We start from the raw sequence: 57,671 nt of genomic DNA, 5'->3' as shown, positions 1-57,671 counted from the left end.
TTCGAAGACGCTCGAAGACGGCCAGGTTATTGCAGGAGCGAACGTGGTTCCATCAGAGCGGGGGAGTATAAAGCTTTTCAACCATGAATTTCCGGTCGCGGCTCACCTAGCACCCACTGGCACCAGCTTCGACAATTCGGTGTTTGTGAATAAAGCCACTACCGCTATGGTGGTGTCCTACTCGGCGTTGGTGGGCCATCCGGCAGTGCAAAATGTCGACCATGCCGTATCTAATGTGCTGGTTGAGGTCGAAAAAGGCTACCAGGCCGAGGACGTTGCGGCTTACATCAACGCTATGGGAGACATGCGCGAGGTAGGGGCTGTAACTCCGGCGGGAATGACTTCGAAGATGAAGGCTTCACTGGCCAGCACCACCAACTACCTATTTGCTTTTCTTGGCCTGTTTTGGCTCACCGGAACGATCGTGCTCGTTGCCGTGTTTTCGGCGATGACCAACGAGCGTGCGAAAGAACTCGCCACCCTTCGCATTCTGGGAGCCCGGCGCCTAGAATTGGTGAAGCTGCTCATGAGTGAATCGGCAATACTCGGTTTGGCAGGAGGGCTAATCGGAGTCTTCTTGGGAGCCCTCCTGATGTATCCGTTTGCCACCCTCATACAGGCAAATATGCAGCTGCCCTATTTGCCCACAGGCTGGGCAGAAGGCATTGGTTTAGGTGCCGCCTGCCTACTGTTTGCAATGTTGACATCCGTGATTGCGGCAGCGCTTGCCGGCGCGAAGATGCTTTCTAAAGAAACGTATCTGACTTTGAGGGCAGGAGACTAGGATGATTTTACAGGCGCGTGGGCTCAGCCGTGAGTTCGAAAGGCGCGGGAAGACTTTCGCGGCGGTAGATTCTGTAGATTTGCAAATAGACGAGGGCGATTTTGTAGCTGTCGTGGGCAGGTCCGGCAATGGGAAAACCACCTTACTCAACCTGCTGACTGGAATATTGGAACCGACTGCAGGCACCGTACGTATTTGCGGCCAAGAGCTATCCGGCCTAACCGATCGGGAGATATCGCATTTGCGCAACTGCGCAGTCGGATATGTAACTCAGCAGTCTAGTCTGTTGGGATCGCTCACCATACTGCAAAATGTGCTCTTGCCGGCTGCTATTGCCGGCCGAAGTGAGGGGGAAGTGCTAGATCACGCCCTCGAACTGTTAAAAGCCTTGAAAGTGGAAGAGCTTACACTCGCTAGGCCCAACGAGCTGTCGGGCGGGGAACTTCGGCGCGTGTCTATTGCTAGAGCGCTTGTGAATGAGCCGAAGCTGATCATTGCCGATGAGCCGACCGGCGACCTGGATGCAGAATCTACTGGGCTGGTGATGGACCTGCTTGCTAAGCAAGCCAAGAGAGCCAGCGCGGTTTTGATGGTCACCCACGACTTGGAGGCATTGCAGTGGGCCCGTTCGATATACAAGATTGATAGAGGTAGACTGTCAAAAACTGACCCCTGTGAATAGAGGCTTCTTGCTAAACCGTCTCGAGAAAGCAAATACCGTTGCCGAGTTGGCGAAGAATCTGGAACTTTCCGGCCTGAGTGTTGAGGAATTGGCAGCCCGGGCGGGGCTAGATCTGCGCACTACCCGGGATACTCTCAGGCTCGAACCGGGGTGTAATCCGGCTTATGTGTGGCTTTTGCGAGACAAGCTAGAAACAGCTGTTAAAGAGGGCGGCGGCGAACCTTACCCATTTTCAAAACTAACTGAGGAGGCTCGCCGCGCCGCGCGGGGCTGGTTTGGGGTTCGGGACGAACACTAAGTATCGAATCTATATGTCGAATACTGACAGAAATTGCACGATGCGTTCGTCGGTTGAGGTAAAGAACTGATCAGCTGTGCCTGAAAAATATAGCGATCCGTCGATCAGAAACAGGATGTGGTCGCTGACTCGACGAGCGAATGACATGTCGTGAGTCACTACCACTAGCCCCTGCCCGCGGCCGGATAGCTTGGTGAGTACCTTGGAGACTTCGGCGGCCAATTCTGGATCTAGCGCCGAGGTGGGCTCGTCGCAAAATAAATATTTCGGCTCTAAAGCCATGGCTCGAGCAATAGCGGCGCGCTGGGCCTGCCCTCCCGAAAGCGAGGCCGGGTAGGCGTCTGCTTTCCCTGCCATGCCCACGTCCTCCAGTAAGGACAGGGTTTGAGTGGTCAGCTCAGTGCCGTGCAGGCGGGGAGCGAGTTCCACGTTTTGCCGCACAGTGAGGTGGGGGAAGAGGTGAAAACCCTGGAAAACGGTTGCAGAATGCTTGCGAATTTCGGCTTTTTCTGCCCGCGTTACTTTGTGGGGAAAACGTAGCGTAGTGCCTTCGACAGTTAGCTCGCCCTCGTCGGGTGTCTCGAGTAGATTTAGCGTTCTAAGAAGGGTAGATTTGCCTGAACCTGAAGGACCCACTATGACCGTAGTTTTCCCGGGCTCAAAGTTAGCCGAGACTTTGTCGAGGGCACGTATTTTTCCGCCAAAAGTTTTTGACAAGTTTTCCAGTTTAATCATTGGTTATCACATACCTCGAGGTTCTCTTTTCTAAATATGCCTGTCCCCAGCTAAGAGCCGTACAAATGAGCAGGTAGATAAGTGCCACTTCGGTGTAAAGGATTAGTGGCTCGTAGGTGCGGGCCGTTATCTGCTGGCCGATTTGGAGCACGTCTGACAGAGTAATTACAGATGCTAGGGAAGTGGATTTGACTAAATTCACGAACTCGTTGCCCAGAGGCGGCAGCGCAATGCGCCAAATTTGGGGTCCAATAACGTAGCGCAGCGTTTGCCAGTGGCTCAGCCGCAGCGTAGAAGCAGCCTCCCACTGGCCTTTGGGAAGAGAAAGTTGGGCCCCGCGCACGCCCTCGGCAATATAGGCGCCAGAATTCAACGAAAAAGTTATTATTGCCGCCGCCCATGCAGTAAGAGAAATTCCTATCTTGGGGAGGCCGAAAAATGCGATGAATAACTGGACGAGCACGGGGGTGCCCCTGAAAATCCATACATAAAATCGCGCTATGGTTCGCCCCACCGCAAACCTTGACAGTCGTAGCTGAGCGGTAGCTATCCCCAGCACTAAGGCAATCGCGAAACAAATAAGTGAAAGAGGAATAGTCACTTTTACAGTTGCTGCCAGCAGCTGAGGGAATGACTCAATCCAAAGCGAGATTGTATGCATGGTGAACCTTACTTGGGCGAAATATCTTCGCCGATGTATTTGTCGAATATCTTGGCGTAGGAGCCGTTTTGCAGGCCCTTGGTGATGGACTCGTTAAGCTTCTTCTTTAGCGAGTCCTGCTTCTTAGCGAGCATGATCGAGATTTTTACCGGTTCGGCCTCGGGGACGGATACAGCCTCTAGGGGCTTGTCTTTGTTCTTCTTCAGATAGTCGGCAATGGTCACCACGTCGTTTACTGTGCAGTCAGCCTGGCCATTTACAAGTAACTGCGTGGATTCGGAAAAGCCCTGCGAAGGAACAATTTCAGCGCCTGCCTTTTTAGCGGTCTGGCCGTAGTCGGAGGACGGAGTCTGTGCGCACTTCTTCGATTTCAGATCGGCGAGCTTTGTGATTCCAGAGCCCTTCTTCACCAGGATCTGTGGGCGCGAAATGGCGTACGGAGTGGTGAAATCGTACTTTTGCTTGCGCTCTTCAGTAGGGTTGATGTTGTTGATAACAATGTCGTACTTGTTGGTGTCTAAGCCGGCGATCAGGGAATCCCATTTTGTTTCTACAAAATCGGGCTTTACCTTTAGATCTTTGGCTATGAGCTCGGCGATTTCAACCTCGAAGCCAACTAGTTTGCCGGAATTATCGTGGTAGCCATATGGCACGAAAGTACCTTCGATGCCCACCCTTATTTTTCCTTCTGATTCAATCTTTTTGACTGGATCCGAGGCGTTGGAAGAGCACCCGCTCAGCGCTATGGCAGCTACTGCTCCAGCGGCAAAAAATCGTAGTATTTTTTTCATTTTTCCTCATTTATTTTTCTGGGGTTACAAAAGACAGCGCTCCGGCTAAATCGGCGCGCAAATCTGCTACGTCCTCGATTCCTACGGCGAGTCGCAACAGCTGATCCGAGATCCCTGCCTTGGCCCGTTCGGCGGGAGTCAGGTTTTCATGGATCATAGTGGCGGGATGGCAGATAAGGGTTTCTACCGATCCCAATGAAACGGCAAAACGAATAAGTTTCAGGTGAGCAGCGAAGTCGAAAAAGTTGATCCCCTTTTTGAGCTCGAACGAAAAGAGGGCACCGTCGCCGCGGGATTGCCGCCGGTGAATTTCCTTTTCTTGTTCCGAGAACCATCCGGGTGCTAAGACCCGTTCTACCGCGGGGTGGTTTGCTAAAAATTTGCGCAGTTCGAGAGCGTTTTGCTGGGCTCTATCGAGGCGTATTGCCAGTGTTTTTAATCCTCGAATTACTGAATATGAATCGAACGGTGAGAGGGGATTTCCCAGGGCTTTTGAAGCTATTTTGAGGGATTCGTACCAAGTGTGGTCGTTGGTCAAAATGAATCCGGCGAGCGCATCTGAATGCCCTGCCAGATACTTAGTTCCCGAGTAGACGACCGCGTCAACGCCCTCTTTTAGGGGGTCTTGAATGTAGGAAGTGGAAAACGTATTGTCGACAACCACTTTGGCGCCCGCTTGTTTGGCCAGCTGGACAACGTGAGCGATGTCGGTGACACGCAACGTGGGGTTTGTTGGCGTCTCTAGGAAGATCAGGCCAGTGTCTTCCGGAATCGTTTGCAGAGAGTTGAAGTCTTCCACAAAATCAGCGCTAATCCCGCGGGCTGCGAAAAATTGTTGGGCAAATAGGAAGGTGCCGCCGTAGACGGAAGAGGTTAGCAGCACTCGCTGATTGGTGTGTAACGAAGAGAAAATAGTTGCGCTCGCAGCCATTCCAGTGGCAAAAGCTAGGCAGTGCCGGGCGCCTTCTACGTAGGCGAGGGCGGATTCTACTGCTCCGCGGGTAGGGTTTCCGCTGCGCTGGTAACCGTAGACGGGGCTGGTGCCGTCGGTAGGCTGAGCAAAGGTAGAGGCCAGGTAAATCGGGGGAATGACTGCCCCGTATTCTTCGGAGGGGCGGCTTGCGGAGTAGTCGTTGACGACGCGGGTAGCGAAGGACAGGGGAGTATCGGGTATAGGCATGGTTGTAGTCCAGTCTTGGTAGGGGGAAGCGCGCGGATACACTAGTCCGGCGGCTGGGGGAGAAAAGTTAGGCTTATCGCCTGTAAGAGCTAGGAAAAATCAACTAGCGGCACATTCGGCACTGACACATACACATGCACATGCAGGAGTTCATAGCCGAGCCGGCAAACTGCTGTGCGAAGGTGTTCTTAGCCATGCGGACAATGTTAGCGACGCAAAATTGCTCGTGCAACCGTCTGTCTCGATAAAAGGACGCGGACCAGGCCGGCATACTGCTATTAATTAAGGGGCTAGAAAAAGGCGTAACAGATCACACTGCTAGTTCTCGTTTTCGCATAGGGGTGGTTTTGCTTTAGTATCAGAGGGATTGGCAGTTTAGCCGGAATAACGTAAACACATTTGGAGTTCGAAACTGTGAAGACCACTGTTGAAAACCTTGCGAAGACCAAGGTCAAGCTGACCGTCGAGGTTCCAGCTGAAGAGCTAAAGCCCGCAATGGATAAGGCATATAAGGAGATTGGCCAGCAGGTCAATGTTCCTGGCTTCCGCAAGGGGCATGTGCCTCCACAGATCATCGACCGGCGCATTGGTCGCGCCTACGTGGTGGAGCAGGCTATCAACTCGAAGTTGTCGGATTTCTACGGCCAGGCTCTTTCCGAGGCTGAAGTGCAGCCGCTGGCACAACCAGCCATCGAGGTAACCGACATTCCTACTGGCGAGGGTGAAGACCAACAGCTGGTATTTACCGCTGAAGTCGAGATCATGCCCGAGTTTGAGATTGCTTCGACTAAAGATCTTTCGATCAAGGTTGACTCGATCTCGGTTAGCGACGACGATGTCGAGGAAGAGCTCGATCGCCTACGCGCCCGCTTCGGTACGCTGAAGGGTGTTGACCGGCCGGCGCAGAAGGGCGACTTTGTTTCTATCGATATGAACGCTTCTGTCGACGGTGAGGAAATCGATTCGGTTTCTGGCGTCTCGTACGAGGTTGGCTCTGGCTCCATGATGGAGGGTATGGACGATGCCCTAGAGGGCATGTCTGCCGACGAGGAAACCGATTTCGACACCACCATGCGTGGTGGCGAGCACGAGGGCGAGGCTGGCAAGGTTCACCTGAAGCTGCGTTCTGTCAAGGTGCGCGAGCTGCCCGAGGCGGACGACGATTTTGCCCAGCTGGCTTCCGAGTTTGACACCATCGGCGAGCTGCGTGCGGATTTGCGCAAGAACGTCGAGAAGGGCAAGGCTGGCGAGCAGGCCGTGCAGGCCCGCGACAAGGTTCTGGAGCACCTGCGCGACAATACTGAGGTGCCGCTGCCCGAGGATATTTTGAAGGCTGAGCTCGAGGCTCGTGTGAAGGATTCTTCCACTGACGAGGAAAAGGAAGAGGCCAAGAAGGCTATTGAGGCTTCTTTGAAGGATCAGCTGCTACTCGACAAGTTGGTTGCTCAGAAGAACGTTCAGGTTTCCCAGCAGGAGCTGCTTCAATTCGTTTTCCAGACTGCGCAGGCTTACGGGGTGGATCCCTCCCAGCTGCTGTCCGGCGACAACGCTCAGCAGCAGATGTCTGCGATGGCAGGCGACATGGCTCGCAACAAGGCACTGGTTGCGGTGCTGCGCGAAGTAAAGGTCGAGGACGAGGACGGCAACGAGGTGGACCTGTCTGAGTTCACTAAGGACCCGGCCGAGGAAGAGGCCAAGGCGACTGCTGAGGCAGCTGCCGCCGCAGCTGCCGAAGAGGCTGCGGAAGACGAAGAGACCGAAGAGGAAAAGTAGGCTTTCGATAGAAGGTGGGGGTTTAACCCCCACCTTCTTTGTGCCTGAACCCTGGCCTGTGCCAATAGCGAAAAGCGGGGCTCTGGTTCATGAAAAGGGCTCTGATGTAGGTACCGTATTACCTAGCGATGAAATAGACCTATGGAGGATGCACGTGAGTAATCCAGTAGCTGCCGATCAACCGGCTCCGGGGGCGCCTGGGAGCGCTGTTTTTGAGCGTTTACTAAAAGAACGCATTATCTGGCTCGGTTCTGCTGTCGAAGACGAGAATGCAAACGAGATTTGTGCCAAGATGTTGCTTCTAGCTGCCGAGGATCCCGAGGCGGATATTTTCTTGTACATCAACAGTCCGGGTGGTTCTGTTACAGGTGGTATGGCTATTTACGACACCATGCAGTTGGTGCAGCCCGATGTGGCTACTGTGGCAGTGGGGCTGGCGGCCTCCATGGGGCAGTTGCTGCTAACTGCGGGAGCGCCCGGAAAGCGTTACATTACTCCTCACGCTAGAGTTATGATGCACCAGCCTTCGGGCGGAATCGGCGGTACAGCAGCGGACATCCGCATCAACGCCGATCTGATCTTGCAGATGAAGCGCACTCTGGCTCAAATTACCGCTGACCGCACTGGCAAGTCGCTCGAGCAGATTGAGCTCGATTCTGATCGTGACAAGTGGTTTACTGCCCAAGAGGCACTTGAGTATGGGTTCGTAGATCACGTGGTGGAGCACGCCTCTGCCATCAACGCTGGTACTACCAAGTAGGGGGCAAAAATGAACAATATGGAATTTGCAGCTTCGTTGCCGCAGGCCCGCTATGTGATGCCGCAGTTTGAGGAGCGCACAGCCTACGGTTTTAAGCGCTCGGATCCTTACACGAAGCTGTTTGAAGATCGCATCATTTTCCTTGGAGTGCAGGTCGACGATGCCTCTGCCGACGATGTGATGGCACAGTTGCTCGTACTCGAATCGCAAGATCCCGATTCGATGATCACTATGTACATCAACAGCCCCGGCGGATCTTTTACTGCTATGACGGCTATCTACGACACGATGCAGTACATCAAACCCGAGATTCAGACTGTGTGCCTCGGTCAGGCTGCCTCGGCGGCTTCGGTACTGCTGGCTGCTGGCAGCCCTGGACGTCGTCTGGCGCTGCCTAATGCTCGAGTTTTGATCCACCAACCGGCTCTTGCCGGCCAGGGAGGGTATGCACAAGCTTCCGATATCGAGGTGCAGGCTAACGAGATAGATCGTATGCGCGAATGGATGGATCAAACTTTGGCGCGGCACTCGAATCGCACCGCCGAACAGATTCATGCTGATACTCAACGCGACAAGATTCTCACCGCCGAGCAGGCTAAGGATTATGGTTTGATCGACCAGGTTTTGGCCTCGCGCAAAGTGAAGCGCCTGCAGGATTAAAACATTGCGCTGATTGGCGGGTGAAGTGCGTGGCATCTCGCACTTCACCCGCTTTCTGCGTAGTGTAGATCTTGACGATAGGGAGGGGAAAAGGTGGCCACGTCCGCTGAAAGCGTTGATCTTCTGAAATGCTCGTTTTGCGGCAAATCTCAGAAGCAGGTTCGCAAGCTCATTGCGGGGCCGGGGGTCTATATTTGCAACGAGTGTATTCAGCTGTGTGTCGAAATTATCGAGGAAGAGCTTAGCCACAGCGAACCACAGGATTTAAACCGCATCCCTAAACCGCGCGAAATCTACGATTTTTTGAACCAGTACGTTATTGGCCAAGACAGTGCCAAGCGTTCTCTTGCAGTTGCCGTATACAACCACTACAAGCGGGTGCGTGCACGCGACGGCGGAAAAGACATCGATCTGGATATGACCAAGTCGAACATTTTGATGCTCGGACCAACTGGAACAGGGAAAACCCACCTAGCTAGATCGCTGGCCCGCATGATGCGGGTACCTTTCGTTATTGTTGACGCTACGGCTTTGACCGAGGCGGGCTACGTTGGCGAAGACGTCGAAAATATTTTGTTGAAACTGATTCAAGCCGCAGATGGCGATATCAAGCGTGCCGAGCGCGGCATAATCTACATAGACGAAATCGACAAGATCGGCCGCAAGGGTGAAAATGCTTCCATTACTCGCGATGTCTCGGGTGAGGGCGTGCAGCAGGCACTGCTGAAGATTATAGAGGGCACAGTGGCTTCTGTGCCTCCGCAGGGCGGACGCAAACACCCGCACCAGGAATTCTTGGAAATCGACACGTCGGGAATCTTGTTTATTGCTGCGGGAGCATTCGCGGGCATTGAGGATATAGTGCAGGAGCGTCTAGGTAAACGCCGGACCGGATTTGGTTCGGATCTAAAGTCCAAGGCTGAACACGGGGATCTGTACGCGCAAGTGACCACCGAAGATTTGCACAAGTTCGGTATGATTCCCGAGTTTGTGGGGCGCCTGCCCGTGCTCACAACCGTGAGCGCGCTCGACGAGGCAGCCCTTATGCGGGTACTCACGGAGCCAAAAAATGCGCTGGTTAAACAGTACGTGTCGCTGTTTGCGCTAGATGACGTAAAACTTACGTTCACTACCGAGGCACTCAGGGAGATAGCTAAGTTGGCGTCGGCGCAGGGCACTGGTGCGCGCGGTCTTTCTTCGATTATGGAATCAGTTTTGAAAACTACCATGTTTGAAGTACCGTCAGATCCCACAGTAACTGAAGTGGTTATTACCCCCGAGGTAATCACCAACGGAGAAACCGCAAGACTTGTGAGGGAGGATCCTTCGGTCAGGCGGGAAGAACGGAGCGCGTAGTGAGTGCCGATAGGACTCTGAAAGAGCCTGAGGATATTCCCCCAGAGCTGGTGCAATTGAGAGCCACAATCGACAATATTGATGCTGCCCTGGTGCACATATTGGCAGAGCGTTTCCGGTGCACCGAAAAAGTGGGAGTTTTAAAGGCTAGGCTAGATCTGCCCCCGGCTGACCCGGACCGCGAACAACGGCAGGTGGCTCGGTTGCAGGAGTTAGCTGCTGAGTCCGGCTTAGATCCCGAGTTTGAGAAGAAATTTTTGCGTTTCATAGTGGACGAGGTCATCCACCACCACGTGCGTATTCGCGACGAGGTAGCTAAGAAATAGTTTTTTTGGGGGGAGCCAGTGCTGGCTCCCCCCAAGAACTCTGTTTATTTCTTCGAGGCGTAGATTTCGGCGACCTCGTCTGCGTAGCGTTTCAGGACCTCGTTTCGCTTTACCTTCAAGGACGGGGTTAGCAGCCCGTTTTCCACAGTAAAGTCGGTTAACAGTACCTTTATTTTCCGAATCGACTCTGCCCGCGAAACCTGTTTGTTTGCTCGGGCAATGGCCCGGTCGAGCGCGGCGAGCACTTCGGGGTGGCGGGCCGCGTCGGTAACGTCCATAGGCGGCAGTGACCTGTTTTTGAGCCACTTGGGCAGCATCTCGGTATCTAAGGTAACCAGTGCCGAGATAAACGGCTTTTGGTCGCCTACCACCATGATTTGGCTAATTAGCGGGTGCCCGCGCAGCGAATCCTCCAACGTGGAAGGAACCACATTCTTGCCACCGGCAGTAACAATAATTTCCTTGGCGCGGCCGGTAATCGATAGGTAACCGTCCATGTCCAAAGAACCAATGTCACCGCTGCGGAAATACCCGTCCTCGGTGAAAGACTGGCGCGTCAGCTCAGGAGCGTTGTGGTAGCCCCTAAAGACAGACGGGCCCTTAACAAGCACTTCGCCATCGTCTGCGATACGGACCTTGACGGTGGCAATAGGCGGGCCGACAGTGCCGATCTTAGTTAGCCGGGGAGTATTTACCGCAAGAGGAGCGTTAGTCTCGGTGAGGCCGTAGCCTTCCAAGATGGTTACCCCAATGCCGCGGAAGAAATGGCCGAGGCGGCGGCCCAAGGGAGCTCCACCCGAAATCACGTATTTGGCGTTGGGCCCCAATAGTTTAGTGATCTTGTGGAAGACCAACTTATCGTAGAATTCCCGTCGCGCCTTAAGGCCGCGGGAAGGGCCCTCTTCGGTATCTAAAGCCTCCGAATATTCAATAGCGGTCTTGACCGCCCCGGCAAACATGCGCCTAGTAATTGTATGTGCATCAGCTTTGGCCTCCGCAGCATTGTAAATCTTCTCGAGAACTCGGGGAACCGCCAGAATGTAGCTAGGGCGGAACGATGCCAAATCCCCAAGCAAGTTAGCTGTGTTGGGAGTGTGCCCGAGCACCCCATTGCCGGCAACCTGGAACATCTGCAGAAAACGTGCGTAAACGTGTGCCAAGGGCAAGAAGAGCAACAGCCTGGAGGATTTGGGAGCCGCGATCTCGGACATCCACTTCATGCCGTTTAAGGCCAAGTACGAAAAATTGCCGTGGGTCAGCTCGACGCCTTTGGGACGCCCCGAAGTACCAGAAGTATAGACAATAGATGAAAGATCGTCGCAAGTGAGCTCGGCAACCCGCTGGTCGACCTCTTCAGGAAGCACCTTGCGTCCCACTTCCAGAATCTGGATGATCGCCGAATCGTCAAAAGAAAGTATCTTCTTCAGAGACTTTCCCTTGTCTTTCACGGATAAAACCAGTCGCTTGAGCACGGTAGTTTCGGTAACTACCAAAGCGGGATCTGCGTCCTCTAAAATCCAGGCAATTTGCTCGGCCGAATCGGTCTCGTAAATCGGCACCAACACGAGCCCGGCGCTCTGGGAAGCAAAATCCAGCAGAGTCCACTCATAACTGGTATGCGCCATAATAGCCATGCGGTCGCCGGGCTGGAGCCCCATCCCAATCAGACCCGCAGCCACCGAGTTGACCTCGGCAAGGAATTCCGCTGCTGACAAGTGGATCCAAGAGCCGCCAAGTTGCGATTTGCGGTCGATTAGCACCTGGTGAGGAGCTCTCTCAGCACGGTCTCGCAGCAGCCAGGGTACGGTCTGATCCGGTTCTACTTTTACTAAAGTGGGTCCGGTCCACTCGACCACTTCGGTAAGTGGTTTAGTGCCGGGTGCCTCTTCGTCGGACTGGAACTGACTCATGCAGTTACTTCCTGTTCCGCTTGGCAGGAGGTTCGCCAAGCTCAAAGTCGCCTGTAGTTACGGACTCGTTCTGCGAGGGCGCAAGCTTTAGTTCGCCCTCAATCTTAGCGGAGGCCACGATATCTGTGCGTACTTCTTCGAGTGCGGACATCATATCTGCAGGTACTTCCAGGCTTACCCGCAGGTACGGGGTGCGCTGAGAGACCTTCGATTCAGATTTGACCTTGCGCAGGGCGGCCATAGCCTGGCCGGCAGCCTCAAGCAAGGTCACGTCACCGCCGATTCCCTCTAGCGCAGAAGTTACGGGCCACGGAGAATTGTGCACTGAACCTTCGCGGTACCACGACCACACCTCTTCGGCGGCAAAAGGAATGAAGGGCGCAAGCAGGCGGCACACGTTGTCCACCACTATGGCGAGGGCGCACCGGGCAGAAGCAACGTCGGCCTCGGAGTAGTTGCCCTCGAAATTGTTCGCCCTATCCTTCACAAGTTCCAGGTAGTTGTCGCAGAAAGACCAGAAGAAGGTCTCCGCCTGTTCCAAGGCTCGCGTGTGGTCGTAGGCCTCGAAAGCCTCGGTTGCCTTGTCGATAACCTGAACTAGCCTTGCCAAGATTGCCCGATCGGCGGGCAGGGTGACTTTGGCCGGATCTAAATCGATGTGGTCGCCAGCCATAGACAGGGCAAACTTTGAAGCATTGAGCAGCTTCATGGCCAAACGCCGCCCAACCTTCATTTCGGCCTCTTCAAAAGCCGCATCGGTACCAAGACGCGCCGAAGAAGCCCAGTAGCGGACCGCGTCGGAACCATGCTTGTCTAGCAGACCAGCAGGAGTTACAACGTTTCCCTTAGACTTGGACATCTTCTTGTGGTCAGGGTCCAAAATCCAGCCGGAAATCGCGGCATGCCTAAACGGCAGAGCATCAAATTCCAGGTGCGCGCGGGCAACCGTAGAGAACAGCCAGGTACGAATAATGTCCTGCCCCTGAGGGCGCAGATCCATGGGATAGACACTTGCAAACAATTTGGGATCCGACAGCCAACCGGCAGAAATTTGTGGGGACAAGGAGGAAGTTGCCCACGTGTCCAAAATGTCTACCTCACCGACAAATCCTCCGGCTTGCCCGCGCTGGTCGGCACTGTAGCCTTCGGGAACATCTGTAGAAGGATCTATAGGGAGGTTTTCTTCCGACGGGGTGATCACCGCGTCGTAGTCTACATCGCCGTTTTCCTTGACCTTGTACCAAAGGGGAATGGGTACTCCGAAGAAACGCTGCCGAGAAACAAGCCAGTCGGTGTTTAGCCCACGCACCCAGTTGTCGTAGCGCACATGCATAAACTCCGGATGAAAATCCAGTTCGTTGCCACGGCCGATGAGTTCTTCGTTTAGAGTCTGCTTCTTCCCCTCACGAGTGTAGTCGCGTCCGCCGTTGCGGATGTACCACTGCCGGCTCATCACAATTTCTAGGGGCTTGTCGCCCTTTTCGAAAAAGTTAGTCATGCGCTGGGTGGGTTTAGGATCGCCAATCATCTCGCCGGAAGCTGCCAGCGCCTCAACCACTGCCTTGCGAGCACTGAAGGTAGTCTTGCCCGCCATTTCCTTGTACAGTTCGCGCCCAGAAGCGGTAGTGATCCATTCGGGAACTTCGGCTATGATGCGCCCGTCCTTGCGCAAAATATTGCGCGTGGGCAAGTCTAGTTCGCGCCACCACTGCACGTCGGTCAGATCGCCGAAGGTGCAGCACATGGCAATGCCCGCACCCTTGTCGATCTCAGCGGCCGGGTGCGCTAGCACCGGAACCTCGACCCCAAAACCGGGAGAAGTTACGGTCTTGCCGAACAGGTGCTGGTAGCGTTCGTCGTTGGGATGGGCAATCAACGCGCAGCAGGCGGCTAGAAGTTCTGGCCGGGTAGTTTCGATAACTACGTCCTCGTCCGCATCTGTGCGGTGGAAGGCCAGCGCGTGGTAGTTGCCAGGGTAGTCGCGGGCCTCGAGTTCGGCCTGGGCAACTGCGGTCTGGAAGGTAACGTCCCAAAGCCCGGGCGCTTCAGACTGGTAGGCCTCCCCGCGTTTGAGGTTGCGAAGGAACGCTGCCTGAGCAACTTTCTGTGCCTTCTTGCCTATAGTCTGATAAGTGTGCGACCAGTCGACGGAAAGGCCTAGCTGCCTCCAGAGAGCTTCGAACTGTTTTTCGTCCTCTTGAGTTAGCTTCCAGCACAGCTCGATGAAATTGCGCCTGGAGATTGGCACCTGGTCGCGCATTTTGATGGATTTCCCGGTACCGTTGTGCGGCGGCACGAAGTTGGGGTCGTAAGGCAACGACGGGTCACAGCGCACCCCAAAGTAGTTTTGTACGCGCCGCTCTGTAGGTAGGCCGTTGTCGTCCCAGCCCATCGGGTAAAACACGGAGTATCCGCGCATGCGCTTGTAGCGAGCGATCAAGTCAGTGTGGGTGTAGCTGAAGACGTGCCCCACGTGAAGTGAGCCCGATACCGTGGGTGGGGGAGTATCGATCGAATACACCTTGGTGCGGTCGGCGTTGTTGTCAAAAGCATAGGTGCCGTTTTCGTCCCAAACTTTTGCCCATTTTTCTTCGAGCCCATCGGGGCTCACTTTGCCGGGTACCGCAGGATTTGCCAGCATCTTCAGTTCAGTTGTCAAAATACACTCCGTGAATAGGGCGCGGGGGTGTTCCGCGCTTCGGCGTTTTCCGGTCTAGTGTATCGCGGGGGTAGAAAAATTCAGCTAAATCCTCACGGTGGTGACTGTGGGATTAATCGTTCATAGTTCATCCACAGGGCCGACCAAGTAAGACCTAAGTGAGTCCAGATAGAGTTAGGGGGAAAGGGAGGAAGGCATGTCACATTTACCTCTTCACGAGGACGGGAGCTCCCCACTGGTGCTGATTGCTGACGACGAGCCTATGCTGGCTGATCTTTTGTCGCAGGCGCTGCAATCGCGGGGGTGGCGTACCCACGCTGTTACGGATGGTTTCGCGGCGGTGCAGGCGGCACGCAAAATAGGCCCGGATGCGGCGGTGCTGGACATCATGATGCCCGGAATGGATGGGCTCGAAGCTATGGAGCGTATCCGGCGCGAAGATCCTCACTTGCCTATCTTGCTGTTGACCGCCCTCGATGCGGTCGAGGATCGAGTTGCGGGACTTCGCTCGGGGGCCGACGACTACGTGGTGAAGCCTTTCAACCTTGACGAGGTGGAAGCTCGCCTCGAGGCTTTGGTGCGCCGTTCCGGGGGGTTGGCCACCCAGGAGGCAGAGACTATTTTAGAAGTTGGCGACTTGGTCATGAATGTTGACCGACATGAATTGCGCCGGGCCGGAGAGGGAATAGAACTCACTAAGACAGAGTTCGACCTGTGCGAGTATCTGATGCAAAATGCCTCGAAAGTCCTTTCAAAAGCCCAAATCTTAGATGCCGTGTGGCATTTTGACTTCGGCGGAAAAGCTAATGTGGTGGAGCTTTACATTTCCTATCTGCGCAAGAAAATTGATGCCGGCAGGGAGCCTATGATTCACACTGTGCGCGGAGTGGGCTACGTAATGAAACCGGCGGGCGGCGATGGCAGGGCGTAACTACCAGTCACTGGGAGTACGTCTTCCCGCCCTCGTATTGGTAGTGGGAATTTGCCTGCTGCTATTTGTTGGAGGATTAGCCGGGTTGACACTTCGGCAGGTGCTCTACGGCCAGGTAGACGACACTTTGCGCTCCTCGTTGGGGCAGGCCGAGACTAAGGCCGACCCCACCGGTTCGGAGGGTTCCCTGTCTCACTCTCTGCTAAATCCCGGTATGTCCCGAGGGTCGGTGCACATCATCCGCAAAGGGGAGTTAGTTCTAGCTGGGAAAGTGAACGCGGATCTGACAATAGTCGAGATCTCGAAAAGTCAGGCGGACGAATTTACTAGTGCCGCCCGCCCCGGGCCCACTTCTACTTGGATTAGCGGAATGGGACACTACCGCGTGCTGAAGGCAAAAATGATTGCTCCGGACGGGAGCGCCGTTGCGGTGGTAGCCGGAGAACCTTTAGAGAAGGCTGACAACGTACTGGTGTTTTTCGGGGGTCTTTCCGCCCTGTACGGCATCGGGGGGCTAGTGTTGGCATGGTTGCTGGCACGAGTGCTCGTGCGCCGTGAGCTGGCGGGCATCCGCACGGTGACAAAAGTTGCCAGGCAAGTCACCACTCAGGATCTGTCCGGGGCCGTACTCTCGACGCGAGCCCCAACGGAGCTTGCATCCTCCCAAACTGAAGCCGGTGAAATGGCCAAAGCCTTGAACGTCGCCCTCGAACATGTCGAGAAGTCTCTGGCTGCGCGTGCAAAAAGCGAGGACAAGTTGCGTCAATTCGTAGCAGACGCCTCCCATGAGCTGCGCACTCCGCTGGCGACAGTGGGGGGATATGCCCAGCTTTTGTCCGCTCAAGGGTTAGAAGGGCAAACGGGACAGGCGGTCTCTAGGATTGCTTCCGAGGCAGAACGCATGCGAGCCCTTGTAGAGGACCTGCTGTTGCTTGCCCGCATAGATTCGGGGCGGAAGGTAGAAGTGAAAAATATTCCTCTGGCCGGGCTCGCCGTAGACGCGGTAGCTGACGCCGCCGTCGCCGCTCCAGATCATGAGTGGGATTTGAATCTTGCCGAGGGCGCCGAAGATATCGAAATCAAAGGCCACGAGGCGGGACTACGCCAGGTTTTTGCCAACCTGACTGCAAATGCTTACCAGCACACCCCGCCTGGCACTCATGTGCGCGTCAGCCTGCGCGGGGATGGGCACAGGGCGATATTGACTGTTAGTGATGACGGGCCAGGAGTGCCCCCGAGTGAGCGCCAAAAAATATTCGACCGTTTCGCCCGCGCCGATTCAGCGCGCCGCCCGGGCGAATCAACGGGACTCGGCCTATCTATAGCCCACGCCATAGTCGAAGCTCACGGCGGCAGCCTCACTCTTGCAGATGAAGCAGAACTGGGAGGGGCTACCTTCGTGGCCAGCTTCAAACTTCTTTCCCAGGGGCCAAGGTAAACTGGATCCGTGCGTTACGTATCTACCCGCGGCGGCGGCAAACCCCGCTCTTTTACCGATATTTTGCTTGAGGGGCTCGCCCCCGACGGAGGCCTTTACCTACCCGAAGAATACCCCCAACTGGATAAACGCACGCTTAGCGATTTTTCGAAACTACTCTCCCAGGAAGGCTACGCTGCCCTGGCAGCCAAAGTACTCGCCCTCTACATCGACGACATGGACGAGCTCACTCTAGCTAGACTCTGCGAGGGCGCCTACGGGGGCGGAAAATTTTCTGCCGCCGACATTGTTCCGGCCACCCAAATAGGGCAGCAGATGTGGTTGGGGCACCTCTCCTACGGGCCCACAGCCGCATTCAAAGATATGGCAATGCAGCTGCTAGGCGAGCTCTTCGAAGAGGTACTGTCCCAGCGCGGGCAGGTACTCAACATATTGGGTGCTACCTCCGGAGACACTGGCTCTTCTGCGGAATACGCAATGGCTAATCGTCGGGGAATAAAGGTATTCATGCTCACCCCCAGAGGGCGCATGAGCCCATTTCAACAAGCCCAGATGTTCTCGCTCACCGATCCGAATATTTTTAATATTGCAATTGCCGGAGTCTTCGACGACTGCCAGGACATAGTCAAGGCAATCTCGGCAGATCTAGAATTCAAGCGAGCCCACCATATAGGGGCGGTAAATTCAATCAACTGGGCCCGTCTGCTTGCCCAGGTGGTGTACTACATTGGGCTCTATCTACAAGTGAGCGAAAAAACCGGGGCAGAAAAGGTCTCCTTCTGCGTGCCCACTGGCAACTTTGGCAACGTGTGCGCGGGTCACATTGCCCGGCAGATGGGATTGCCTATCGACCGGCTTATAGTTGCCACAAACGAAAATAACGTCCTCGAAGAATTCTTTACTACTGGCCGCTATCGAGTGCGCTCTGCCCAGCAAACCCTGGCCACTTCATCCCCGTCGATGGACATTTCCAAAGCCTCAAACTTTGAACGCTTCATCTTCGATCTGCTGGGACGCGACGGGGCCCGTTGCCGGGAACTGTTTGCAAACCAGCTTCGAAACTCCGGCTACTTTGAGCTGCCAGAGGCAGTCTTTGCAAAAATTTCCGACTTCGGGTTCCAAAGCGGATCCTCGACCCACGCCAACCGCCTAGAACAGATTCGCCTGCTAGATCGTGAAGGGATCGAAATAGACCCCCACACCGCCGACGGAGTACAGGTAGCAAAGACCCAAGGAGCAGACTTGACCTCGCCCATAGTGGTATTGGAGACCGCTCTGCCCGTGAAATTCTCGCAGACCATCCGGGAGGCAACAGGACACGGGCCAAAGGTACCCGGCCGGTTTGCCGATATAGAAAAAGGACCCCGCCGGGTTGTAGACCTGGAAAATGATCCCGAAGTGGTAAAAGACTACCTTCGCGAATTCGGTTTATAGCGGACCGCCGGCAGTATTTAGGTCTAGGCGGCGATACGCCCTCGGGAATAGGCAAGCGGCCCAAAGAGCAGCCACGGCCGCTACTGCGACGGTGGCCCACATAGCCCCAGCTAACCCCACAGTGGCCGTCAGGCCCGCGACAAAAAGCGGGCCGGCTGCTGAGCCCGCCTGCGTGATCGCCGTCCACCACCCTAAAAAGCGCTCGCGGTAGATATCTGGAGACATGTCGACGCCCATGGTCATTACTATGCCTGAGCCGAAACCGTTGCCGAATCCCACCAGGGAGGCAAACAATACAAAGGCCACCTTTCCTGGAAAGAGCACTAGTCCCAAAAATCCGGTGCCCATAATCAGATAGGCCGGCAAAACCGCAACTAGGCGCCCATAGCGGTCCTGCAGGCGGCCGGCCGGGTAGAACATGGCAACGTCTAAGGCTGCAGAGATTGCGAAGGTAGCCGAAATTAGAGTGGGTGAAAGGCCCAGATGGGTGCCCCACAGTGGGATTAGCACGTTCCTGTTCGCCCTCACTATTTGCATAGACATTCCGGCGTAGGCCGTAATCGCAGTGGAAATGCGGTCGGGCTTGCGTCGTAGAGGGCGGCTGAGCCTATTAGCTTTTTTAGCTGACTTGGTACCCGCGGAGGCGGGTACCAAAAATACTGCGACCATACCCCCGGCTAGCAAAGCCGTGAGCAGGTGTAGCCAGAAAACTGCAGGAATACCTCCAAATGCCACTATTGCGGTACCCAGGGCGGGGCCGGCCATAACCCCTAACCGCATCATCCCTCCGAGCATAGAGAGGGCGGTCGCGCGGTATTCGCCCGAAATATTGTCGGCCAAGTAGGACTGCCTGGCTATTGCCCACACTGATGCCGCTATGGCTATTCCGGTAAGGCCCGCCACGTAGCCCACCTTCGCCAGCATGCCAGGACTGTAGAGGGCAGCCAGCGAGATTCCCAGCGAAAGTGCAGCAATTGCGGTGGCTCCCTCGAGGCCCCTTTTGTCTGTGGTGCGCAGCAGGACGTGGCCTACTAGCGGGGCGGCAACGACTCCTACCACGCCGTAATAGGCCATGACGGTGGAGGCATGAGAGGAGCTAAAGCCAATTCGCAAGGCAGCCAGCACAATCATCGGCGCTACCGCACCCGAGCCCACCGCGAAAATTATAGTGGGGGCATATATCGGCCAGATTAGTTTCCGGAGCGGACTCACTTGGCTTTAGCCAGTTCGTTGTCCCTATCTACAGCCGCTTGCACGGCAGCGGTAGCGCTGCGGGAAAGACCCGCTTCTTCGGCCGCCAGTAGCCCTGCTACCGTAGTACCAGCGGGCGAGAGCACCGTATCCACTAAGGCTGCTGGGGAAAGGCCGGAGGCCGCGGCATTCTTTTCTACGTTCTCGGCGCTGCCCGCCATGGCAGTGGCAACTATCCGTACCGCCTGGGCTTTGGGAATGCCCTGAGCTAGTCCCGCACGTGCGAACGAATCGATGAGTTGAAAAATCCATCCGGGCAAGCAACCGGCTAGTGCCGCGAAGGCGGGAAAGAGCGATTCGTCGATTACTTCGCAACTGCCGCAGCAGTTGAAAATCGAGATAACCTTTTCCAGATCGGCTTTGGCAGTGTTAGCGCTGGCAGCAAGGCCCGACATGGACCTGCCTATAGAAGCGTTGACATTTGGCATCACGCGGACTAGCCCTGCCGGGCAGGCAGGCAGATCTTCGCTAAGAGTTTGCAGGCTCCGGCCGGCGGCCACTGAGACAATAACGGTTTGCGAGGGATCGGTAAGATTCGAGAGCACGCCGTTCATCTGGTGGGGCTTTACGGCTACTACGGTCACGTCGCAGCTAGCTACTAGTTCGTCAGCGCTTTTCGCCACTTTGGCGCCCAGCTCCTGGGCAAGCGGCTCAGATGAGGCGGTGCGGCGCGCGTACAGGTGGAGCTCGAACTTGTCGGCCCCGTTTGCTGCGATTCCCCTGGCAATGGCGCTCCCCATCGAACCGGTTCCTAAAATGCCAACTTTTAACATGATTCCTCCTTAGAGCGGCGCTTCCAATCTACCAAGGTTGCTACTGCGCTCTAAGCGGCGGGAGGCGGCACGCCTGCTTTATGATCCAATAAGCAGAGGCGTGCTCATGCCGAACTGAGAATTGCCGGCGTCCTCACTAAGGCGGCCAAAGGCTTGCTCGGCAACCGAGGTAGTTCCAGGTTGGCGCACGTGCTGTAGCCTCGGTAGTACTAGGGACTGCCTCAGCTCGAGACTCGCGTGTGGCTTGCAAAAACTTGGTGTTGAAAAACACAATCCCAATGGGCGAATTTGGTTTCTTAGCCAGTAGAGCCCTGGCTAGACTGTAGGGGCGTGGATCCGGCAATCACCGGGGAGCACCGGGAAGAACGGGAAACCTAGTAGAACCCGGCGGGTAAGCCCGACACAGCTACAATGAGCGGCTGCCTTGGCGCAGGGTTAAGGTGGCAAGCGAGGTGGTACCGCGGCTCTAGTCGTCCTCGAAGCAGAGGACAAGGAGACCATGAGCAAGGATCCGCAAAAGGCAAAGCGGGGGACCTACCCACGCCACCGTGATAGCGCAGTCGAGTCATCTCCGAACTTTCCCAAAATGGAAGAGGACACCCTAGCCTACTGGAAAGAGGATGACACCTTCCGCAAATCCGTTCGCAACCGCGATTCGGGTGAGGGCGGCTCGAACGAATTCGTGTTCTACGACGGGCCGCCGTTTGCGAACGGGCTACCGCATTACGGCCATCTTCTGACTGGGTATGTAAAAGATTCGGTAGCCAGGTACCAGACCCAAAAGGGCAAGCACGTAGAACGTCGCTTCGGTTGGGACACCCACGGGCTGCCGGCAGAGCTGGAAGCTGAACGCATACTGGGCATTGAAGACAAGTCTGAAATCGAAGGGCCGGGCGGAATCGGGATCCAAAAGTTCAACGACACCTGCCGCTCCTCAGTGCTGCGCTACACCGACGAATGGCAGGATTATGTCAACCGGCAGGCACGCTGGGTAGACTTCGACAACGACTACAAAACTCTAGACGTCACCTACATGGAATCGGTCATCTGGGCTTTCAAACAGCTCTACGACAAGGGCTTGGCCTACGAAGGGTACAGGGTATTGCCATATTGTTGGCACGATCAGACCCCGCTATCCAACCACGAACTAAAGATGGACGACGACGTATATCAAACCCGGCAAGACAACACGGTAACCGTGGGGTTGCGCCTGGAAACGGGGGAACTCGCCCTCATCTGGACGACCACGCCGTGGACGCTGCCGTCCAACCTGGCTATAACGGTTGGTGCAGACATCGACTACGTGACTATCCAGGTCGATCCAGAACTCGACTCCCCGGTAGCCGGCGAGAAAGTGATCATCGCCAAGGCGCTGGCAGGTAACTATGCCAAAGAATTGGGCGAAGACCCACAGATCGTTGCCACCTACAAGGGCAAGGAGCTGTTGGGACGCCGCTACAGCCCGATCTTCGATTACTTTGCCGACGGCGCCAAAGAGGGCCAGACTCCAGGGCCCAACGCCTTCACCGTCGTAAGTGCAGACTACGTTTCCACTGAGGATGGCACCGGCCTGGTGCACACTGCTCCCGCTTTCGGTGAAGACGATATGTTTACGTGCATGGCTGCTGGTATCAAAGCGGTTGTGCCGGTGGACGAGGCCGGCAAGTTCACCTCCCAAGTGCCCGAATACGAGGGAGTGCAAGTATTTGATGCGAATAAGCTAGTTATTCGCGACCTGCGCCGTGGCCACGAAGATAACGAGGGCCCGCTGGCGCGCATTCCTGCCGAAAAACGGGCGGTGCTGGTACGCCAACAGTCTTACGCCCACTCTTACCCGCACTGCTGGCGCTGCCGCAAACCGCTTATTTACAAGGCGGTATCTTCGTGGTTCGTGAAGGTCTCTGCTTTCCGCGACCGCATGGTAGAGCTGAATCAGCAGATCACCTGGGTGCCCGACCACATCAAGGAAGGCCAGTTCGGCAAGTGGCTAGCCGGGGCGCGCGACTGGTCTATCTCGCGCAACCGCTTTTGGGGAAGTCCGATCCCTGTGTGGAAGTCTGACAATCCCGAATACCCACGCGTAGATGTGTATGGTTCGCTAGCTGAGCTCGAACGCGATTTCGGAGTGGAAGTAAAGGATCTGCACCGCCCCTTTATCGATACTTTAGTGCGCCCGAACCCCGACGATCCCACGGGTAAGTCTATGATGCGCCGCATTCCCGACGTGCTTGACTGCTGGTTTGACTCAGGGTCTATGCCCTATGCGCAAGTGCACTACCCGTTCGAGAATCAAGAGTGGTTCGAAAATCACTACCCGGGCGATTTCATAGTCGAATACATCGGGCAGACCCGCGGCTGGTTCTACACCCTACACGTGCTTGCCACCGCGCTATTCGATAGGCCTGCCTTTACCTCTTGTGTGTCGCATGGCATCGTGTTGGGCGACGACGGGCGCAAGATGAGCAAGTCGTTGCGTAACTACCCGGACGTTAGGAAGGTATTTGACTCCTACGGTTCCGATGCCATGCGTTGGTTCTTGCTTTCGTCCCCGGTAGTGCGCGGAGGCAACCTCATTGTTACCGAGAAGGCGATTCGCGACACTGTCCGCCAGGTAATGCTGCCACTTTGGAATTGCTACTACTTCTTCGCCCTCTACGCGGGTACCTGCAATGGCGGAGACGGCTACACCGCCAAGCTGCTTGACTTTGCCGACGCGCAGAAGATCGCTTCGCTGCCGGTAATGGATCGGTATCTGCTCGCTTCTGTGAAGAATCTGTTGGAGCGGGTGGCCGCCTTACAGGATGGCTACGACGTTGCCGGGGCGGCTCATGAGGTCGAGCGTTTTACCGACGTGTTGACTAACTGGTACGTGCGCACTTCTCGCCAGCGTTTCTGGGACGAGGACGAGCGTGCTTTCGACACGTTGTACTCGGTGCTCGTGTTGTTGATGCGGGCAATTGCTCCGTTGGCGCCCCTATTGGCTGAGGAGATTTACCGCGGTCTTACGGGCGAAGAATCCGTGCATCTAACTGATTACCCGAGCCTGCCCGATACCTGCGCAGATGCCGAGCTCGTAGCTACGATGGACGAGATTCGCGATATTGTGTCTGCCGCACACGGGCTGCGCAAGGCGAATAAGCTGCGCGTGCGTCAGCCGCTGCAGACGCTAACTGTGGTTTCCGAAAACTCGGCGGGCCTTGCAGATTTCACGGCCCTGGTGCAAAGCGAAGTCAACGTGAAGCACGTTTCGCTAGTTCCTGCTGCGGAATCTGGCCTCGAGGTGTCAAAGGAACTATCTTTGAACCCGCGTGAGTTCCCTCCGCAGGTGCGCAAGCACACCTCGGACTTGTTCAAGGCCCAAAAATCGGGGCAGTGGAGTGAGCTCGAGGGCGGCAAGATCCGCTTTGACGGAGTTGAAGTAGATGGCGAACCAGTGGTTTTAGGTCCGGGACAGGTTTCTACGTCAATTAAGGTAACTGCCGAAGAGGGGCAGGCAGCAACAGTGTTGGCAAACGGCACCTTCGTAGTGCTAGATACCACCGTAGACGCCGCCCTGGAAGCGGAGGGCTACGCTCGCGACGTTATCCGCGTGGTGCAGGATCAGCGAAAGGCTGACGGATTGCACGTAGCCGACCGCATCAATTTGGTGTTGTCAGTTCCCGAAGAACGCATCCCAGACGTGCGCATGCACCAGCAGATGATTGCCGCGGAAACGTTAGCAAAGGCCATTTCGTTTGACGCAAATGATTCCTCCGACAGCGAGGTGCACGCCTCGGTGACGAAGATCGAGAAGTAGATAAATGTTGGGCCCGGCTCCTGCCGGGCCCAACATTTATCTAGCCGCCTCTAAATCTTTTCTGGCTCTATCTTCCATACCTCGCGAGCGTAGTCGCCGATGGTACGGTCGGAGCTAAAACGGCCCGAGTTAGTGATGTTCTTCCAACACTTGGCCGCCCACTGCCTAGAGTCGGCGTAGTCGGATACAAGTTGGTCGCGAACCTTACGGTAGTCTGCGAAATCCCCCAGCACGTAGTACATGTCGGCCGGTTCGTATCCGGGCGATTCCAGAAGGGATCTGCGCAGGTCGTAAAACATTCCGGTGCCACCGTCGTCTAGAGTGCCATCGACCATGGCGTTTACCACCCGCTCCAAGCCTTCGGTTTCGTGCATAGTGCGCACCGGATCGTAATTTTCGCGCAGCTGGTTCAGCTCTTCGACGCGAGCCCCAAAAATGTAGGCGTTTTCAGTTCCCACCGCTTCCACGATCTCGACGTTAGCCCCGTCCATAGTTCCCAAAGTGAGCGCGCCATTCATCATGAACTTCATGTTTGACGTGCCCGAGGCCTCTTTTCCGGCCACAGAAATTTGTTCCGACACATCTGCAGCAGGGATTATGTTCTCGGCGGGGGAGACGTTGTAATTCGGCACAAACACAACTTGCAAGATCTTTGAAACCTCTGGGTCAGAGGCGATCAATTCAGAAACTGCGTTGATGAACTTGATGATGGCCTTTGCCCTCACATATCCGGGCGCAGCTTTCGCCCCAAAAATGAACACGCGAGGGGTATATTCGCCCTCTGGATGGTCTTTGATGCGGAAGTACAGATCCAATATGTAGAGGGCGTTTAGCAGCTGGCGCTTATATTCATGCAGGCGCTTGATCTGTACGTCGAAGATCGCCTCGGGATTTACTTCGATGCCGTCGCGGCGCTTTATCCAGTCGGCAAAATCCCTCTTGTTAGCAGCTTTGATTTGCATCAGTTCGTCCAGTACCTGCGGATCAGAGGAGAAATGCTCCAGCTCTTTCAGCCTGTCTAGATCTCGTACCCATTCGTCGGAACCAAGTAGACGCGTGAGCAATTTTGACAACCGCCTATTGCACTGGCGCAACCATCTGCGCGGAGTAACCCCGTTGGTTTTGTTGTTGAATTTTTCCGGCCAAATGTCGTGCCAGTCGTGGAGCGTGTCCTCTTTTATGATCTGCGTGTGCAAGGCGGCTACACCGTTTATCGAGAAGGAGGCATAGCAGGCAATCCAGGCCATGTGTATTGCCCCATTTTGTATCGGGGCCATGTAGTCGATCTTGCCCTGGTCGCAGCCCCTCTGCGCGAGTTCTTCGCGGAAGCGTCGATCAATTTCGGCCACGATCTCGAGTACGCGTGGAAATAGCCGTTGGAAGATTGAATATTCCCAGGTCTCGAGTGCCTCTGCCAGCACGGTGTGGTTGGTATAGGCGAACGTTTCGGTGACGATCTTCCAAGCTTCGTCCCAGCCTAGGTGGTGCTGGTCCATCAGCAGACGCATGAGCTCGGGAATAGCGAGGACAGGGTGGGTGTCGTTCAGCTGGATGCAGTTGTATTTAGCGAAGTCGCGCAGGTCCTGCCCATGCTGGTGCACGTAGTTGTCGATCATCGTCTGCAAAGAGGCCGAGACAAAGAAATACTGTTGGCGCACGCGCAGAACTTTGCCTTCGTAAGTGGTGTCGTTTGGGTAGAGCACACGGCACAGGTCGGCTACGCGTTCGCGCTCTATGATCGCGTCGGTGAAGCGTTGCGAGTTGAACGCGTCGTAGTCGAATTCTTCCATGGGCTCGGACTTCCACAGGCGCAGTGTGCCCACGTTCTTAGTACCGTAGCCGGTTATTGGCATGTCGTAGGGAATGGCCCGCACGGTCATGTCGGCGAAGTTGACTATGCGATATTCTTCTTCGCGGCGGATTACGAAGGGGTAGCCCTCTTCCATCCAAGGATCCGGGTGTTCGCGCTGGTAGCCGTTTTCGAAAGACTGTTTGAAAAGACCGTAGCGGTACAAGATGCCGTAGCCAGTGACAGGTAGATTCATAGTGGCGCAAGAATCTAAGAAACACGCCGCTAGTCGGCCTAGCCCGCCATTGCCTAAAGATGCGTCGGGCTCCGATTCGAGCACGTCTACTAGGTTTATGCCGAAAGCATTGGTGGCTTCGCGGGCAAGGTCCACCAGCCCCAGGTTGGTCAGATTGTTCAGCATTGCCCGGCCCATCAAAAATTCTGCCGAGAAGTAGTGCTCACACCTGCCTGAGGCAAATTTAGAGGCGGTCTTTTCCCAATTGTCTGCAATTCTGGACACCACCGCCTCGGCAAGTCCCGTCCACATTTCTATGGGGGTGGATGCTTGCGGCCTGCGCCCAGAGACTGAACGCGTGAAGGATCCCAGTTCTTCCGTTAGGTCTGTTGTCATTACTTGTCTCCAGCTTCTGTGGCCGAGCCACTGCTTGGGGCGGAAACCGCCGGTACACGTTTAAAGGATATGGTCCGTGCGAATAAAGCTCTATCGGAGACCGGATTTGGATACACCATTTTGTGCTCAGTCTTTGCCGCCCCCAGGGAATTGAGGTGAATAAGAAGGTGCCAGTTTAGCTGGGTTAGCTGGCACCTTCTTGGTTATTTGGCGTTGTCGGGTATTTCACCTCGTACCATCGAGGGCGCAGAGGTGGAAATTCGCCCTTGGAAGTAATCAATTGTGAAGCCGACCAAGGCCAACACCAGGGCGGGTACAATCCAGCCCAGGCCTGCCTTGCCCAGGGGCAGCAAATTCCAGATGGAATCGGCAAAATTTTCGTACCCTGCCACGGAGCGCACCGAGTCGACGATTGCGAAGGCGGCTGCAGTCCAAGCCCCCGCTCTATAAGTCCACTTCATGTGCCCGGGAACAACGATGTCTAGCAAACAGACGAGGGTAAAAATGATCGTAATGGGGTAGACGAAGACGTTGATAGGGGCCACTACCTGCAAAATTAGCTCCAAGCCCAGGTTCGAGAGCGCTGCCGCTATGAACACGTGAATCATAACCATTGTGGGCATTGCTACCGACGGGAACAGCCTGCAAAAGTACTGTGAAGAAGCACTCACTAGGCCGGCTGCCGTAGTTAGGCAGGCCAGAAATACTATGCCTCCGAAGATCGCCATGCCGGCTCGCCCGAAAAGCACGTGAGACATCGTCGAAAGGGCTGCGGCTCCGTTAGAGATATTTGTGTCTGTAACGCGAGCACCGAGTGCGGCCAGCCCTAGGTAAACGACTGCCAGGATTAGTGCTGCAAAAATTCCGGTCAGCACCGTCGCCCCAAACAGACGTCTGCCTTGGCCGAAACCAGAATTTTGTAGAGACGAGATAATTACGCCACCAAAGACGAAAGCTGCGATCGCGTCCATTGTGAAATAGCCCTGCAAAATGCCACTAGCTAGAGCGTTGGAAGCGAATTCTTCTGCGGGGGCATGCGAAACGGGAGAGAGAGTGAAAATGCCTACAACTACTACGACCGTGATCAAAATTAGCAAGGCGGGAGTCAAAATCGCCCCGATACGATCGGTGAGCTTTTGGGCATTAATACAAACTAGGGCCACTAGTGCGAAGAAAACTACTGTGTACACAGCTAGGGAGATGCGGTCAAAACGGTGCGGGAAGAACTGTTTCACCGACATTTCGTAGCTTACTGTTGCTACGCGGGGGATTGCATATAGAACGCCGGTGGAAAGGAAGACGATGAGGGTATAGAGGAAACCAAAACGGGTTCCCATTCGCCTGGAGGAACTAGTGATTCCCTCGCGAGAGGTGGCGGAGGCTACAATAGCCATGGCAGGCAGGGCGACGCCAGTACATAGAAATCCGAAAATCGCTGAATAAAATGCACTTCCGGAATTAACCCCAATCATGGTTGGGAAAATTAAGTTGCCCGCGCCAAAAAACATGGCAAATAACGCCAACGACGTAACTAATATGCTCTTGAAATCGCGCCTCGAACGCAATATCGACTCCGTTTTAGCTTTCATACAGGGATTATGGCAAAATTTGATCTCCTTCGAGCCTCGTATTCACTTTGTGATATAGGTGTGCGCAGTATCTGGCAGGTGGGCTTAGAAACTGGGGGCGAATCGCACTAGCATTGAGGCGATGAACAAAGAACACAATGCGGACCACTCGAGCGCGGCTGACGCCTTTCTAGCAGCAGTAGATGCGGCGGGACACTCAGGGATTGACCCCGAACTCTTGCCCTACCTGGAAGAGGCCGACGATGCGTCCGAAAATAAACAATTACCTCTAACCGACGTGAGCGGTGAGCGTGAACAGCGAAAAGCTCTAGAGAATCTGGTCGAAGCTTCCCTGCTTGCGGGGCCCCTTCCCGAGATCGTGCAGGAAGTGCGTGCCGAGGACGAAGAGGAAACTCACCGCCGCCTGCTTGAAGATGCTGCTCAGGAAGCCGCCCTCGACAAAGAAATAAGCCAAATTTACGCCTCCATTATTGCGCGCGCTCCGGAACACAAAGTCCAGCCTTCCCTAGACCGAGTGCGAATGGCAATGAACTATTTGGCGGATCCGCAAAATGCCTTCCCCGCAGTTCACATAACGGGGACCAACGGGAAGACCTCCACCGCCCGCATGATCGATTCACTAGCTCAAGCTACCGGGTTGCGAACCGGGCGTTTTACAAGCCCCCACCTACACACGGTGCGCGAGCGCATAAGCTTGGACGGGCAGCCCATTTCAAAGCAGAGCTTTATCTCCGCATACCAGGACGTAGCCCAAATAATTGAGCTAGTAGATCAGAAGAACCGGGAAACCGGTGGGCCCCGCATGTCCTTTTTTGAAGTATTCACAGTGATGGCCTATGCGGCTTTTGCCGACTACCCGATTGATCTGGGCGTAATCGAAGTTGGCATGGGCGGACGCTGGGATGCCACGAACGTGATCGACGCAAAGGTGGGGGTAATTACTCCAATTAGTAAAGATCACGAGAAATGGCTCGGCTCAACCGTGGGCCAAATTGCTTCCGAAAAAGCCGGGATTATCAAGGATTCCATGGTACTGATTTTGGCGAAACAGCCCGAAGAAGCACGCAAAATTATTTTGGAAGAAGCTGCCCACAAAGGAGCCACAGTGCGCGAGTACGGAACTGATATTGAGGTACTTTCGCGCCAACAGGCCGTGGGAGGCCAGCTCATAACTGTGCGCACCCCCGCGGCAGTCTACGAGGACGTGTACGTGCCCCTGTTTGGCGCCCACCAAAGCGAAAACGCCGCCCTCGCCATAGCAGCGTTCGAGGCTCTTTCGGGTGGGACGGCCCTAGAACCGCGCCTGCTAGAAAATGGGATGGCCAACGCCACCTCGCCCGGGCGGGCCGAGATTTTGCGTTCGTCGCCAACCATCATGGTAGATGCTGCACACAACCCCGGAGGGGCCGCGGTATTGCGTACCACCTTGGAGGACGATTTCCCGTTCACGGACATAGTGGGTGTCTACTCGGCTATGGCAGACAAAGATGTCGAGGGCGTACTCTCGGAAATGGAACCGCTGCTTGCTTCTCTGGTACTCACCCAGATGCCCGGGGAGCGGGCCATGGAGCTAGAAGAACTGGTGCGCATTAGCACCGAGGTCTTTGGCCCCGACCGCGTCTTTACTGCCGAGGATACGGCGTCGGCTATCGACAAAGCCGTAACAGCTGCGGAAGAAGGCGGCGCTCCGGCTCCTAATACGGCTGTCGTAGCTTTCGGTTCGGTAGTCTTTGCTGCACATGTTCGAGAAGTGCTCGGAGCAGGTAGGCCTCCCGCCGAGAACATGCCAAGTAAGATGTAGACATCGAGTTGAAAGGATAAGTCGTGTCCCAAACTGAACGCACCTTGGTGTTGGTAAAACCCGAGGCTTTTCGGCGCGGCCTAACTGGCGAAGTTATTAGACGTATTGAAGCTAAAGGTTATGTTCTGGAGGCCCTTGCCGTCGTCCAGGCTAACGAGGCGAAGCTGCGCGAACACTACGTAGAACACGTCAAAAAACACTTCTTCGCAGACCTGGTCGAATACATGTCCTCGGGCCCTATGACCGCAATTGTTGTACGTGGGGAAAGGTGCATCGAGGGAATGCGTATGCTTGCCGGAGCCACGGACCCCACCACTGCTGCTGCAGGCACGTTGCGCGGGGATTTCGGGCGCGACTGGGGATCGAACAATATCGAGAACGTGGTGCACTGCTCGGATTCTCCTGCCAGTGCCGAACGCGAAATTAAGATCTGGTTCTAACTAGAGCGTGTATCTAAAAAATCTCACTCTGCGCGGGTTCAAATCCTTTGCTGGTGCTACCACCATGCGCTTGGAACCGGGAATAACCTGCGTGGTTGGCCCAAATGGCTCAGGCAAGTCGAACGTCGTGGATGCCCTTGCCTGGGTCATGGGGGAGCAGGGGGCGAGGGCGTTGCGAGGCAGCGCCATGTCAGACGTGATTTTTGCGGGCACCTCGGGCAAACAGGCTCTAGGCAGGGCTCAAGTTACGCTAACAATAGATAATTCCGACGGCGCTTTGCCGATCGACTACGCAGAGGTCACGATCTCCCGAACCCTCTTTCGTGGTGGCGGCAGTGAATACCACATAAATGGTACCCAGTGCCGGCTTCTAGACGTCCAGGAGCTGCTATCCGACACCGGCATGGGAAGGCAGATGCACGTCATAGTCGGGCAGGGGCAACTGGACGCAATCTTGTCTTCCACCCCCGAGGAACGGCGAGGCTTCATAGAAGAAGCCGCCGGAGTACTAAAGCATCGGCGGCGCAAAGAACGAGCACTATCCAAGCTCAACCAAATGGCAGGCAACCTTGCCCGCCTCGAGGACCTAACCGACGAGATACGCAAACAACTCGGCCCCCTAGCCAGACAGGCTGAAACCGCACGCAGAGCCGACATAATCAGTGCGAACGTGCGCGACGCAAAAGCTCGTCTATTAGCAGACGATGCAGCCTCCATCACAGAGCGACTTACGTCCCTGTCCGAATCAGCCACCGAGGTAGAGCAAAGGAAGAAAAAAGCCACCGACAAGGCAGAGGCAATAGCCGAACAGCTTGCCCAGGCAGAACGCGAAGAGGCCGAAGGCTCGCCGGAATTGGAGTCCCTCACCACCGGCTGGCAGCGCCTGACCGCAGTGGCTGAACGCTTGCGCTCCACCCAAATCCTGGCATCCGAGCGCGTCAAATCTCTTTCCGTGCCCCTTACCTACCACGGCGAAGATCCCGCCCAGCTGCAAAGACGAGCAGACGCCGCCACCGAGGACGACCGGCGGCAAATGGAACAAATCCAGGCCGCCCTGGGTTACCTGCAGGAAATATCTGCTTCGAAAGCAGATGCGGAAGCCGAACGGCTGCGCCTAGAACGCGAACTCGCCCTCGCCAAGGCAGTGGCGGGCAAACGCAACAAAGTGCGCGAACGCCTAGAACGCGAACTGTCCTCTGCGAATTCACGGCTCGAAGCGGCCACTGCGCACCGGCAGGGGGCGCTGGAAGAACTCGCCTTGGCTAACTCGCGTCTGGAGGCGGCCAAAGAAGGCAGTGCCGAGGTGTCCTTGCCCAAGAAAGACGTACTCGCAGCTAAAGCACACGAGGACGCCTCCGCGAAAGTACGCCAGGCGAAAATAGAGTTAGACGAGGCGCGCGCCCGCCACCAAGAAGCTTTAGAGGAAGAACTGCGCTGGACTTCCCGGCAGGAGGCGCTAGCTTCCACGGTGGCCCCAGCCGACGCAAGCGCCACCTTGCTCGACAAAAATCTGGAGACAATCTTAGGTTCCCTGCCGCCACTACTATCCGTAGAACCCGGATACGAGGACCAGGTAGCCCTCGCACTCGGAGAACTTGCAGGAACCGTAGTTGCCGACTCCCTCGAAGGAGCCTTGCAGGCAGCCGACGTGGCTGGCGGTCCCGTAAAGATCGCCGTTGCTGGGCCCGTAGAGGGAAAACCTGCCCTGGGAAAACTCTCCGAGGCGGTGTGGGCTCGCCAGGTAGTACAGGCTAGAGAAGGCACTATGGAGGGCTTTCTAGACCGAGCGCTCGCGGGGGTGGCGTTGTGCGAAAACCGCGCTCAGGGGCGTCTGGCATTGCAGAACCCACAGGTCAGGATCGTAATTACGGCCGAGGGTGAGGTGCTGGCGGCGCACAAGGTGGAAACCGGCGGGGTGGGTACCGATTCAGTACTGAGCTTGCAGGCCCGCCTCGACGAAGCGGCACAAAAGGCGTTAGCGGCGTCGCGGGAAAGTGTCGCTGCTAAAACTAGGCTAGATACGAAAAGCAAGGCTTTAGAGAAGGCGGAGGCGGCCGAAGCACAAGCCTTGACCAGGCTTCGCGAAGCCGATTCGGCCTATGCTAAGGCGGCTCAGGAGGCAGGGGCGCTCAAGGCGGCCCTTTCTGCCGCGCAGGCTGAACGGGATCGTGCAGCCGCCCAGTGCGAGCGCGCCAAAACCGAAGAAGACGCATTTAAAACCCGCCAAGTCGAGGCTAACAGGGCGCTAGAGGAATTCTTACAGGCTCCCGCCGAGGGAGTAGGGGTAGAAGAAACAGAGCAGGCGCTAGCCGAGGCGCGCGCGCAAGAGTCCGCTTTGATAAAAAGTGAAACTGAGGCCCGCCTTTCCCACCGCAGCGAAGAAGAAAAGGGCCGCCACCTGCGCGAGCGTGCTAGTGCGCTGCGAAAAAATGCGGCGAGACAAAAAGAAGAGCGTTCCCGCACGGCCATAGCGGAAAAGAATCGGAAAAAGAAGCTTGCGGCGGCGCTCAGAGTATCTGAGGTATGCGAAGAAGCCGTTCAGGCGGCGGAAGCTGCGTTAGAACGGGCGCGGCTGGCCCGGGCAGAGGCTGACGAAGCAGCAAAGGCTCGTTCTGGCCACATAAAACAGATTCGTACCCGGCTCGAGGAAGCCCGCCAGCTGCTTGCCGCCCTAACCGACAGCGCCTACAGGTCGGATGTGGCAAAGGCGGAACTGGTAGCCAGACGCGACCAATTGGCAGCCAGTGCTCACGACGAACTTTCGTTGACGCTCAAAGAGCTGCTTGAGCACTACGGGCCCCACCTGTTAATCCCAAATCTGGAAGATCCGGAGGGAGAGGGCTACCCCTACGTTCGCACCGAGCAGGAAAAACGTCTCCGAAAGGCAAATCGGGAGCTGCGCGCCCTCGGCAAAGTAAATCCGCTCGCCCTCGAACAACACCAGGCCTTGTCGGAGCGGTACAAATTCCTCGCAGACCAGTTGGCAGATTTGCGCTCGTCGCGCGACGATTTGCTGCAGATCGTAGCCGACGTCGACGCGCAGGTGCGCAGGGCATTCGAAGAGGCTTTCGCTGACACTCGCGACGCCTTCCATCACGTGTTCGAGATGCTCTTCCCGGGCGGTCAAGGAGATCTGGTACTGACCGACCCGGATAACCTTCTCACCTCTGGGATCGAGATTGAGGCGAGGCCGGCTGGCAAAAAGGTCAAGCGGCTGTCTTTGCTTTCCGGTGGGGAGCGTTCGCTGGCAGCGCTAGCGATGTTGGTGGCAATTTTCAAGGCGCGGCCTTCGCCCTTCTACGTTATGGACGAGGTCGAAGCGGCATTAGACGACGCCAACTTGGCTCGCCTTTTAACAGTGTTTGAGGAATTGCGCCAAACTTCCCAACTCATCGTTATCACGCACCAGAAGCGGACCATGGAGAAGGCAGACGCCCTCTACGGAGTCACAATGCAAAATGGGGTAACGAGCGTTGTTTCACAGAAACTGTCCAAGGAATGAGTCGCTAGCTGCCGTGAATGTTATGTTTTGGTCACGTTTTTCCAAAAGAGACCTTTCCGGCGCAAGCGGCCAAAATTTCATGGCAAAATCATAGACATGGACGCGTCCTTGTTGCTTGTGTTTGCGGTGTTGATCATCACCGTTGCGGTGGCGTGCGTGGTTATGGCTGTGGTCATCCGAATGCGCCGTCCCGATGGCGGACTCACTAAGTGGGTGCGCGAAGCTACCGCGGCTTGGCAAAAACGCGAGCTGACACATATAGGGACCCAGCACCCTACAGATTCCAAGCTCGTCTCTATTTTGTCTGCCTCGATGCCGGCTCCCGCTACTCCGCAGGTGCTAAACGACACCGAGGATTTTGCTACTGCTGCGAACGAAGTAAAAGAGATTACCCTTTCTGAAGCTCGCGAAATTTCCAATTCGCGTTTGGTGCGGCGATTTACTCGGACGGCTGGGGAAAAGGCATTGGCCGACATCAAATCTGATGCGCTGCTCATCGACAACGGCAAAGATTCCTTGGGGAACGTACTGCCGCCCTCGTTTGCCCCCAAGATTTCCAAGTCGGCCCATGCTAAGGAAGCTCCCGCCAAGTAGAGGTTTCGCATCTGGGCCTAAAATAGGCGATGATTAGGGCATGGAACAGATTCTGCAGGTAATCTCTAGGCCCGAAGTTTGGATCCCCGTCCTTGTTGTTTTGGTTGTGTTAATTGGGGGCGGAGGCATCTATGCCCATAGGCGCAACCAGATCACTCCGCCTGTTTCCAAACCGCAACTGCCACCAGAGCGAGCTGAATCTACTCCTACTGCGGAAGGCGACACAAGCCCTGCCTCCGGGGGCGGAGAAGAAAAATCTGTAGAGGTCGAGCCCAGCCCCAAAGAGGAAGCGATTGTTAGGCCCGAGGGGCGCATGGCGAAGCTCCGTTCCCGGTTGGCTAATTCGGGAAAACTAGGTTCGGCGCTTCTGTCTGTTCTGGGCAAGGGCGACTTATCGGCCGCAGATTGGGAACAAATCGAAGATACCCTGTTGATGGCGGATTTGGGACTCGACGCTACGGAAGAGGTAGTTCGAAAGCTGCGGCGCGAGGTGGCAGCGGACGGCACACACGATCCTAAGCGCGTCCGTCAGATTTTGCGGGCGGCCCTGCTGGAACAGGTAGATCCTACTCTGGAGCGTTCTTTGAATTTAGAGGGCGAGGGCGCACCTGCCGTCATGCTGGTAGTAGGGGTCAACGGTACGGGTAAAACCACGACAATCGGCAAGATTGCTCGCATAGTCAAGGCCAGTGGCAAGTCGGTGCTACTTGGGGCGGCGGATACTTTCCGTGCGGCAGCTGCCGAGCAGTTGCAGACCTGGGCCGAGAGGGCAAACGTAGATCTGGTTCGTTCTGAAAAAGAGGGCGCCGATCCTGCTTCGGTTGCTTTCGATGCGGTTAAGACAGGTAAAGATAAGAACACTGACGTGGTAATTGTCGATACTGCAGGGCGCCTGCAGAACAAGGCAGGGCTGATGGATGAGCTAGGCAAGGTTGCGCGTGTAGTTCAAAAGCAGGCTCCGCTAAGTGAAGTGCTTCTTGTACTTGATGCCACGACCGGGCAAAACGGGATGCAGCAGGCACGAATTTTCAACGAGGTGGTGGGCCTAACCGGCATTGTGCTCACTAAACTTGACGGTTCCGCAAAGGGCGGCATCGTGGTTTCTGTGCAGCGCGAGTTGTCTGTTCCAGTAAAGCTCGTGGGCCTCGGGGAGGGGCTGGACGATTTAGCCCCGTTTGATCCTGAAACGTTTGTAGATGCAATTCTCGGTGACTAATGGATTTACTTGTGCCCCCGCGTGGGTTGCTGGCTGATGCGTATTCACCCAGCTTTGGGATTACCTACAGGGGTGAGCTCGTAGCACAGCGACAGAAACAGATAGCTAGCCTGGTAGGTCCTCAGGCTACATTTGCTGTTGGCTTTTTAGGAGATCTAGGGCGCGCTAACGCTGGCCCTGCTGCCCCTTTGGAGCTTGCAGTAGCCGGCGAGGGCAGCCAGGCCGGCGCTGAGCTTTTGCGGGCCAAGTTGGGGGCGAAGGTAAGCGTACTTACGAAGCAGACGCTTGCAGGCGAGGACCTATTGCATTCCCTGGCGTTGTTGGACTTGCGCTACGCAGGGGGAAAAGTTGGTCTGATCGAGGCAATAAAGAAGGAATACCTAAATATTTGGCGCCTAAAGGCCAACGCTTTCATACCAAGACTTGCCGAGGAGGCAATAGCCAGGTGGGCTAAAGAGGGCGAATTGGCCCACCTTAGTGAGCCAGATTTGGAACGTCCCCGAGGCGGTATCGCCGATTTGAGATTACTGGGTTTTATCGAGTCTTCTTGGACGGCTGCAGCTAACCGCTCCGGTTTAGACCGGGCGGGCAATTTGCTATTGGACGTGCGTGACGCCGTCGAGTACGTAAGTGGCGACCATATTTTGCGAATCGACATTGAAGATGCTGTTTCTAAGCACCTTGGAACTACCCCCTACCAGTTGCGCCATGCCCTCGCCGCGAGCGCTTTAGCTATCGAAAATGCGACCTCGCGAACACTGGAACGGGCCGAGGACGTAGCCAAAGGCCCGCGGAAGGTTATTCCCAGGGTGGTGCGTGGGATCCGAAAAGCTCCCTCGTTGCAGATAGTAGATAAGTCTGTGGCCATTCATTCCGGCCAGATCGTGGCCTCCTCTAAAAGGGCGCTGAATGATCCGCATGCGATTTTGCGACTGGCACGTGCAGGCGGCCAAAAACAAATGTTTTTAGGAGCCTGGACTGTGACCGCCATGCAAAATGCGCAGCTGCCGACTTCTTGGGATGAGACAGGGCTGCAATTACTGCTGGACTTTTTGACCTCGCCGGGATTCCGGCAGATTTTCGGTCAGCTGGACAGGGTGTCAATTCCGTCGAAGGTTTTCCCCCTGTGGGAGAAACTACGTTTTCGCCCTCGAAAGGGGCAACGTTTAACGGACGACTATTTCCAGATTGAACTCACCTATTTTGCCTGCGGGCTGGCTGAGCGCCGAATTAAATCGGTCATGCCGGCGCGCCCTCTGGCCCCCCATCCCGCGGGCGGGGTTGTGGCACTTAGTGCACTGCTGAGCGGATTTTCGGCAGCTGATATCGACCATATTTGTGCCAGCTTGAATATTGACGCAGACTGGGAAGATGACATTTTGGAGGCAGCCGAAAAGAAATCGCTGTTGCTAGATGCTAGTTCGGGTTCTGAAATAAGTGCTGAGGTAATAAGCCAGACGAACTCTAAGATCGGTGGTTCTAAGCACATGCTGTCGCTACTGGCGTTGCTTTCTGAAGCGAATTTGCTAGCTACCGGGGCAAAACCGGATCGTTTTAGTGCTCTCGCCGACCTGGTCTACATGGTGGACGAAGCGCAAGTCTTGTCGGGCCAGGATCCCACTAGCCGATAAGGTGAAACAATGAATTTGCTGATTGACATTTCCTTTGGCGAAGATCTGGTGCTTTGGCCTAGAAAGGTGCGGTTGGCTGCCGGAGTAGAGCGTTTAGGGGACCTGCGCGATCGGCATGTGCGCGAGTTTTCCCACGCCCCGGATCCGCGTGAGCTTGTTGACCGCGAGCTGATCATGGAAACGTTGCGCGATTCTGTGCGCAAGAGGGAACGGTTGTGGCTGCTCACTATGACCGACGAGCAGATGGAAGCTTGGAAGGAGTGGGTCAGTAGCGACCAACTCCATGAACTCGGGCCTGTGCAGGCCTACGATGGCCAGCAGATCACGCCCGTTGGAATTGCCCCTCGGCTTTTGATCGATTTTTTGCTGGAACGGAAAAGTCCCGAGGACATAAAGTTCCTTTCCGGAACGCTTCACGGCCTTGATGCGTTGCTGGTGTCTGCTCGGGCTGCGAAACAGGCTGAGCAGGTGGGGATTGCTATGTCCCCTCGCTCTTTTTTAACCAGGCTGTTCACAAATCCCAAATTCTTGGCTTACGCAGTGGTGTTGGCGTATTCCGCGCTTCGAGTCCTGCCGGTCATGTTCGTGCGGGAATTCGAAGGCTCGCTGGTTACCCTCTGGGCGATCGACCTGGGTACTGCTATTCCGTATACCTGGGGTTTGCTCACAATGGTTACGGCGCCGCGTTTTGCAAAGCGAATGGTGGGGATGGTGGTAACGGTTGCCACGTTTATGGCCCCGTACGTGTACTTTGGCATGCACGGGAAGGGGTATCCGCCCCATGTGATTGGCATTATAGCCATGCTGATTATGGGGACTTTCCTGTTAGAGGGCGCTAAGGCGTGGTTGGATAGGAAAGTTTACAAGTCGCTGGCAAAAGTCGCCCCTCCTCGCCGGAAGAAGTCGCGCTGGAAGCGCCCGAAGGGCAGGCGCAAGCACTTGCTGCGCTAGCGTGTAGAGGGGCCAAAGATAGTTCTAGCCGCCGAGATGGCAAGGATCCACAAACCGGAAACTAGCCACGCAGCTGCCACCCAGAGCGGGCGGGTGGGAGCAATTATAGTCAGCCAGGCGGTAGAGGCCACCCACACCACAGCGGCAGTGGCGTTTATAGCCCGTAGCTTTTTCACCCTGAAGGGGTGCACCCATTTCCAGGGCACCACGGCAAGTACGGTGAACACGACGATGACAAGCCAGTTAAAGAGGGCGGGAGTGGCAAACAGCCATAAAATTATTGCCACGATGTTCCAGGCTGCAGGGAAACCTACGAAGTACCAATCGGCAGACTTCATCTTGGTGTTGCAATAGCAGAACATTGACGAACCGAGGGCGAGGGCAGCAGCAACGATGGGCAGAGGTTGTGGGCCCAGCGGCAGATGCAGAGTCATGAAGATGGCCGGTACGAAAGTCCAGGTGAGGTAGTCGACCACATTGTCCATCATCACTCCCGAGAACCAGGGGACGACTTTAGTGACTTCTGCCTTGCGGGACATAGGCCCGTCGGCGGCGTCGACTACTAGTGAGATGCCGAGCCAGAGCCACATAGTTTTTACGTGCCCGTGGTAGAGAGCTGTGATAGCTAGGAGCGCCCAGAGTAGGCCAGTCATAGTGAAAAAATGGATGCCCCACACGCATACGTAGCGTTTTAGCGACCATTTCTTAGAGTCAGTACATGCAGTCAAGGTCGTGAGCTTTCTCGATCGATTCAGATGGCACAAGCATAAAACCAAAAGTGAGTGACCAATGACAACCCGGGCCCAGCTGTGAGCAATTTGGATGAAAAGGTAGGGTATAGAGCAGATCGATCGCACTGGAGGAGTACGTGTTCAATTCGCTTTCTGACAGACTGACCAATGCCTTTCAGTCCCTGCGGGGCAAGGGAGTGCTTTTAGAGGCAGACGTAGATAAGACTACGTCCGAGATCAGGCGTGCTTTGCTCGAGGCTGACGTGGCCCTTCCGGTGGTGCGGGAGTTTATCGCCAATGTGCGCGAGAAGGCCTACGGGGTGGCCAAGTCGCGGTCGCTGAATCCCGGTCAACAGGTAATCAAGATTGTAAACGAGGAACTCATCCAGATTCTGGGTGGGAAGGCGCGCGAACTTCACGAGGCGGATCGCGGTCCTACTATCTACATGCTTGCGGGCCTTCAGGGCGCAGGTAAGACCACCCTAGCGGGCAAGCTGGGCAAGTGGCTTACGGAACAGGGCAAACGCGTTCTGCTCGTAGCCTGTGACTTGCAGCGTCCCAACGCCGTAAATCAGTTGCAGGTGGTAGGCGAGCGTGCGGGAGTGGAAGTGTGGGCACCCAACCCGGGCAACGGAGTGGGGGACCCAGTCGAGACCGCGCGATCGGGCGTGAACCACGCCATTTTGAACGGTTTCGACACGGTAATTGTCGATACGGCTGGTCGCCTCGGCGTAGATGACGAGATGATGAGCCAGGCGAGGGCCATCAAATTCGCGGTAGAACCCCACGAGACCCTTTTCGTCCTCGATTCCATGATCGGGCAGGACGCTGTTACTACGGCGCAGGCATTCCGCGATGGCGTGGGATTCACCGGGGTGGTGCTCACTAAGTTAGACGGTGATGCTCGAGGTGGTGCCGCCCTTTCGGTACGTGGGGTTACAGGCGAACCAATTTTGTTCGCTTCCACGGGCGAGGGGCTCGGCGATTTTGAACGTTTCCACCCAGATCGCATGGCTTCGCGAATTTTGGATATGGGCGACGTGCTGACGCTGATCGAAACAGCCGAGAAGGCTTTCGATGAACGCGAAGCTCAGGATATGGCAAAAAAGCTGGCCAAGGGCAACTTCACGTTCGACGATTTTCTGGCGCAAATGCAGCAGATGCGCAAGCTGGGTTCGCTGAAGAAAATCCTGGGTATGATGCCGGGAATCGGCCAGTATCGAGAGGCACTCGAGAACTTTGACGAACGCGAGATAGGGCGCGTAGAGGCGATTGTCAGGTCAATGACTCCCGCCGAGCGTGCAGACGCTTCGATTATTCGAGGCTCACGACGCAAACGCATCGCTGCTGGTTCGGGTGTCACCGTCGCCGAGGTGAACGGGCTCCTCAAACGTTTTGAAGCCGCACGAAAGATGATGCAGCAAGCAACCCGCACCGGCCAAATCCCGGGCATGCCTGGCATGGGCGGAATGCCAGCCGTGGGTGGAGGTCGGAAGAATCGACGCAAAGCGTCCAAGGGAAAGAAGAAGCGCAAATCTGGGTCCCCGGCGAAGCAAAACGTTAAGAAGAAAAGCGCTAGCCCTGCAAAGAACGCTCCGCAGCCCGGATCGGCATTTGGAGCGATTGCTCCCAAAACGCAACCTCAGATGCCTTCCGTTGACGAGCTGCCTGACGATTTGAAGAGACTCTTGGGAGGTAGGTAATGCTTCTTGCTGGCAAAGTTGGTCTCGTTTGCGAGGGGGAACTGAAGTTTGTTCCCTCGGGGTTGGGCGTAGCGGACGGAAAGCTTTCTTTGCCAGATACCGACCACGACGGCGAGACGTGGATTTTGCCGGGCATGGTGGACGTGCACTGCCACCTGGGCATGGAAGGGGTTAGGCCCCTTTCCCGCCAGGACACACTCATTCAGGGGGCCGCCGACCGCGACAGTGGAGTCTTGGCTATCCGCGACTGCGGTGCGGTTAGAGACAATGGCTGGGTAAAAAGTGAATCCTCTATGCCAAGGCTAATTCGCTGTGGCAGGCATGTGGCCAAATACAAGCGTTACATAAAGGGGTTGCCGGTAGACGTCGACAACCAGGCTGATTTACCTGCGATGCTAGCTTTCCAGGCGTCCCGCTCAGACGGGTGGGTAAAACTGGTAGCCGACTGGATAGATCGGTCCTACGGCGCCCAGGCTACCCTGCGCCCTCTGTGGCACCCCGAAGTTCTGAAAGAAGCTATAGCTGCCGCCCACGAGGCCGGCGCTAGGGTAACGGTTCACTCGTTTTCGCACGAGGCTATTACTCCATTACTCGAAGCTGGTGTCGATTGCATCGAGCATGGCACTGGGATGGACACAGATCAGATGCAGGAGGCTGCCTCTCGGGGCATTGCAGTAACGCCGACCCTGTGTCAGGTGGGCCAGTTCTTGAATTTTGCCGAACCTGGCAGGCGGAAGTACCCGGCCTACTACCGCCAGATGGAAACCATGCATAGGCGCCGCTACGAGCAGGTATCCCAAATGGTTGAGGCAGGTATACAAATAATGGTGGGGACCGACACTTCTGCTCGGCCTCTGCACGGAGGCATAGGGCAAGAGCTAGCCGAACTCCGAAAAGCTGGCCTGCCCGCAGAGCAGCTGGTAGCTGCGGCTACGTGGCGCACTCGCCAGTTTTTGGGTCTAGATAACCTAACTCCCGGCGCTAGCGCAGATTTTCTGGTCTACCGCAAGAATCCCCTGGCTAACCCAGAGGTTCTAGCTGAACCAAGCCAAATTTATTTGCGAGGGCGACGGTACAAGTGATTTTGCTCGCCTCGGCGGGAGCAGGGTTAAAAATGCCTTTCAAATGTGGCAGAATAGGTCGCTGTACCCGGCGCATTTGCCGCCCTCTCTGTAAATGCGACGTGTCCGGAACTGCTAGACCAGACCCGAATCCCACCGGCGAGGCGTGCAGTCCACCCGATTATATTTAGGAGAACCACACAAGTGGCAGTTCGTATTCGACTCAAGCGAGTTGGCAAGATTCACCGTCCCGTCTACCGCGTCGTAGTTGTAGACCAGCACAAGAAGCGTGATGGTCAAGTTATCGAGCGCGTAGGGCAGTATGATCCGAACCCGGATCCGTCGGTGATTAAACTGCAGTCCGAGCGCATCCAGTACTGGCTGGGCGTCGGTGCACAGCCGTCCGACAGCGTTAAGCGTCTGTTGGTCCTGTCCGGCGACTGGGCCAAGTTCAAGGGTGCGAAGAACACCGAATCGCGCATCAAGGTCGCCGATGCTGATGCTGCTTCCAAGCAGGCTGAAGAAGCCGTAAAGGCCGCCGAGGCCGATGCTGAAAAGCGCAAGGCCGCTGCGGCTGAAGCCAAGGCTAAGGCCGAGGCCGAAGCCAAGGCAGCTGAAGAAGCTAAGGCTGCCGAGGAAGCTGCCGCATCCGAAAAGGCAGAAGAAAGCGCTGAAGCTGAAGCTCCGGCCGAGGAGGCCTAATGCTAGCGGACGCCCTCGAACACTTGATTGCCGGAATCGTTGACAATCCGGACGATGTCCGTGTCAGCGAACGCAATATGCGCCGCGGCAAACTTCTTGAAGTACGCGTGAATCCAGACGACCTGGGGCGCGTAATTGGCCGTTCTGGGCGTACCGCTCGTGCACTTAGGGCAGTCATGTCGGCGCTGTCGAAGCGCGGTCCGGTCCGCGTTGACGTGATCGACACCGACCGCGACTAAGAAAAGCTGAAAGTGGGCTCTCTGCCAGTTGGCAGGGAGCCCACTTTTATGCCGTTAGACTAGAGGGCATGGAAAGCTTTGACGAATCTGTACTGCAAGATCTTTGCGCCCCCGAATTTCCTATTAGCGGGGTGCTTTGGGATCTAGACGGTACATTGACCGATTCCGCGCCGGTTATTTTGCCAGCGTTGGCCGAAACCCTGGCCGAAAAGCTGAACATCGACCGCGAGCCGGCCTCGTTACACAGGTTTATTGGTCCGCCGCTGAGGTATACGTTTCATCACTTCGTTCCCTCCGCAGACGAGGAATTGATTGATGAGCTGATCGCTACTTACCGCAACAAATATTTGGCGCAGGCTCACAATACAGTGCTTTTCCCGGGCCTAGCGGAGCTGGTAAAGGGTTTGTACGAGCGGGGCATCAGACAGGCGATTGCCACTTCCAAACCCGAAAAACAGGCCGTCAAGGTTGCGCAGGGAGTTCAGATTGCCTATGCGATGTCTGCTATTTGTGGGGCTGACGAGACCGAGTCACACTCGGACAAAGGGAAGATTGTGTCCAGGGCGCTAAAGGCCGTCGGGACTGAGCAGCAGAACACCATTATGATCGGCGACCGCCATTACGATATTCACGGAGCCGGTCTGAATGGGCTTTGTACTGTACTCGTAACCTGGTCTGGAAATGCTGCCCCTTGGGAGGCGGATAAGGCTTGGGCAAGTGCGGATTCGACTGGCGAGTTGCGGAAGATTTTGGAGCTTTAGTGGACGAGAACTTGATGACGGTGGGCCTGATTGGCCCTGCTAAGGGGCTAAAAGGGGCAGCTATAGTCGATATTCGCACCGATGCTGTTGCCCAGCGTTTCAAACCTGGTAGTGAGCTGGTGCTCAAAGGCCGGTCTGTTACAGTGCGCAGTTTTTATCGCTCGGGCAAGCGTTGGGTGGTGGCCTTCGCCCAGATCACCACTCGAGAGCAGATTGAGCAGCTGCGGGGACAAGCTCTCTGCGTTGACGTGTCTAACGAGGAACTGCGCGAGGACGAATTCTATGCCAGCGAGCTGCAGGGCTTGCCTGTTGTAGATGTAGAGGGCAACGAACTAGGCCACGTTGCCGGCCTCGAGTTTGGCGTGGGCCAGGATAGGCTTCAGGTAACCACTGCCACGGGCACTTATTCCGTCCCCTTTGTGAAGGCAATGGTGGATGTTGACCTAGAGGCCGGGCGGATAGTGCTCGACGCTCCCGCCGGTTTACTTGGGGATTAGCAATGCGTTTCGATGTGCTCACTATTTTTCCAGACTACTTTTCGGTCTTAGATCTGTCGTTGCTGGGCAAGGCCGGTGAAGCTGGTCTCATTGACGTGCGGGTGCACGATTTGCGTGACTGGGCCAGCGGCAAGCATCGCAGTGTCGACCATGCTCCTTACGGTCCGGGGGCTGGAATGGTTATGCGTCCGGATGTCTGGGGGCGAGCTTTAGACGAGGTAATAGGCGGCGACGAGGTGATCCTTGCCGTGCCTACGCCCTCGGGGGAGCAATTTACGCAGCGTAAGGCAGAGGAATTGGCAAGGCACAAGCGCATCGTGTTTGCCGCTGGGCGGTACGAGGGGATAGATGCGCGTGTTATGGAACATTACCGCAGCGTGGGCAGGGTTACGGTGATGGAGTTTTCTATTGGCGACTACGTGCTAAATGGGGGAGAAGTAGCCTCCTTGGTAGTTATCGAAGCCGTCGGCCGTCTTTTGGACGGCGTTATAGGTAATCCCGCCTCACTTGTTGAAGAGTCCTATTCTGAAGCCGGACTTTTGGAATATCCAGTGTTCACCAAACCAGTGCAATGGCGTGGTCTAGAGGTTCCCGAGGTGTTGCGCGGGGGAAACCACGCCAAGATAGAGCGGTGGCGGCGCGATCGGGCTTTGGAGAAAACCTGTGCCCGCAGACCGGATATGATTCAGAAACTAGCTCCCGCCCAGCTCGACGTTTCAGACCGCGAAGTGATAGCAGCCTCTGGATATCTGGCCCCACCCGGCGCCGGCAGGGTGGTATTGGCAAAGGCTGGCCTCGAGCAAGCGCACGCTATAAGTGAGTTGGCTGCCCGAACGTTTCCGGACGCCTGCCCGCCACATCTTAGTGTTGCGGGCATTTCGGACTTTATTCAGAAAAATCTCTCTGAGACGGTGCTTCGATCAGCTATCGAAGCTGAGCAGGTATACGTGGCAACAGTAGATTCACAACTCGTTGCCTACGCGTGGATAATTAGGTCGGGCCCTAACGAATTTGTCGAGGACCGAGCCTTAGCCAAGCTCATGCCTGCCGGCAGCGCCTACCTTTCTAAGCTCTACGTAGAGTCTGCCTACAGGGGGCAAGGTATTGCAGGAGCACTGCTAGAAACTGCCATTGAGTCGTTGCAGGGGTGCTCCCAGGTGGTACCAGCCGTCGGGCTTGGCACTAACCAGAAGAACAAGCGTGCGCAAAAGTTCTATCGCCGTCACGGGTTTAGAAAACGGGGGACGCGCAACTTCCTGGTCGGTGGGCAATTGAACCGCGACGTTTGCATGGTGCGTGAACTCACAGGTGACTCTAACGCCTAACTGTGCGACAATGGTGCGGTCTGTGACGTGGGCGAAGCCTGCCACGGGGGGCCGCCAATGCGCTTGCAGACGCCATGAAGTCGCCGGGGTTTTCCCGGCCAACGGCTGGCGGTGACCTGTGGCACCGGTAGCTTGAAGGATATCTGATGCAGAAATTTGATCAGCTTGACGCCGCGTCTATGCGCGATGACATCCCTCAGTTCCGCGCTGGCGATACCGTAAAGGTAAACGTCGTTGTTACTGAGGGCAACCGTTCTCGTGTACAGGTCTTCCAGGGCCTCGTCATTGCTCGCCGCGGCGGCAAGGGGCTGGGCGCTACCTTCACCGTTCGCAAGATTTCGTTCGGTGTTGGTGTTGAGCGTACGTTCCCACTGCACGCACCTACCATTGATTCGATCGAGGTTGTTACCCGCGGCGACGTTCGCAGGGCAAAGCTTTACTACATTCGCGATCGTCATGGCAAGGCTGCGAAGATCAAAGAAAAGCGCGAAAACGCCTAGCGTGTATTCGTAACAAAAAGTGTGGGGCAAAAGCCCCACACTTTTTTTATTTGCGTCCTCGCACAGAGGTTATTCCTAGCGCGCCTCCGGCTCCTAGCAGAGCGGCTCCGGCGAGCGTGAGTAGTTGCTGAGTGTTTTCGGAGGAACCAGTTTTTGCTAGCGGGGGCCTATAGGGTTTTGAACTGACTGTGGCGGCCCCTGCTGGAGACGACTCTCCAGCCGTGTTGCCCTCGCCCTCGGCTGCCTTCGGAGAGGTTATCTGTGCACCGGACTTTTCAGCTTTGCTTGCGAGGGTAGGGCCGGGTGACGGCTTCCCCAAGCCAGCAGGACCGGTCTCCGGCGCTACAGTTTCGTCAATTTCTTGCTTGCTAGCGGGATTTTCTGTGGGCCCGATATCGGCCGCCCCACCCTTGGCGGCGTCCGAGTTTGCCGGATCGGTAGCTGGGTCAGTTTTTTGTGCCTGATCCACTGCAAAACGTAGGGGGTACCACTTGGTTGCCCGCTCGGTTGCCCGGTCCACCGCGCGCACCTGGAGCAGGTAGTGTCCGGGTTTCGAAAAAGCCCACACCAGGTGCGAGTGGATTCTTCCGGTAGTGGAAATGGTAGAAGTGCGATCAGAAGCGGCCATGATGGTCCCCAGGCCGTTCAGATCTTGGGTAAATGCCCACCAGGCTCCTCCTTTAGGAGCTTTGGCGGGGCGGACCTGAATATCAATTCCCTTTGGGTATTTTGAGTAGTCCACAGACTCGGTGGAAAAGCCCGGCCATACTAGTCCGTTCCTCTGATTTTGGGGAAGCACGTAAAGTTGGGTCCCCTTCTTGCCTAGGAAGTCAAAGTCTTTAGAGGCGAATACATGCCCCCGGCGGGTTACTAGAGCTTGTTTTGGTACGGCGAGGGTCACTTTGTCTAGAGGGCGGATGAGGGTGCGTTTTTCTTCCGTTCCAGAATCGTCACCAAGAGCCATTGCTAGCCCGTTTTGGTCTGTTACTCGCACGTCCACGTGTCCGTCGGAGATCGTGGCTTGCGCCTTTGAAATTTTCTCAGTATTTGTTCCTGTCTTGCCTGGGTTTGCTTCTGTTTCTGCGGGGCGAGTGGGGGAGGGGGTAGATTCTGTTAGCTCGTGGGCGGCAAGCGGATCGCCTTTACGGATTACAGAAGGCGGATTTGTGAGCCTAGTTTCGGCGCTTTTGGGAAGAACAGCCTTGCCTAGGGAAATATCTTTCGCTCCTGCCAAGGTACGGGAGTTTGGTTGCAGGCGCAGTTTGAGCGTGTAGCTGCCGTCGTTGCATCCGTCCCAGGGCACCTTTATTTCGCGTTGGGCAGGGGAAGAAATAAATTCTACCTCGCAGCTAGGATTATTCCCGTCCGGAGTGTCGTAGAATCCGCCCGTGACGCGCAGAGTCAAGTTTTTGTCCGCGGGGATGGCTGCGATGGAAGCATATTCGTTATCGAGCTTTTTTGCAGTTACAGATACCGCAGGGTCTGCGATCTTTTGATCGCCATTGTCGAAAGTGGGTAGAGCGCGGGTAGGGCTTTTGCGTGGAAAGCTCCCGGGCTGGGTGGTGCTCACTGTTCCTTGGGTGCGGTTGTAGCTGAGGGGGCTGGATATCCACTTTCCCGGCCCTTGCTTAGGAATGAAGACTACCTGGAAGCTGGAGGTTTCGGACCCGATCATCTCGCTCCAGGTAGCTCGCCCGTCCTTTAGAGGCACTTCCGCAAGGTAGTAGCCGTCGATGTAGAAGATGGCTGTGCCGGCAGTAGCGGTGGAGGTAGTAAATTCCATGTCGGTTAGGTATTCGTCACCGTCTTTTTCTCTTCCTTCGTGGGGGGTTATGGTGAGGCGCGCTTCGCCCTCGGCCCCGGTGTTTTCGGCTTGGTCGTAGGCTCGAGCGACGTCTTTAATACCGTTCGGAGCGGGCTTGGAACCTCCCACCTGCCAAGTCATTGTTTGCGGAGCGGAAGCGACGAAGCGGCCGGATTTGTCTCGGGCCGATGCTCGGTATTGGATGTGGTAAGTACCGGGCTTTGTAAAAGTGGTGATGTTGTGGGTGTGGGTGCCTGGTTTTATCCAAACTGAGCGCATGCCGGGGCTGTGGGAGGAGGCCATCCAGTCGTCGTAGCGGAACAGGTCCATTTTCCCGGGCCCGTCGAAGGCCACCATGTCTAGGTTGAAGGAGCCGTCGCGGAACTTTTCGGCCGGAATTTTTAGGTCCGCTCCAAAACCTGCCCAGATTGGAGAGTTGGCGAGGCCCGGCAGGATGGGGGCTTGATAGAGCAGGGTTCCTGGTTCGCCCAAGTTGGGGATGCTGTTGTTTTTGGGGACTTCGTAAACGTACTGCTGCTGCCCGGTGTTTTTGTATCCTTTGCCTACCCAGTTGACGGTTTTCTCTAACTTGTGCTCTTTGCCGTCTACTTCGGCATTTAGGGTAAAGTTCCTACCCTGCCAGAACACTTTCGGCGAATCTACGTGCGCTTGGCTGGCTACTATCAGGTCGTCGCTAGGGCCGGCTAATGCAAGGGCGGGAAGAAGGGCGAGGGCGACTGCCCCAGCCAGGGCGGAAAGTGTCTTTAGGGACATCGGGCCCCTCCTGTTATAGAAAACGGTTGTCATTAACGATTGTCTGGTATTGAGGCTTCGACGTCAACTGCCTTTTGCGGCGCTTCCGCTTGGAAGAATTTGTGGGCGCAGGCATTCAGATCGGCCTTAAATCGCGACATTCGCCCAAATATTATTTTTCTCACTTCCAGCTTTTTGGGAAAATAAATTGAAATTTTATGTGAGCCGGGGAACTAAAAACAGTAAAAAAAGCAAATGGTAAGTAAAAACTAATCTGGTTTTTCGTTGGAGCGTGCCAAACGAGTCGGCGAGGTAGTAACGTCCTAGCAGGTCAGTGGCGGATTTGCCGCAAAAAACGGGGGGTGGAAGGGTTGCATACTCGCAATTGTGGACGTAAGTCCTAGATTTGCTTTAGTGGTGTTGGGCACATGTGAACGCCCCCCTTGATGCCTGCGTTAGATCACGTAAACTCAGAATTGACAACTGATACTGAGCGTCAAAGCAAATAAGGAGTTAGACGTGTCAAACTCAGAAGAAACCTTTGAGGGTTGGGAAGGGTTCAAAGAAGGATCCTGGTCCAATCAGATTGATGTCAGGGATTTCATTCAGAAGAACTACACCCCTTACGACGGTGACGAGTCCTTCCTGGAAGGGCCCACTGAAAAGACCCGGCGCGTTTGGGACACTCTAGACAGCAAGTACCTCTCGGTCGAGCGCAAGCAGCGCGTCTACGACGTTGACACCGACATCCCGGCCGACGTTGACGCTTTCGATGCTGGCTACATTAGCGAAGACGACAATGTAATCGTCGGTCTCCAGACTGACGTTCCTTTGAAGCGTGCGATGATGCCGTTCGGCGGTTGGCGAATGGTCGAGACCGCTATCAAAGAGGCGGGCAAGGAAGTAAATCCTGAAGTAAAGAAGATCTTCACCAAGTACCGCAAGACCCACAACGATGCGGTGTTCGATATTTACACCCCGCGCATTCGCGCAGCTCGTTCTTCTCACATCATCACAGGTCTTCCCGATGCTTATGGTCGCGGCCGCATTATCGGCGACTACCGCCGCGTTGCCCTCTACGGCGTTGACAAGTTGATCGAAGAGAAGCAGAAGGACAAGGATCGTTACATCGACAAGCCCTTCTCCGAGCACTGGTCTCGTTACCGCGAAGAGCACGCCGAGCAGATCAAGGCTCTGAAGAAGCTGAAGACCATGGCTTCCAAGTATGGCTTCGACATTTCCAAGCCTGCTACCACTGCTCAGGAAGCTGTCCAGTGGACCTACTTCGGATACCTTGGCTCCATCAAGTCTCAGGATGGCGCGGCAATGTCCATCGGCCGCCTGTCCGCTTTCTTCGACTGCTACTTCGAGCGCGATTTCAAGCGCGGCATACTAGATGAAAAGGGTGCTCAGGAGATTATTGACTCCCTGGTCATCAAGCTGCGTATCGTGCGCTTCCTGCGTACCGAGGCTTACGACCAGATCTTCTCGGGCGATCCCTACTGGGCAACCTGGACTGACGCGGGCTTCGGCGAGGACGGACGCTCGCTCGTAACCAAGACCTCCTTCCGCTTGCTGCAGACCCTGGTAAACCTCGGGCCTGCTCCGGAACCGAACATCACGATCTTCTGGAACGAGAAGCTTCCCGAAGGCTACAAGCGCTTCTGCGCTAGGGTCTCTATCGAGACATCGTCGATTCAGTACGAAGCTGACGAACAGATTCGTCAGCAGTGGGGTGACGATGCAGCAATTGCCTGCTGTGTTTCCCCGATGCGCGTTGGCAAGCAGATGCAGTTCTTCGGCGCTCGTGTGAACGCTGCTAAGGCTCTGCTGTACGCAATCAACGGTGGCCGCGACGAGGTCTCTGGCAAGAAGATCATGGAAGGCTACGAGCCCATCAAGGGCGACGGCCCGCTGGACTTCGACGAGGTCTGGGAAAAGTACGAAAAGATGCTCGACTGGGTAGTCGGCACCTACGTAGAGGCCTTGAACATCATTCACTACTGCCACGACCGCTACGCCTACGAGGCAATGGAAATGGCATTGCTCGACTCGGAGCTAGTGCGCACTATGGGCTGCGGCATTGCTGGCCTGTCCATCGTTGCGGACTCGCTGTCGGCGATCAAGTACGCGAAGGTCACTCCGGTTCGCGACGAGACCGGTCTGGTAGTTGACTACAAGACCGAGGGCGACTTCCCGCTTTACGGCAACGACGACGACCGCGCCGACGATATTGCGGCAACGATCGTTCACACGATCATGTCCAAGATCAAGGCCATCCCGATGTACCGCGATGCGATTCCGACTCAGTCGGTTCTGACCATTACCTCGAACGTCGTTTACGGCAAGGCTACAGGCGCCTTCCCGTCGGGCCACGAGGCTGGCACCCCGTTCGCACCTGGTGCAAACCCGGAGAACGGCATGGACACCCACGGCATGCTGGCATCGATGCTCTCTGTTGGCAAGCTCGACTACAAGGATGCCCTCGACGGCATCTCGCTCACCAACACCATCGTTCCGTCCTCACTCGGACGCACTGAGGATGAGCAGATTACCAACCTCGTTGGTATCATGGATGCTGGCTTCATCAAAAAGGGTTAGTCAAAACACAAACGTCCTATAAGCAACCAAGAGAAGGAGAATAGGAATGGCAGTTAAGACTTTCGAAGAGCGTATGGAGTCGATGAAGGCGGCCCGTCACGACAACGGTGGTGTAAAGGGCCTTTACCACGCCAACATCAACGTCCTGAATAAGGAAACCCTCGAGGATGCCATGGAGCACCCCGAGAAGTACCCGCAGTTGACCGTTCGCGTTTCCGGCTACGCAGTCAACTTTGTGCGCCTGACCCGTGAGCAGCAGCTCGACGTGATCTCGCGTACCTTCCACGCAACTCGGTAAGTTTGGTTCTACCACTTACAGCTCGGGGCGATACGAGCTGGGAGAGCGAAGGCTCGACCGGTGAGTATCGCCCCGAACCGCTAGAGTACGAGGTCCCCCGTCTGCAGGGGGCCGGGCTCGCAGGCGTTACCGATGCGCCGCAGATGAACCGTCAGGAACATCTGATGGCGGTACGAGCCGGAGAAATAGGGTCGGTACACTCCTGGGAGCTAGTGACTGCGGTCGATGGCCCTGGTACGCGCTTGACTGTTTTTCTCGCAGGTTGTCCGCTGAGGTGCGTTTATTGTCACAATCCCGATACTTGGAAGATGCGTGACGGCACCGCAGTGCGCGAAGAAGATTTGATCAAGAAGATCGTACGGTACAAGCCAGTCTTTGATGCCACCGGAGGAGGAGTTACTTTTTCTGGCGGCGAACCGATGATGCAGCCGACTTTCCTCAAGCGGCTGCTTCGCGACTGCAAGAAGAATGGCATACACACGAACATCGACACTAGTGGCTTCATGGGTGCCAGCTTCTCAGACGATGATTTGAATCTAATGGATCTGGTCATGATGGATGTCAAGAGTGGTGACCCTGAAATCTATAAGAAGGTCACTGGTCGTCCCTTGGAGCCTACGTTGAAGTTCGGTCAGCGCTTGGCTGACAACGGCAATAGGGTGTGGATTCGTTTCGTGGATGTTCCTGGCTGGACCGACCAGAAGGATAATGTCGAAAGAGTAGCTGACATTGTGGCTCAGTGGCCAAATGTGGAGCGCCTTGAGGTGCTGCCGTTCCACCAGATGGCTCGCGACAAGTGGGCGGATCTGAATATCGATTACAAGCTCGAGGACGTGGAACCGCCTTCTAAAGAGGCCGCCGAAAAGGTTAGGGATATTTTCCGCAGCCGCGGATTGACCGTTTACTAGGTCGCAAATTAGTTGGGCGTCGGCATTTGGCCGGCGCTCAATTTGTTTAAAGGCTGCCATGTTGACAGTGAGACTCGGCGGCTTTACCCTATTAAAACGATAACCGTTTGCAATAGGGATTTTAGAAAGGCACATCGTGGCCGTAAAACAAATACTTGCTGCCCTTGCCTCTGGCATACTGGCTCTTTCACTGTCGCCGAGCGCTAGCGCAGCGCCCAACTATATCGACCAGGGGCACGCGGACATATTCACGGTCTCGGCGACCGAAAATACCCTTACCCTCAACGCCCACGTGGATCCCACAGACAGGTTTGAGGGCGGTACCTTCAAGCCCGAAGAACTTATTTTGGGTGTCAAAGACGCAGCCTGGCAGACAGAAACGACCTCTATAAATGACCTTGGAGTTCCCGGCTACTTACTTCCGGAAAACTCGAGCGCCAACTTACTCTGGCCTGGATGGGACACCAAGGGGGTAGCAAAGGCGGGCTACGAAAAGGTTACTCTGCAGTTCCTTGAAGTAGCTGGGCCCGGGCGAGTATTCGCATTCCAAAACGACTTAGGGGCTTTGAAGGCGGTGGCCAATGGGGGCTTTGCCCTCACTTCGGGTAGCGAAATCGTGCAAGAGAGGCCAGGTCACACCCACGCTAGTTGGCTGTTCGAAAAACCGGGGCGCTACACCATGAAAGTCGTGGCAAAAACCGAAAAGGAAGGGAAAACGCTCACAAGCCGCCCGCACGTATACGCTTGGCAAGTAGGAGGTGCGGGGCTCGACCGTAGCGCAGACAGCAACAAAAATGAACGCAACGGCAAATCCGCCACACCGGCGCCGCTGGCGCAAGCGGGGGCAGCCGGGACTTCCGAAAATGCAGATGCTAAGCCGACCTCCGCTGCAACACCCAACCAAAGTGCAACTGAAACTGCCCAGAAAGACGCAGGCGGGGCAGAAGAGGCCCAAGGTGAAGATTGCAAGCTAGTCGAAAACTCTGGAGAAAGCCTTCAAGCTGTGCTAAAAGACGACCGCAGCGCACCCGCCAAATGGGTGGATCCTAGCTCGATAGTATTTCCGCTAGGGCAGGCCGCTCGGCGAAATCTCCCCACCCAGATGGGCCCCGTACCAAAGGGAACCGTCTGGATGATAGGGAGCACCCAGACAAAGAACGTGCCCTGGCTAGGGGCGAATACCATGCATGAGTCGCTCCTGGAAAAGACTACCGGGCCGGTTCGCTGGAAACTGTCTTCATTCTCAGGACCCGGAAACATGTACGTGTTTACTTCCGGCAATTTCGGCGAAGTAGTGGGACAAAAGTGGTTCACCGGAGCGAACAATACTGCCACGGGCCAGGTTGAAATTCCTCACAACACTCACGTGCACCCAAATTGGATCTTCACTAAACCTGGGCTCTACAAAGTAGGCATCACCCAGACCGCGAAAAGCAAGGACGGCAAAGAAATGAACGCACACACAACCTTGCACTTCAAGGTGGGCGAGGGAAGTATGCACGGGCACTTTGACCTAGGTGCCAAAATTGGCACCGGCGGAAAAGTCTGGCGCAACTCAAAAGGGGAGGAGTGTACGCCGCCCTCAGGTCTTGCCTCCACCGGTTCGTCTGCACTCACCGGCCCACTGGCAGTTTTTGCTGCGGGTCTTGCCGTCTTCGGGCTGGGCGTTGTGGCGCGCCGCAAATGCGCAAACTGATCGCGCTCGTTTTGCTGTGCTGCGCAGGCTGTACGGGCTGCACGCCTGCCGCGCAGAACGAAACGTTGCAGGTAGTAGCCACTACACCGGTACTGGCTGACATTGCTCAAAATGTTGCCGGTGACCGGGCCCAAGTCACCTCTCTGGTAAAGCCGGGGGCAGACCCACACACCTACGAACCCACGCTGCGCGACGTGCGGGCCATTGCGAACTCTTCGCTGGCGCTAACTAATCATCTGCTGCTCGAAGAACAAGCTCTTGTCCGTACAGTTATCGAAAACTCCCGCTCGCAGGTGGTCAAGGTTGCCGAGGAAACCCCAAAATATGGAGTAAAAATGCTTCCTCTGGTAGAAGATGCAGCTTTAGACACTGTGTGGTTGGGGATGCGCGTCGAGGGCGAAAATACTCGCCTTTCACTGGTAAATAAACGGGGGCCAGGCGAGGTAAGCACCTACCTAACCACCTCCTTTGGAAGTCCCCAGGTGTACATAAATTCCGCTGACGGAATCGATCGCTCAGATGGCGTAGATCTGCCTGCGGGCGCGCATACGCATCTGAGCTGGGCCTTTACGAAGCCAGGAATTTATGAGTTGACCTTCGCTTCGGCTCGGGCCAAGGAAACTTTTACCTTTGCCGTAGGCGTGGATCCCGCCCGCTACAGGCAAACTAAAAACAAATACCCACTCGAAGGGGGACACGAAGACATTACGGCTACCGGGGGGCGCATCTTAATTGTCGGTGATGGCAAAAACGGGGAGCCTAAGGCCCAGTTTGACCCCGCAAAGACCGTAATTGTGGTGCCTCCCTCCGCCCTCGCCCAAATTCCTCCAGACCCAAGGTTTAGATTCCTTGGCCGGCCGGGACACGAAACTTACATGCTAGCCCAAGGGGTAATAGGTAAACACGTCCACGGGGAGGTGGACCCCCACATGTGGCAAGACGTGAAAGCGGGTATTGCCTACGCCAAAGTGATCCGCGACCACCTGAAAGAAGTAGATCCTGAGGGCTCGGTCCAATACGAAAGAAATACGTCCCAATATGTCGGGCGACTCGAAAAGCTAGATAGGTATGTGCGCAGCCAGATTGCGGCCATAGACACCTCTGCTCGGCATCTCGTTACTACACACGATGCCTACGGGTACCTGGCTGCCGCCTACAACATAAAAGTCGCCGGGTTTGTCAGTCCCAACCCGGGGGTGGAACCCTCCACCCGAGACCTAATAGCGCTCACCAGAACGTTGCAAAACCTGAAGGTGAGGGCCGTATTCCTAGAGCCGAATCTAACGGAGCGATCCAAAGATCTAACCGAAACGGCTAAAAGACTAGGAATTAAGGTTTGCCCCATTTACGGGGATAGTTTTACGGAAAAAATCAACACCTACGAAAAGATGATGACCGCTAATGCCAACTCTTTGCGCAGGTGTCTGGAGAAACAATGAAAAGAAAACTGCTACTAATTTTTACGGCTTTAGCCCTGAGTGTCGCTAACCTGCCTCTAGCTCAAGCTGACGAACTAGATCAGATAATTTCAGAAGACGAACAGGTTGCCCCGCTAGGCGAGAATAAAGTATTTGCTGCGGGGCATGCGGACATGGGGGTGCGGGTGCAGGGCGGCAGTGCCCAAATTATGGTGCGCGACGATTCGCAGGATGTGCCCGTATGGAGGCATCCACAAGACGTTACTTTTGCCCTGTCGGATAAGGCACTGCAAAATTTACCTGCGGGCACCGAATACGATTTTACGGGTGCATCCGCTGGTCAGCGAGTGTGGGTGATTCCTCAGGCTCAGATTGCGGGAGTTCCCTGGCTAGGTTGGTCTAGCGGGGATCCGGCCTTGGCGAAAGAAGCTGCCAGGGGAGTGACTATAGAATATTGTGGCCACAAGGGTCCCGGCCAATTCAGTGTCTTTGAACAAGATGGGGGATTTTCTAAACCGCGTTTGTTATGGAGTTCGCAAAAAAATAAGGCCCAACCCATTTTCACTGAAATTGGCTCCCATGCACACGCTAACTGGGTTTTTACAAAGCCGGGAGTACACCTAGTGGCAATTCGAATGCGTGTCGAAGGGCCTAAACCAAAAACTTACGAAACGTTCTTGCGCTTTGCGGTTCAAACTGATCCGCTAGCTGCTGCCGGGCAACGTTGGACTGGCAAAATGTTGGACTCGTCAACTTCCAAAGAACCCGCTAGACCGGTAGCTTCTCGAACTAAGAGTTTCCCCTATGGCTACGCAGTTTTGGGATGCGGTGTAGTTGTAGTCGTAGTTGGCGTTTTCTTGTACGTGCGCGCCAGTAGAAAAGAACGCCAGAGGGCAGAAGAAAGATGAGTGGGATACGCGTAGAAAATCTGCACGTCAACTTCGGAGGGCGAACCGCGCTAGACGGGGTGAGCTTTAGTGCCCAGGGTGGGCAGCTGATAGGTTTACTGGGACCGAATGGCGCCGGCAAAACCACTCTTCTGCGGGCGATACAAGGGCTCATTCCCAGTCGAGGGCGCATAGAGGTTTCGAAGGGGAATATTGGGTATGTTCCCCAGCGGCGGCAGTTTGAATGGGATTTCCCTATCGACGTTACGGGCGTTGTCCTATCGGGGCTAGCACGCGAAATTGGTTGGTTTCGTTTTCCTAAAGAACGTCACTATAGAGCCTGCCGGCAGGCGTTAGAAAAAGTGGAGTTAGGCCACCTAGCTAAGCGCACGGTTGGAGAGCTTTCGGGGGGACAAAGGCAACGCGTTTTAGTTGCACGCGCACTGGTCGGACGCCCTCAAATACTGCTGCTAGACGAGCCTTTTACCGGCTTAGATATGCCGGCTGCAGAATCTTTGCTGAAACTGTTTCGTTCCCTCGCGGATGCTGGCACTACCGTGCTGCTTTCAACTCACGATTTGGCTGGAGCTATGGACCAGTGTGACAAAATTCTTTTGCTGCGCCAGAGTGTATTTGCCTTTGCGCCACCGGCGGAGCTATTAGATCGGCACCTGTGGGCGAGGGCTTTTCAAGTTGGCCCCCACTCGCCGCTGTACAGAATTGTTGGTGCTAAATGATTTCTCTACTCGATTTTTTTGCTGATTTAACTAATCCTGTGCTCGCCTTCTTGCCGCGGGCGCTAATTATTGCAGTCGCTTCCTCGTTAGTCTGTGCGGTTGTGGGCACCCACGTCGTACTCCGGGGTATGGCTTTTATCGGAGACGCGGTCGCCCACGCAGTATTTCCAGGTATCGCCATAGCTTTCGTGTGCAGTTTTTCATTACTTTTGGGGGGAGCTCTAGCGGGGGGAAGCGTGGCTATTTTGGTTGCCGTGCTGTCACAGAATCGAAAGTTGCGTGAGGAAACACTCATTGGAATCTTGTTTGCGGCCGCCTTTGCTCTGGGACTAGTCATTATCTCGAGGGCAGAGGGGTATACGGCATCCCTGTCCAGCTTTCTGTTTGGCTCAATTACCGGCGTGTCTGACCGGGACATATGGCTAGTTTCCATCATTGGAGGTGCAATAGTGTTGGCGGTGCTAGCCCTCAGCAAGGAGCTCGTAGCTGCTTCACTTGACCGCGAGATGGCCAGAGCGTTGGGGCTGCCGGTGTTTTGGCTAGATTTGCTGCTCTACTTAGCTGTAACGGGGGCAGTGGTCATATCAGTACGCACAATTGGAAACATACTGGTTTTGGCTCTGCTGGTAACGCCCGCGGCTACGGCTCGTCTGCTAACAGACCGTTTGGCCTCAATGATGGCACTAGCGGCAGTGTTCGGAGTATTGG

Annotated in this window: 46 protein-coding genes and 1 pseudogene (2 of these 47 running past the window's edge); 35 read left to right on the top strand and 12 right to left on the bottom strand. The window is 55.6% G+C overall.

From position 1 onward, the window contains the following. The 3 genes in view from G437_RS0105675 to G437_RS0105665 are tightly spaced (at most 1 nt apart) and all read left to right on the top strand, a layout consistent with a single transcriptional unit that may run on beyond the window. Window positions 1–784: the 3' portion of an ABC transporter permease gene (locus tag G437_RS0105675; RefSeq protein ID WP_024331611.1), read on the top strand. It extends 428 nt beyond the left edge of the window; only the last 784 of its 1,212 coding nucleotides appear in the window; its start codon lies beyond the left edge, outside the window; the stop codon is at window positions 782–784. Window position 785: 1 nt separating this feature from the next. After that, window positions 786–1,466: an ABC transporter ATP-binding protein gene (locus tag G437_RS0105670; protein ID WP_024331610.1), complete on the top strand. Its 681-nt coding sequence runs from the start codon at window positions 786–788 to the stop codon at window positions 1,464–1,466. Further along, window positions 1,459–1,764 carry a DUF2316 family protein gene (locus G437_RS0105665; RefSeq protein ID WP_158237523.1) on the top strand — a complete coding sequence of 102 codons (306 nt, stop codon included), beginning with the start codon at window positions 1,459–1,461 and terminating at the stop codon, window positions 1,762–1,764. Before G437_RS0105670 ends, G437_RS0105665 begins: the two co-directional genes overlap by 8 nt. Before the next feature lie 9 nt (window positions 1,765–1,773). Here the strand turns inward: G437_RS0105665 and G437_RS0105660 are convergent, their stop codons facing one another. The 4 genes from G437_RS0105660 to G437_RS0105645 are packed head-to-tail and all read right to left on the bottom strand — an operon-like array spanning window position 1,774 to window position 5,131. Next, window positions 1,774–2,481 (bottom strand): amino acid ABC transporter ATP-binding protein, encoded by a 708-nt coding sequence (locus G437_RS0105660; RefSeq protein WP_233188489.1) that lies wholly within the window; start codon window positions 2,479–2,481, stop codon window positions 1,774–1,776. A 10-nt stretch (window positions 2,482–2,491) separates the two neighbouring features. Further along, on the bottom strand, window positions 2,492–3,160 hold the full coding sequence (locus G437_RS0105655; protein ID WP_024331607.1) for an amino acid ABC transporter permease: 669 nt from the start codon (window positions 3,158–3,160) through the stop codon (window positions 2,492–2,494). Window positions 3,161–3,168: 8 nt separating this feature from the next. Then, window positions 3,169–3,951: a transporter substrate-binding domain-containing protein gene (locus G437_RS0105650; protein WP_024331606.1), complete on the bottom strand. Its 783-nt coding sequence runs from the start codon at window positions 3,949–3,951 to the stop codon at window positions 3,169–3,171. A 10-nt stretch (window positions 3,952–3,961) separates the two neighbouring features. Continuing rightward, complete coding sequence (locus G437_RS0105645) at window positions 3,962–5,131, bottom strand: trans-sulfuration enzyme family protein (RefSeq protein ID WP_024331605.1); 1,170 nt, start codon at window positions 5,129–5,131, stop codon at window positions 3,962–3,964. A gap of 414 nt (window positions 5,132–5,545) precedes the next feature. Here G437_RS0105645 and tig point away from each other — a divergent pair, with 414 nt between their 5' ends. The 5 genes from tig (at window position 5,546) to G437_RS0105620 (ending at window position 10,006) form a co-directional block, all read left to right on the top strand. Further along, a complete protein-coding gene (gene tig, locus G437_RS0105640) occupies window positions 5,546–6,904 on the top strand; it encodes a trigger factor (protein ID WP_024331604.1) in 1,359 nt (452 codons plus the stop codon). 148 nt (window positions 6,905–7,052) lie between these two features. Next, entirely contained in the window at window positions 7,053–7,664 is a 612-nt protein-coding gene (locus tag G437_RS0105635) for an ATP-dependent Clp protease proteolytic subunit (RefSeq protein ID WP_024331603.1), read from the top strand. A 9-nt stretch (window positions 7,665–7,673) separates the two neighbouring features. Continuing rightward, complete coding sequence (locus G437_RS0105630; RefSeq protein WP_024331602.1) at window positions 7,674–8,324, top strand: ATP-dependent Clp protease proteolytic subunit; 651 nt, start codon at window positions 7,674–7,676, stop codon at window positions 8,322–8,324. Window positions 8,325–8,417: 93 nt separating this feature from the next. Beyond that, entirely contained in the window at window positions 8,418–9,680 is a 1,263-nt protein-coding gene (clpX, locus tag G437_RS0105625) for an ATP-dependent Clp protease ATP-binding subunit ClpX (protein ID WP_024331601.1), read from the top strand. Continuing rightward, on the top strand, window positions 9,680–10,006 hold the full coding sequence (locus G437_RS0105620; RefSeq protein ID WP_024331600.1) for a chorismate mutase: 327 nt from the start codon (window positions 9,680–9,682) through the stop codon (window positions 10,004–10,006). Before clpX ends, G437_RS0105620 begins: the two co-directional genes overlap by 1 nt. 44 nt (window positions 10,007–10,050) lie before the next feature. Here the strand turns inward: G437_RS0105620 and G437_RS0105615 are convergent, their stop codons facing one another. Then, window positions 10,051–11,916 carry an AMP-dependent synthetase/ligase gene (locus G437_RS0105615; RefSeq protein ID WP_024331599.1) on the bottom strand — a complete coding sequence of 622 codons (1,866 nt, stop codon included), beginning with the start codon at window positions 11,914–11,916 and terminating at the stop codon, window positions 10,051–10,053. Between the two features lie 4 nt (window positions 11,917–11,920). Next, window positions 11,921–14,557: a valine--tRNA ligase gene (valS, locus tag G437_RS0105610; protein WP_029769344.1), complete on the bottom strand. Its 2,637-nt coding sequence runs from the start codon at window positions 14,555–14,557 to the stop codon at window positions 11,921–11,923. 214 nt (window positions 14,558–14,771) lie between these two features. Here valS and G437_RS0105605 point away from each other — a divergent pair, with 214 nt between their 5' ends. The 3 genes from G437_RS0105605 to thrC are packed head-to-tail and all read left to right on the top strand — an operon-like array spanning window position 14,772 to window position 18,378. Continuing rightward, a complete protein-coding gene (locus G437_RS0105605) occupies window positions 14,772–15,506 on the top strand; it encodes a response regulator transcription factor (RefSeq protein ID WP_024331597.1) in 735 nt (244 codons plus the stop codon). Further along, window positions 15,493–16,944 carry a sensor histidine kinase gene (locus G437_RS10550; RefSeq protein ID WP_024331596.1) on the top strand — a complete coding sequence of 484 codons (1,452 nt, stop codon included), beginning with the start codon at window positions 15,493–15,495 and terminating at the stop codon, window positions 16,942–16,944. Before G437_RS0105605 ends, G437_RS10550 begins: the two co-directional genes overlap by 14 nt. 9 nt (window positions 16,945–16,953) lie before the next feature. Further along, window positions 16,954–18,378 carry a threonine synthase gene (thrC, locus tag G437_RS0105595; protein ID WP_024331595.1) on the top strand — a complete coding sequence of 475 codons (1,425 nt, stop codon included), beginning with the start codon at window positions 16,954–16,956 and terminating at the stop codon, window positions 18,376–18,378. Here thrC and G437_RS0105590 read toward each other — a convergent pair. Then, on the bottom strand, window positions 18,373–19,533 hold the full coding sequence (locus G437_RS0105590) for an MFS transporter (RefSeq protein ID WP_141739504.1): 1,161 nt from the start codon (window positions 19,531–19,533) through the stop codon (window positions 18,373–18,375). The two genes, thrC and G437_RS0105590, sit on opposite strands and share 6 nt — an antisense overlap. Window positions 19,534–19,586: 53 nt before the next feature. After that, on the bottom strand, window positions 19,587–20,402 hold the full coding sequence (proC, locus tag G437_RS0105585; RefSeq protein ID WP_024331593.1) for a pyrroline-5-carboxylate reductase: 816 nt from the start codon (window positions 20,400–20,402) through the stop codon (window positions 19,587–19,589). Between the two features lie 499 nt (window positions 20,403–20,901). Here proC and ileS point away from each other — a divergent pair, with 499 nt between their 5' ends. After that, window positions 20,902–24,198, top strand: coding sequence for an isoleucine--tRNA ligase (gene ileS / locus G437_RS0105580; RefSeq protein ID WP_024331592.1), 3,297 nt, complete (start codon window positions 20,902–20,904; stop codon window positions 24,196–24,198). 50 nt (window positions 24,199–24,248) lie between these two features. Here the strand turns inward: ileS and G437_RS0105575 are convergent, their stop codons facing one another. After that, window positions 24,249–26,618, bottom strand: a complete 2,370-nt coding sequence (locus G437_RS0105575) for a glycogen/starch/alpha-glucan phosphorylase (protein WP_024331591.1) — start codon at window positions 26,616–26,618, stop codon at window positions 24,249–24,251. A gap of 203 nt (window positions 26,619–26,821) precedes the next feature. Beyond that, entirely contained in the window at window positions 26,822–28,207 is a 1,386-nt protein-coding gene (gene brnQ, locus G437_RS0105570; RefSeq protein WP_051141891.1) for a branched-chain amino acid transport system II carrier protein, read from the bottom strand. Between the two features lie 121 nt (window positions 28,208–28,328). Here brnQ and G437_RS0105565 point away from each other — a divergent pair, with 121 nt between their 5' ends. The 7 genes from G437_RS0105565 (at window position 28,329) to G437_RS0105535 (ending at window position 38,342) form a co-directional block, all read left to right on the top strand. Then, the gene (locus tag G437_RS0105565) at window positions 28,329–30,008 is read left to right on the top strand and encodes a bifunctional folylpolyglutamate synthase/dihydrofolate synthase (protein ID WP_024331589.1); all 1,680 of its coding nucleotides are present in this window, start codon (window positions 28,329–28,331) and stop codon (window positions 30,006–30,008) included. 23 nt (window positions 30,009–30,031) lie between these two features. Continuing rightward, the gene (gene ndk, locus G437_RS0105560) at window positions 30,032–30,448 is read left to right on the top strand and encodes a nucleoside-diphosphate kinase (protein ID WP_024331588.1); all 417 of its coding nucleotides are present in this window, start codon (window positions 30,032–30,034) and stop codon (window positions 30,446–30,448) included. A gap of 7 nt (window positions 30,449–30,455) precedes the next feature. Further along, entirely contained in the window at window positions 30,456–33,950 is a 3,495-nt protein-coding gene (smc, locus tag G437_RS0105555) for a chromosome segregation protein SMC (RefSeq protein ID WP_024331587.1), read from the top strand. Between the two features lie 96 nt (window positions 33,951–34,046). Further along, the gene (locus G437_RS0105550) at window positions 34,047–34,544 is read left to right on the top strand and encodes a hypothetical protein (protein WP_024331586.1); all 498 of its coding nucleotides are present in this window, start codon (window positions 34,047–34,049) and stop codon (window positions 34,542–34,544) included. Window positions 34,545–34,584: 40 nt separating this feature from the next. Further along, window positions 34,585–35,760 carry a signal recognition particle-docking protein FtsY gene (gene ftsY, locus G437_RS0105545; RefSeq protein ID WP_024331585.1) on the top strand — a complete coding sequence of 392 codons (1,176 nt, stop codon included), beginning with the start codon at window positions 34,585–34,587 and terminating at the stop codon, window positions 35,758–35,760. Further along, on the top strand, window positions 35,760–37,391 hold the full coding sequence (locus G437_RS0105540) for a bifunctional uridylyltransferase/uridylyl-removing enzyme family protein (RefSeq protein WP_101634861.1): 1,632 nt from the start codon (window positions 35,760–35,762) through the stop codon (window positions 37,389–37,391). The genes ftsY and G437_RS0105540 overlap by 1 nt, the downstream gene beginning before the upstream one ends. Window positions 37,392–37,400: 9 nt before the next feature. Then, window positions 37,401–38,342, top strand: a complete 942-nt coding sequence (locus tag G437_RS0105535; protein ID WP_024331583.1) for a hypothetical protein — start codon at window positions 37,401–37,403, stop codon at window positions 38,340–38,342. Here G437_RS0105535 and G437_RS0105530 read toward each other — a convergent pair. Further along, window positions 38,339–39,070 (bottom strand): CDP-alcohol phosphatidyltransferase family protein, encoded by a 732-nt coding sequence (locus G437_RS0105530; protein ID WP_029769339.1) that lies wholly within the window; start codon window positions 39,068–39,070, stop codon window positions 38,339–38,341. The two genes, G437_RS0105535 and G437_RS0105530, sit on opposite strands and share 4 nt — an antisense overlap. A gap of 140 nt (window positions 39,071–39,210) precedes the next feature. Between G437_RS0105530 and ffh the strand changes: the two genes are divergently transcribed. The 8 genes from ffh (at window position 39,211) to rplS (ending at window position 45,861) form a co-directional block, all read left to right on the top strand. Beyond that, the gene (gene ffh / locus G437_RS0105525) at window positions 39,211–40,776 is read left to right on the top strand and encodes a signal recognition particle protein (protein ID WP_024331581.1); all 1,566 of its coding nucleotides are present in this window, start codon (window positions 39,211–39,213) and stop codon (window positions 40,774–40,776) included. Beyond that, the gene (locus G437_RS0105520) at window positions 40,776–41,858 is read left to right on the top strand and encodes an amidohydrolase family protein (RefSeq protein WP_024331580.1); all 1,083 of its coding nucleotides are present in this window, start codon (window positions 40,776–40,778) and stop codon (window positions 41,856–41,858) included. The genes ffh and G437_RS0105520 overlap by 1 nt, the downstream gene beginning before the upstream one ends. A gap of 183 nt (window positions 41,859–42,041) precedes the next feature. Further along, window positions 42,042–42,539 (top strand): 30S ribosomal protein S16, encoded by a 498-nt coding sequence (gene rpsP, locus G437_RS0105515; RefSeq protein ID WP_024331579.1) that lies wholly within the window; start codon window positions 42,042–42,044, stop codon window positions 42,537–42,539. Next, complete coding sequence (locus G437_RS0105510; protein WP_024331578.1) at window positions 42,539–42,778, top strand: RNA-binding protein; 240 nt, start codon at window positions 42,539–42,541, stop codon at window positions 42,776–42,778. Before rpsP ends, G437_RS0105510 begins: the two co-directional genes overlap by 1 nt. 68 nt (window positions 42,779–42,846) lie before the next feature. Further along, window positions 42,847–43,539, top strand: coding sequence for an HAD hydrolase-like protein (locus G437_RS0105505; RefSeq protein ID WP_024331577.1), 693 nt, complete (start codon window positions 42,847–42,849; stop codon window positions 43,537–43,539). Beyond that, window positions 43,539–44,036 (top strand): ribosome maturation factor RimM, encoded by a 498-nt coding sequence (gene rimM / locus G437_RS0105500; protein ID WP_060798044.1) that lies wholly within the window; start codon window positions 43,539–43,541, stop codon window positions 44,034–44,036. Before G437_RS0105505 ends, rimM begins: the two co-directional genes overlap by 1 nt. 2 nt (window positions 44,037–44,038) lie before the next feature. Beyond that, on the top strand, window positions 44,039–45,361 hold the full coding sequence (gene trmD / locus G437_RS0105495; RefSeq protein ID WP_024331575.1) for a tRNA (guanosine(37)-N1)-methyltransferase TrmD: 1,323 nt from the start codon (window positions 44,039–44,041) through the stop codon (window positions 45,359–45,361). A gap of 146 nt (window positions 45,362–45,507) precedes the next feature. Next, a complete protein-coding gene (gene rplS / locus G437_RS0105490) occupies window positions 45,508–45,861 on the top strand; it encodes a 50S ribosomal protein L19 (RefSeq protein WP_024331574.1) in 354 nt (117 codons plus the stop codon). 46 nt (window positions 45,862–45,907) lie between these two features. Here rplS and G437_RS0105485 read toward each other — a convergent pair whose 3' ends face one another. Further along, complete coding sequence (locus tag G437_RS0105485) at window positions 45,908–48,439, bottom strand: choice-of-anchor M domain-containing protein (protein ID WP_051141890.1); 2,532 nt, start codon at window positions 48,437–48,439, stop codon at window positions 45,908–45,910. 498 nt (window positions 48,440–48,937) lie between these two features. On the opposite strand from G437_RS0105485, the gene pflB reads away from it, so the two are divergent. From pflB to G437_RS11190, 8 genes and pseudogenes are all read left to right on the top strand, one after another. After that, on the top strand, window positions 48,938–51,019 hold the full coding sequence (pflB, locus tag G437_RS0105475) for a formate C-acetyltransferase (protein ID WP_024331572.1): 2,082 nt from the start codon (window positions 48,938–48,940) through the stop codon (window positions 51,017–51,019). 46 nt (window positions 51,020–51,065) lie between these two features. Continuing rightward, entirely contained in the window at window positions 51,066–51,317 is a 252-nt protein-coding gene (grcA2, locus tag G437_RS0105470; protein WP_024331571.1) for an autonomous glycyl radical cofactor GrcA2, read from the top strand. 164 nt (window positions 51,318–51,481) lie between these two features. After that, the gene (gene pflA / locus G437_RS0105465; RefSeq protein ID WP_024331570.1) at window positions 51,482–52,225 is read left to right on the top strand and encodes a pyruvate formate-lyase-activating protein; all 744 of its coding nucleotides are present in this window, start codon (window positions 51,482–51,484) and stop codon (window positions 52,223–52,225) included. A 136-nt stretch (window positions 52,226–52,361) separates the two neighbouring features. Beyond that, window positions 52,362–53,921, top strand: a complete 1,560-nt coding sequence (locus G437_RS0105460) for a TIGR03773 family transporter-associated surface protein (RefSeq protein WP_024331569.1) — start codon at window positions 52,362–52,364, stop codon at window positions 53,919–53,921. Further along, window positions 53,909–55,360: an anchored repeat ABC transporter, substrate-binding protein gene (locus G437_RS0105455; RefSeq protein ID WP_024331568.1), complete on the top strand. Its 1,452-nt coding sequence runs from the start codon at window positions 53,909–53,911 to the stop codon at window positions 55,358–55,360. The genes G437_RS0105460 and G437_RS0105455 overlap by 13 nt, the downstream gene beginning before the upstream one ends. After that, window positions 55,357–56,247, top strand: a complete 891-nt coding sequence (locus tag G437_RS0105450) for a choice-of-anchor M domain-containing protein (protein WP_024331567.1) — start codon at window positions 55,357–55,359, stop codon at window positions 56,245–56,247. The genes G437_RS0105455 and G437_RS0105450 overlap by 4 nt, the downstream gene beginning before the upstream one ends. Then, on the top strand, window positions 56,244–56,963 hold the full coding sequence (locus G437_RS0105445; RefSeq protein ID WP_024331566.1) for an anchored repeat-type ABC transporter ATP-binding subunit: 720 nt from the start codon (window positions 56,244–56,246) through the stop codon (window positions 56,961–56,963). The genes G437_RS0105450 and G437_RS0105445 overlap by 4 nt, the downstream gene beginning before the upstream one ends. After that, window positions 56,960–57,671 (top strand): annotated as a pseudogene (locus G437_RS11190) (anchored repeat-type ABC transporter permease subunit) (its annotated part continues 131 nt past the right edge of the window); the annotation flags it as partial. The gene G437_RS0105445 and the pseudogene G437_RS11190, both read left to right, overlap by 4 nt.

The organism is Winkia neuii subsp. neuii DSM 8576 (assembly GCF_000420405.1).
Classification (GTDB): Bacteria; Actinomycetota; Actinomycetes; order Actinomycetales; family Actinomycetaceae; genus Winkia; species Winkia neuii.
The sequence above is the reverse complement of the archived record's forward strand: the minus strand, read 5'-3'. Positions and strand labels throughout refer to the sequence as shown.

Excerpts from the sequence above, each read along its gene's own strand:
- G437_RS0105535 (WP_024331583.1), top strand. The coding sequence starts at position 37,401 with ATGAATTTGCTGATTGACATTTCCTTTGGCGAAGATCTGGTGCTTTGG.
- G437_RS0105635 (WP_024331603.1), top strand. The coding sequence starts at position 7,053 with ATGCACGTGAGTAATCCAGTAGCTGCCGATCAACCGGCTCCGGGGGCG.
- proC (WP_024331593.1), bottom strand. The coding sequence starts at position 20,402 with ATGTTAAAAGTTGGCATTTTAGGAACCGGTTCGATGGGGAGCGCCATT.
- G437_RS0105540 (WP_101634861.1), top strand. The coding sequence starts at position 35,760 with ATGGATTTACTTGTGCCCCCGCGTGGGTTGCTGGCTGATGCGTATTCA.
- G437_RS0105510 (WP_024331578.1), top strand. The coding sequence starts at position 42,539 with ATGCTAGCGGACGCCCTCGAACACTTGATTGCCGGAATCGTTGACAAT.
- G437_RS0105630 (WP_024331602.1), top strand. The coding sequence starts at position 7,674 with ATGAACAATATGGAATTTGCAGCTTCGTTGCCGCAGGCCCGCTATGTG.
- G437_RS0105445 (WP_024331566.1), top strand. The coding sequence starts at position 56,244 with ATGAGTGGGATACGCGTAGAAAATCTGCACGTCAACTTCGGAGGGCGA.
- G437_RS0105615 (WP_024331599.1), bottom strand. The coding sequence starts at position 11,916 with ATGAGTCAGTTCCAGTCCGACGAAGAGGCACCCGGCACTAAACCACTT.
- grcA2 (WP_024331571.1), top strand. The coding sequence starts at position 51,066 with ATGGCAGTTAAGACTTTCGAAGAGCGTATGGAGTCGATGAAGGCGGCC.
- G437_RS0105485 (WP_051141890.1), bottom strand. The coding sequence starts at position 48,439 with ATGTCCCTAAAGACACTTTCCGCCCTGGCTGGGGCAGTCGCCCTCGCC.
- valS (WP_029769344.1), bottom strand. The coding sequence starts at position 14,557 with ATGCTGGCAAATCCTGCGGTACCCGGCAAAGTGAGCCCCGATGGGCTC.
- G437_RS0105605 (WP_024331597.1), top strand. The coding sequence starts at position 14,772 with ATGTCACATTTACCTCTTCACGAGGACGGGAGCTCCCCACTGGTGCTG.
- pflA (WP_024331570.1), top strand. The coding sequence starts at position 51,482 with ATGGCGGTACGAGCCGGAGAAATAGGGTCGGTACACTCCTGGGAGCTA.
- ileS (WP_024331592.1), top strand. The coding sequence starts at position 20,902 with ATGAGCAAGGATCCGCAAAAGGCAAAGCGGGGGACCTACCCACGCCAC.
- trmD (WP_024331575.1), top strand. The coding sequence starts at position 44,039 with ATGCGTTTCGATGTGCTCACTATTTTTCCAGACTACTTTTCGGTCTTA.
- G437_RS0105550 (WP_024331586.1), top strand. The coding sequence starts at position 34,047 with ATGGACGCGTCCTTGTTGCTTGTGTTTGCGGTGTTGATCATCACCGTT.
- G437_RS0105650 (WP_024331606.1), bottom strand. The coding sequence starts at position 3,951 with ATGAAAAAAATACTACGATTTTTTGCCGCTGGAGCAGTAGCTGCCATA.
- G437_RS0105575 (WP_024331591.1), bottom strand. The coding sequence starts at position 26,618 with ATGACAACAGACCTAACGGAAGAACTGGGATCCTTCACGCGTTCAGTC.
- rplS (WP_024331574.1), top strand. The coding sequence starts at position 45,508 with ATGCAGAAATTTGATCAGCTTGACGCCGCGTCTATGCGCGATGACATC.
- G437_RS0105520 (WP_024331580.1), top strand. The coding sequence starts at position 40,776 with ATGCTTCTTGCTGGCAAAGTTGGTCTCGTTTGCGAGGGGGAACTGAAG.
- ftsY (WP_024331585.1), top strand. The coding sequence starts at position 34,585 with ATGGAACAGATTCTGCAGGTAATCTCTAGGCCCGAAGTTTGGATCCCC.
- G437_RS0105655 (WP_024331607.1), bottom strand. The coding sequence starts at position 3,160 with ATGCATACAATCTCGCTTTGGATTGAGTCATTCCCTCAGCTGCTGGCA.
- G437_RS0105670 (WP_024331610.1), top strand. The coding sequence starts at position 786 with ATGATTTTACAGGCGCGTGGGCTCAGCCGTGAGTTCGAAAGGCGCGGG.
- G437_RS10550 (WP_024331596.1), top strand. The coding sequence starts at position 15,493 with ATGGCAGGGCGTAACTACCAGTCACTGGGAGTACGTCTTCCCGCCCTC.
- G437_RS0105455 (WP_024331568.1), top strand. The coding sequence starts at position 53,909 with ATGCGCAAACTGATCGCGCTCGTTTTGCTGTGCTGCGCAGGCTGTACG.
- G437_RS0105645 (WP_024331605.1), bottom strand. The coding sequence starts at position 5,131 with ATGCCTATACCCGATACTCCCCTGTCCTTCGCTACCCGCGTCGTCAAC.
- brnQ (WP_051141891.1), bottom strand. The coding sequence starts at position 28,207 with ATGAAAGCTAAAACGGAGTCGATATTGCGTTCGAGGCGCGATTTCAAG.
- G437_RS0105565 (WP_024331589.1), top strand. The coding sequence starts at position 28,329 with ATGAACAAAGAACACAATGCGGACCACTCGAGCGCGGCTGACGCCTTT.
- G437_RS0105450 (WP_024331567.1), top strand. The coding sequence starts at position 55,357 with ATGAAAAGAAAACTGCTACTAATTTTTACGGCTTTAGCCCTGAGTGTC.
- G437_RS0105505 (WP_024331577.1), top strand. The coding sequence starts at position 42,847 with ATGGAAAGCTTTGACGAATCTGTACTGCAAGATCTTTGCGCCCCCGAA.